The sequence below is a fragment of the Emticicia fluvialis genome (genome assembly GCF_024793945.1).
GTDB lineage: Bacteria > Bacteroidota > Bacteroidia > Cytophagales > Spirosomataceae > Emticicia > Emticicia fluvialis.
This window is the reverse complement of record NZ_JANUSD010000017.1, coordinates 57,672-115,342: the sequence shown is the minus strand read 5'-3', so window position 1 is coordinate 115,342 and position 57,671 is coordinate 57,672. Positions and strand designations below refer to the sequence as shown.

The 57,671-nt window shown below is 43.4% G+C and carries 50 protein-coding genes (1 of these 50 only partly in view); 27 read left to right on the top strand and 23 right to left on the bottom strand.

Annotated features, from left to right (window positions below; all coding sequences use genetic code 11):
* Positions 1–1,650, top strand: partial view of a cyclic nucleotide-binding domain-containing protein gene (locus tag NZ848_RS18455; protein WP_259016768.1) — the 3' portion only. Its footprint begins 1,518 nt before the window's first position; only the last 1,650 of its 3,168 coding nucleotides appear in the window; the start codon falls outside the window, past its left edge; the stop codon is at positions 1,648–1,650.
* Here the strand turns inward: NZ848_RS18455 and NZ848_RS18450 are convergent.
* Entirely contained in the window at positions 1,647–2,234 is a 588-nt protein-coding gene (locus NZ848_RS18450) for an HD domain-containing protein (RefSeq protein ID WP_259016767.1), read from the bottom strand. The two genes, NZ848_RS18455 and NZ848_RS18450, sit on opposite strands and share 4 nt — an antisense overlap.
* Positions 2,235–2,541: 307 nt before the next feature.
* Between NZ848_RS18450 and NZ848_RS18445 the strand changes: the two genes are divergently transcribed.
* The 7 genes from NZ848_RS18445 (at position 2,542) to sufD (ending at position 10,341) form a co-directional block, all read left to right on the top strand.
* Positions 2,542–3,912: a sensor histidine kinase gene (locus NZ848_RS18445; RefSeq protein ID WP_259016766.1), complete on the top strand. Its 1,371-nt coding sequence runs from the start codon at positions 2,542–2,544 to the stop codon at positions 3,910–3,912.
* 86 nt (positions 3,913–3,998) lie between these two features.
* On the top strand, positions 3,999–6,146 hold the full coding sequence (locus NZ848_RS18440; RefSeq protein WP_259016765.1) for a sensor histidine kinase: 2,148 nt from the start codon (positions 3,999–4,001) through the stop codon (positions 6,144–6,146).
* A gap of 30 nt (positions 6,147–6,176) precedes the next feature.
* The gene (locus NZ848_RS18435; RefSeq protein ID WP_253526877.1) at positions 6,177–6,551 is read left to right on the top strand and encodes a response regulator; all 375 of its coding nucleotides are present in this window, start codon (positions 6,177–6,179) and stop codon (positions 6,549–6,551) included.
* The gene (locus tag NZ848_RS18430) at positions 6,548–7,594 is read left to right on the top strand and encodes an adenylate/guanylate cyclase domain-containing protein (RefSeq protein WP_259016764.1); all 1,047 of its coding nucleotides are present in this window, start codon (positions 6,548–6,550) and stop codon (positions 7,592–7,594) included. The genes NZ848_RS18435 and NZ848_RS18430 overlap by 4 nt, the downstream gene beginning before the upstream one ends.
* Before the next feature lie 262 nt (positions 7,595–7,856).
* Positions 7,857–8,621, top strand: coding sequence for a Fe-S cluster assembly ATPase SufC (gene sufC / locus NZ848_RS18425; RefSeq protein ID WP_259016763.1), 765 nt, complete (start codon positions 7,857–7,859; stop codon positions 8,619–8,621).
* 9 nt (positions 8,622–8,630) lie between these two features.
* Complete coding sequence (locus tag NZ848_RS18420; protein WP_259016762.1) at positions 8,631–9,011, top strand: RidA family protein; 381 nt, start codon at positions 8,631–8,633, stop codon at positions 9,009–9,011.
* Between the two features lies 1 nt (position 9,012).
* Positions 9,013–10,341 carry a Fe-S cluster assembly protein SufD gene (gene sufD / locus NZ848_RS18415; protein WP_259016761.1) on the top strand — a complete coding sequence of 443 codons (1,329 nt, stop codon included), beginning with the start codon at positions 9,013–9,015 and terminating at the stop codon, positions 10,339–10,341.
* 100 nt (positions 10,342–10,441) lie between these two features.
* On the opposite strand, the gene NZ848_RS18410 is transcribed toward sufD, so the two are convergent.
* The 3 genes from NZ848_RS18410 to NZ848_RS18400 form a co-directional block, all read right to left on the bottom strand.
* On the bottom strand, positions 10,442–12,895 hold the full coding sequence (locus tag NZ848_RS18410) for an ATP-binding protein (protein ID WP_259016760.1): 2,454 nt from the start codon (positions 12,893–12,895) through the stop codon (positions 10,442–10,444).
* A 229-nt stretch (positions 12,896–13,124) separates the two neighbouring features.
* Positions 13,125–13,490, bottom strand: a complete 366-nt coding sequence (locus NZ848_RS18405) for a hypothetical protein (RefSeq protein WP_259016759.1) — start codon at positions 13,488–13,490, stop codon at positions 13,125–13,127.
* A gap of 131 nt (positions 13,491–13,621) precedes the next feature.
* Complete coding sequence (locus NZ848_RS18400) at positions 13,622–14,494, bottom strand: AraC family transcriptional regulator (RefSeq protein WP_259016758.1); 873 nt, start codon at positions 14,492–14,494, stop codon at positions 13,622–13,624.
* Between the two features lie 271 nt (positions 14,495–14,765).
* Between NZ848_RS18400 and NZ848_RS18395 the strand changes: the two genes are divergently transcribed.
* The 4 genes from NZ848_RS18395 to NZ848_RS18380 all read left to right on the top strand — a co-directional run bounded on the left by NZ848_RS18395 (position 14,766) and on the right by NZ848_RS18380 (position 19,307).
* Positions 14,766–15,671, top strand: coding sequence for a dihydrodipicolinate synthase family protein (locus NZ848_RS18395; protein WP_253526840.1), 906 nt, complete (start codon positions 14,766–14,768; stop codon positions 15,669–15,671).
* 8 nt (positions 15,672–15,679) lie between these two features.
* On the top strand, positions 15,680–16,681 hold the full coding sequence (locus NZ848_RS18390) for a 4-hydroxyproline epimerase (RefSeq protein WP_259016757.1): 1,002 nt from the start codon (positions 15,680–15,682) through the stop codon (positions 16,679–16,681).
* 198 nt (positions 16,682–16,879) lie between these two features.
* A complete protein-coding gene (locus NZ848_RS18385; protein WP_259016756.1) occupies positions 16,880–18,154 on the top strand; it encodes an NAD(P)/FAD-dependent oxidoreductase in 1,275 nt (424 codons plus the stop codon).
* Entirely contained in the window at positions 18,147–19,307 is a 1,161-nt protein-coding gene (locus NZ848_RS18380) for an aminotransferase class V-fold PLP-dependent enzyme (RefSeq protein ID WP_259016755.1), read from the top strand. The genes NZ848_RS18385 and NZ848_RS18380 overlap by 8 nt, the downstream gene beginning before the upstream one ends.
* A 92-nt stretch (positions 19,308–19,399) precedes the next feature.
* Here NZ848_RS18380 and NZ848_RS18375 read toward each other — a convergent pair whose 3' ends face one another.
* Positions 19,400–20,635: a dicarboxylate/amino acid:cation symporter gene (locus NZ848_RS18375; RefSeq protein ID WP_259016754.1), complete on the bottom strand. Its 1,236-nt coding sequence runs from the start codon at positions 20,633–20,635 to the stop codon at positions 19,400–19,402.
* A gap of 905 nt (positions 20,636–21,540) precedes the next feature.
* Here NZ848_RS18375 and NZ848_RS18370 point away from each other — a divergent pair.
* Positions 21,541–22,614, top strand: a complete 1,074-nt coding sequence (locus NZ848_RS18370; RefSeq protein WP_259016753.1) for a DUF6515 family protein — start codon at positions 21,541–21,543, stop codon at positions 22,612–22,614.
* 66 nt (positions 22,615–22,680) lie between these two features.
* On the opposite strand, the gene NZ848_RS18365 is transcribed toward NZ848_RS18370, so the two are convergent.
* Positions 22,681–23,463, bottom strand: coding sequence for a DUF4344 domain-containing metallopeptidase (locus tag NZ848_RS18365; protein WP_259016752.1), 783 nt, complete (start codon positions 23,461–23,463; stop codon positions 22,681–22,683).
* A 664-nt stretch (positions 23,464–24,127) separates the two neighbouring features.
* Between NZ848_RS18365 and ggt the strand changes: the two genes are divergently transcribed.
* Positions 24,128–25,822: a gamma-glutamyltransferase gene (gene ggt / locus NZ848_RS18360; protein WP_259016751.1), complete on the top strand. Its 1,695-nt coding sequence runs from the start codon at positions 24,128–24,130 to the stop codon at positions 25,820–25,822.
* Between the two features lie 60 nt (positions 25,823–25,882).
* On the opposite strand, the gene NZ848_RS18355 is transcribed toward ggt, so the two are convergent.
* From NZ848_RS18355 to NZ848_RS18340, 4 genes are all read right to left on the bottom strand, one after another.
* Positions 25,883–26,668 (bottom strand): hypothetical protein, encoded by a 786-nt coding sequence (locus NZ848_RS18355; protein WP_259016750.1) that lies wholly within the window; start codon positions 26,666–26,668, stop codon positions 25,883–25,885.
* 72 nt (positions 26,669–26,740) lie between these two features.
* Positions 26,741–27,769, bottom strand: coding sequence for a ferrochelatase (hemH, locus tag NZ848_RS18350; protein ID WP_259016749.1), 1,029 nt, complete (start codon positions 27,767–27,769; stop codon positions 26,741–26,743).
* 110 nt (positions 27,770–27,879) lie between these two features.
* Positions 27,880–29,439 (bottom strand): acyl-CoA carboxylase subunit beta, encoded by a 1,560-nt coding sequence (locus tag NZ848_RS18345; protein ID WP_259016748.1) that lies wholly within the window; start codon positions 29,437–29,439, stop codon positions 27,880–27,882.
* 261 nt (positions 29,440–29,700) lie between these two features.
* Positions 29,701–31,059, bottom strand: coding sequence for an amidohydrolase family protein (locus tag NZ848_RS18340; protein ID WP_259016747.1), 1,359 nt, complete (start codon positions 31,057–31,059; stop codon positions 29,701–29,703).
* A gap of 260 nt (positions 31,060–31,319) precedes the next feature.
* Between NZ848_RS18340 and NZ848_RS18335 the strand changes: the two genes are divergently transcribed.
* Positions 31,320–32,396, top strand: a complete 1,077-nt coding sequence (locus NZ848_RS18335) for a hypothetical protein (protein WP_259016746.1) — start codon at positions 31,320–31,322, stop codon at positions 32,394–32,396.
* A gap of 2 nt (positions 32,397–32,398) precedes the next feature.
* Here the strand turns inward: NZ848_RS18335 and NZ848_RS18330 are convergent, their stop codons facing one another.
* Genes NZ848_RS18330 through nuoL form a run of 3 tightly spaced genes read right to left on the bottom strand, consistent with a single transcriptional unit; the run spans position 32,399 to position 37,578 of the window.
* Entirely contained in the window at positions 32,399–33,856 is a 1,458-nt protein-coding gene (locus tag NZ848_RS18330; RefSeq protein WP_259016745.1) for an NADH-quinone oxidoreductase subunit N, read from the bottom strand.
* Between the two features lie 50 nt (positions 33,857–33,906).
* Positions 33,907–35,484 (bottom strand): complex I subunit 4 family protein, encoded by a 1,578-nt coding sequence (locus NZ848_RS18325; protein WP_253526771.1) that lies wholly within the window; start codon positions 35,482–35,484, stop codon positions 33,907–33,909.
* A 33-nt stretch (positions 35,485–35,517) separates the two neighbouring features.
* Positions 35,518–37,578, bottom strand: coding sequence for an NADH-quinone oxidoreductase subunit L (gene nuoL / locus NZ848_RS18320; RefSeq protein ID WP_259016744.1), 2,061 nt, complete (start codon positions 37,576–37,578; stop codon positions 35,518–35,520).
* A gap of 285 nt (positions 37,579–37,863) precedes the next feature.
* On the opposite strand from nuoL, the gene NZ848_RS18315 reads away from it, so the two are divergent.
* Complete coding sequence (locus NZ848_RS18315; RefSeq protein WP_259016743.1) at positions 37,864–38,238, top strand: VOC family protein; 375 nt, start codon at positions 37,864–37,866, stop codon at positions 38,236–38,238.
* Here the strand turns inward: NZ848_RS18315 and NZ848_RS18310 are convergent.
* Positions 38,217–38,891: a hypothetical protein gene (locus NZ848_RS18310; RefSeq protein ID WP_259016742.1), complete on the bottom strand. Its 675-nt coding sequence runs from the start codon at positions 38,889–38,891 to the stop codon at positions 38,217–38,219. The two genes, NZ848_RS18315 and NZ848_RS18310, sit on opposite strands and share 22 nt — an antisense overlap.
* A 193-nt stretch (positions 38,892–39,084) precedes the next feature.
* Between NZ848_RS18310 and NZ848_RS18305 the strand changes: the two genes are divergently transcribed.
* Positions 39,085–39,495, top strand: a complete 411-nt coding sequence (locus NZ848_RS18305) for an OsmC family protein (protein WP_259016741.1) — start codon at positions 39,085–39,087, stop codon at positions 39,493–39,495.
* Between the two features lie 102 nt (positions 39,496–39,597).
* Here NZ848_RS18305 and NZ848_RS18300 read toward each other — a convergent pair whose 3' ends face one another.
* The 6 genes from NZ848_RS18300 to NZ848_RS18275 form a co-directional block, all read right to left on the bottom strand.
* Positions 39,598–40,854 carry a glycosyltransferase family 4 protein gene (locus tag NZ848_RS18300; RefSeq protein ID WP_259016740.1) on the bottom strand — a complete coding sequence of 419 codons (1,257 nt, stop codon included), beginning with the start codon at positions 40,852–40,854 and terminating at the stop codon, positions 39,598–39,600.
* Positions 40,855–40,857: 3 nt separating this feature from the next.
* Positions 40,858–42,024 carry a glycosyltransferase family 9 protein gene (locus NZ848_RS18295; protein WP_259016739.1) on the bottom strand — a complete coding sequence of 389 codons (1,167 nt, stop codon included), beginning with the start codon at positions 42,022–42,024 and terminating at the stop codon, positions 40,858–40,860.
* Positions 42,025–42,039: 15 nt separating this feature from the next.
* Positions 42,040–42,864 carry a DUF5672 family protein gene (locus tag NZ848_RS18290; protein ID WP_259016738.1) on the bottom strand — a complete coding sequence of 275 codons (825 nt, stop codon included), beginning with the start codon at positions 42,862–42,864 and terminating at the stop codon, positions 42,040–42,042.
* 34 nt (positions 42,865–42,898) lie between these two features.
* On the bottom strand, positions 42,899–43,660 hold the full coding sequence (locus NZ848_RS18285; protein WP_253526721.1) for a glucose 1-dehydrogenase: 762 nt from the start codon (positions 43,658–43,660) through the stop codon (positions 42,899–42,901).
* 25 nt (positions 43,661–43,685) lie between these two features.
* Positions 43,686–44,438, bottom strand: a complete 753-nt coding sequence (locus NZ848_RS18280; protein ID WP_259016737.1) for an SDR family NAD(P)-dependent oxidoreductase — start codon at positions 44,436–44,438, stop codon at positions 43,686–43,688.
* A 208-nt stretch (positions 44,439–44,646) separates the two neighbouring features.
* A complete protein-coding gene (locus NZ848_RS18275) occupies positions 44,647–45,414 on the bottom strand; it encodes a class I SAM-dependent methyltransferase (protein WP_259016736.1) in 768 nt (255 codons plus the stop codon).
* A gap of 97 nt (positions 45,415–45,511) precedes the next feature.
* Here NZ848_RS18275 and NZ848_RS18270 point away from each other — a divergent pair, with 97 nt between their 5' ends.
* Entirely contained in the window at positions 45,512–45,865 is a 354-nt protein-coding gene (locus NZ848_RS18270; protein ID WP_259016735.1) for a hypothetical protein, read from the top strand.
* A 150-nt stretch (positions 45,866–46,015) separates the two neighbouring features.
* Complete coding sequence (locus tag NZ848_RS18265; RefSeq protein ID WP_259016734.1) at positions 46,016–46,858, top strand: hypothetical protein; 843 nt, start codon at positions 46,016–46,018, stop codon at positions 46,856–46,858.
* Positions 46,859–46,913: 55 nt separating this feature from the next.
* Here the strand turns inward: NZ848_RS18265 and NZ848_RS18260 are convergent, their stop codons facing one another.
* Positions 46,914–47,057 (bottom strand): hypothetical protein, encoded by a 144-nt coding sequence (locus NZ848_RS18260; RefSeq protein ID WP_253526703.1) that lies wholly within the window; start codon positions 47,055–47,057, stop codon positions 46,914–46,916.
* Between the two features lie 211 nt (positions 47,058–47,268).
* Here NZ848_RS18260 and hisS point away from each other — a divergent pair, with 211 nt between their 5' ends.
* Genes hisS through NZ848_RS18245 form a run of 3 tightly spaced genes read left to right on the top strand, consistent with a single transcriptional unit; the run spans position 47,269 to position 50,093 of the window.
* On the top strand, positions 47,269–48,630 hold the full coding sequence (gene hisS / locus NZ848_RS18255) for a histidine--tRNA ligase (RefSeq protein ID WP_259016733.1): 1,362 nt from the start codon (positions 47,269–47,271) through the stop codon (positions 48,628–48,630).
* A gap of 18 nt (positions 48,631–48,648) precedes the next feature.
* A complete protein-coding gene (gene mltG, locus NZ848_RS18250) occupies positions 48,649–49,686 on the top strand; it encodes an endolytic transglycosylase MltG (RefSeq protein ID WP_253526691.1) in 1,038 nt (345 codons plus the stop codon).
* Complete coding sequence (locus NZ848_RS18245) at positions 49,686–50,093, top strand: acyl-CoA thioesterase (protein WP_253526689.1); 408 nt, start codon at positions 49,686–49,688, stop codon at positions 50,091–50,093. The genes mltG and NZ848_RS18245 overlap by 1 nt, the downstream gene beginning before the upstream one ends.
* 251 nt (positions 50,094–50,344) lie before the next feature.
* On the opposite strand, the gene NZ848_RS18240 is transcribed toward NZ848_RS18245, so the two are convergent.
* Entirely contained in the window at positions 50,345–51,106 is a 762-nt protein-coding gene (locus NZ848_RS18240; protein WP_259016732.1) for a biotin--[acetyl-CoA-carboxylase] ligase, read from the bottom strand.
* A gap of 151 nt (positions 51,107–51,257) precedes the next feature.
* Here NZ848_RS18240 and rsfS point away from each other — a divergent pair, with 151 nt between their 5' ends.
* On the top strand, positions 51,258–51,668 hold the full coding sequence (rsfS, locus tag NZ848_RS18235; protein WP_253526677.1) for a ribosome silencing factor: 411 nt from the start codon (positions 51,258–51,260) through the stop codon (positions 51,666–51,668).
* A 94-nt stretch (positions 51,669–51,762) separates the two neighbouring features.
* A complete protein-coding gene (gene ftsH / locus NZ848_RS18230) occupies positions 51,763–53,793 on the top strand; it encodes an ATP-dependent zinc metalloprotease FtsH (protein ID WP_253526675.1) in 2,031 nt (676 codons plus the stop codon).
* Positions 53,794–53,876: 83 nt separating this feature from the next.
* Here the strand turns inward: ftsH and NZ848_RS18225 are convergent, their stop codons facing one another.
* Positions 53,877–54,302 (bottom strand): PaaI family thioesterase, encoded by a 426-nt coding sequence (locus tag NZ848_RS18225; protein ID WP_101725691.1) that lies wholly within the window; start codon positions 54,300–54,302, stop codon positions 53,877–53,879.
* Between the two features lie 163 nt (positions 54,303–54,465).
* Between NZ848_RS18225 and NZ848_RS18220 the strand changes: the two genes are divergently transcribed.
* The 3 genes from NZ848_RS18220 to NZ848_RS18210 all read left to right on the top strand — a co-directional run bounded on the left by NZ848_RS18220 (position 54,466) and on the right by NZ848_RS18210 (position 57,144).
* Entirely contained in the window at positions 54,466–55,101 is a 636-nt protein-coding gene (locus NZ848_RS18220; protein ID WP_259016731.1) for a histidine phosphatase family protein, read from the top strand.
* Positions 55,102–55,251: 150 nt separating this feature from the next.
* Complete coding sequence (locus NZ848_RS18215; RefSeq protein ID WP_253526669.1) at positions 55,252–56,337, top strand: sensor histidine kinase; 1,086 nt, start codon at positions 55,252–55,254, stop codon at positions 56,335–56,337.
* Between the two features lie 66 nt (positions 56,338–56,403).
* Positions 56,404–57,144 (top strand): LytR/AlgR family response regulator transcription factor, encoded by a 741-nt coding sequence (locus tag NZ848_RS18210; protein ID WP_101725689.1) that lies wholly within the window; start codon positions 56,404–56,406, stop codon positions 57,142–57,144.
* Positions 57,145–57,671 lie beyond the last annotated feature (527 nt).

The following is a 57,671-nucleotide window of genomic DNA, read 5'->3' as shown; positions in this document are numbered from 1 at the left end:
TTGCAGGGTTTTAATGAACACGAGCTTAACCCGCAGGTAAGGCGGATATCGGCAGAAATTGCCTGTGCGCAGGCAACAAGCCCCGGGCAGCGGTCGGTTTATCTTAACTCTGACAACATATATACCGTACAGGGCGCCATAATTGCCTGCTGGCGATTACAACATGATGAAGCCAAAGAAAAACTTGACCGTTTGTGCGACGAAACCAAACCTGAGCAACTGATTGTAGCGCTTGAGATAATTGAACTGCTACGCCTGAAAGAATACGAAACTATAGTAAGGATATGCCTTGAAACAGGTACTGGCGCTATCAAAGAAAAAGCCATTGAGGTAGCGGGGGCTATTGATTCGGCTTTGCTGATAAAAGGTCTGGTGCATTTGCTGGAAGACCGCCAGTGGGGTAAAAAAGTTATTAACAGCCTTATCAGGTCTGGTGGCAGAGGATTTGCCGAAGTGGAGGCCTTATCAAAAGGCGGAGATACAGCTCTGTTGCAAAAAGTGGTATTGTTCAGCGAAAAATACCAGAGCCTTGCCAGCGAACGACTGTTGGTCAGGCTGGCACAGAATGAGTCGCTGAACGTGCGGCAAATGGCGCTTAAAGTGTTGGGCAGACGCACCAATAGCGAAAACTATGAAGCTTTGTTTGAGAATCTGCTACAGGAAGAACTGTCTCATGCCTATCAGTTGCTGAATGGTTTTGGTGTGCTGGATGAAGACATACTTAATTATGAACTGGGGCAGTCTTCAAACCGGATTTTTTATTTGTTGATGCTGCTGTATGAAAAGGAAATGGTGCAGGATGCCATGATGGGTGTTGAGCATTCATCAAAAGAAAAGAGAGCCAATGCGCTTGAGATTCTGGATAACATTATTCCGAGGGCCATTTACAAATGTTTGCATACGATACTTGACGATTCTGAGATTGATAAGAAAATTCAGGTTTTTGAGGCCTATTTTACTGAAAAACCGGTGCCGGTGCCTATTATTGAGTATATACTTGAAAAAGGCAGCAATGCCTTTGGCGACTGGACAATAGTGGTGGCGCTGAAATCGTGGAATCTGAGGGGGCAGTATAACCAGCTCTTTGAAAAATACCTGTTGAATCAGAAAAAACTGTTTCAGGAAGCAACCGCGGCCATTGTTAAAAAAGAACTTTATCTGAAAGAAAAATATAAAGAAATAGTAGCTATGCAACACGGACATGATGAAAACGAAATATCTGAACTGGAGCGCGTAATTGTATTAAAAAACACCCAGTTGTTTGCCGAAACACCCGAGAACGTGCTGACCTCTATTGTGCCTATTATGAATGAGGTAACGTATCATGAAGGAGAAGAGGTTTTTCAGAAAGGCGCCATCGGTAATTGCATGTACGTTATTTATTCGGGCGAGATTGGCATTGTAGACCATGATGTACTTTTTGCCACCATGGGCAAAGGAGATATTTTTGGCGAACTGGCTCTGCTCGACTCCGAGCCTCGTTCGGCTACCGCTGTTGCGAAAAGTGATGTGCTGCTTTTCAGAATTGATCAGGACGATTTCTTTGACCTGATGGAAGAGCGCGACGAGTTATTGCGTAGTGTGCTACGAATACTCTGCCAGCGTATACGCAGGCAGAATGATAAACTGAAAAGGTTGTCGGCGGTTTAAATGCCGCTATATAGGGCTTTTAATTCATTCAGCCTTTTTTGTTTGGCTTCATTCCGCCATTTACGGGCTGTTTCGGTCCAGTACTGGTGGTTTTCCAGAAAACTAATTTGTATTTTATTCCAGCTGTCGTGGTCAGTAACCAGTTCGCGTTCTTGTAATTCATCAAAAAGTGTTTGGGCAACAGCTTCAAAATCATCTCTGCCCAGATAATCAAGGTCTGCATCAGCAATAATTCTTTCCAGATGGGTGGTCGGGCTTTGCGGTATTCTGGTGGCCATTATCATGCCACAGATAACCTCAATTTGGCTATGATTGTAACCAAAATTCGGCAACGATACCCGGGCAAGTCGGCAACTTTCTGCTTCATGTTCGTTGTAAGTGGTTATAAAGCCTATGTCATGGTAAAGCGCAGCCGTTTGTATCAATATCAGCGTTTTACTATCATTTATACCTTCTGCAACGGCCAGTTGCAGTGCAGCATTGGTTACGTCAATTGTATGATGCACACCATGATAATAGAGCGAATCTGATAAATTCTCGTCAAGTTTATCAAAAACATAGTTTTCTGCTTTCTGAATATCCATTTACTGCCAGTTTTTTTGCCCTATTGCCTTTCGTGTATTTATGGTGCAAATATTGTCACAAATTTTATTCAAATAATCCAAAGCTGTTTCTTTTTTACTACAATCAGTATAAATTTTGTGCTAAACCGACTCTAAAATTGGATTTTGAAGGATTTTCGTTATTTTTGATTAAATTCAGAAGTGCAGGTAAGCAGTGCCCGCCACAACCGGAAACGCCTGCCATGTTTGGAGGCCAGGCAAACTAAGGTTATTATTACACCGCCAATTTAATTTATTAACCAAATGACTGACTAATTCTGCCCGTTTTATGAAATTTGATTTTAGTGACTTAGCGCAGAAAACCCTTTTTACCTTTTTAGTATTCAGGTTTCTGAGAACCTATTATGATACAGCAAAAAGGTTTCCTGAGAAGGATATGCTGCTGAAGCGGGGCTGGCTGTATGTAATTCCGGTTATTGTTATTTCTCAGCTTCCCTGGTTCAGATTTTTCAAATACCATTTCTACGAAATCTTCGTACTGATAGGGTCTTTCTTTATATATAAGGCCAGATACAACCGCAGTACCAATGTTTTATGGACAGCGGTTTTTCCGCTGGCAACTGTTTTTATTGCCAATGGTTTGCTGAGGCTGGTAGCACGGTCCTTTTTTAATGAATACTCTGAACTGTTTGATATTGCTCAGGGTTTTGCCGTTTGCTGGATGATTGGCTTTGGTTTTTATGCCCACAAGCAAAACAAAGTTGAGTTGCAGCAAAGGCAGAAAGCAGAAGAAGAACGCCTGCGCAACGAAGCCAAAAAGCTGGAGCTGGAATATCAGGTTGCCCAAAGAACTGCCGAGTTGCTAAAACAGAAAGAAGCGCTTGAAGAAACCGTTGAAGAGTTGATATCTACCCAGAAACAACTGGTGCAGGCAGAAAAAATGGCATCGCTCGGTGAACTGACGGCCGGAATTGCGCATGAGATACAGAATCCGTTGAATTTTGTAAATAACTTCTCTGAACTAAGTGTTGAATTGGCCAAAGAACTGCAAGAGGAACTGGAAAGAGACGAGCAGGACAAAGACCTGATTGCCGATTTGGTGAGCGACCTGGTGCAGAATCAGGAGAAAATTAACCATCATGGCAAGCGCGCGGCCAGTATAGTGCGCGGTATGCTGCAACACAGCCGGGCAAGCACAGGCCAAAAAGAAGAAACCGATATAAACGACCTGGCCGATGAGTACCTGCGGTTGTCTTACCACGGGTTGCGTGCCAAAGACAAGACCTTCAATGCCGATTTTAAAACTCACCTGGACCCCGATGTGCCTAAGGTAAATATTATTCCGCAAGATTTTGGCCGGGTGTTGCTTAACCTTTTCAACAACGGTTTTTATGCCGTGCAGGAAAAAGCCAGGCAAAACATGAATGGCTATAAGCCCACCCTTGAGGTAATAACCCAGATGAACAAAAAAGACAATGAAATAATTATACGTGTAAAAGACAACGGAACCGGAATACCCGATAGCGTAAGGAACAAGATTTTTCAGCCGTTTTTTACAACCAAACCTACGGGGCAGGGCACAGGGCTGGGCTTATCGCTGGCTTTTGATATTATCAGCAAAGGGCATGGCGGAACACTGGACGTAACGTCGGTTGAAGGAGAAGGAACCGAATTTCTGATTACAATACCGGTTGGGTAAAAAAATATCCGGGAATAGTCAACTCACCAATCGTTAAATCACAATTAATCCAATACTCAATTTTAAAGAGAGATTTTTTACCCTGCATGAAGCATATATACCTGTTATTTATAGTTTTTGTAGTTTTTCAGAGTCAGGCTCAGAAAAAAATAGTTTTTAGCCCTGTAGACGATATTCCTGAAATTGGTGTTGGCCTGGCGAATCACTGGAAGTGGCACGCCGGTGATAACAAGTTATGGGCAAAGCCTGATTTTAACGACAGCCTATGGAACAAAATAACGGTTCTTGAGTCGATGAATGACCATCCGGATCTGGCTAAGGCGAAAATTGCTTGGTTGAGACGCCCGATGCAGGTAACCAAAGAATTTGTAAATAAGCCATTGACGCTCATTGTAAACCAGATGGGCGCATCTGAAATTTATCTTGATGGCGTATTGCTTCATAAACTTGGGGTAGTTAGTACAGACCCTTCTAAAGAAAAAACACAAGCCTATGCCACTGCACTGCCTATTAACATGGCCGATACCAATATACATGTGTTGGCAGTTAGGTACTCGTTTTCTGGCAGTAATTTCTTTTATCCGGGCACCAGCTCGCAGATATTTGGTTTGAAGATTTTTAAAACACAAGACATAGGCAATTTTATAGAGAGAAAATCGCATCGGTCTCTTGGGTTTAATTACCTGTTTGCCGGGGTGTTTCTTGTTTTTGCCCTTTTGCATTTCCTGTTTTTCGTCTCAAACCCTGTCAAGAAAGTTAGCCTCAGCCTGGGTCTTACCATGTTGTTTCTTACCATAGGCTTTTTTCTTCGCGGTTTTGAGCAGATTCAAACCGATATTTCTAATAGAGAGATACTGAGCCTTATTACTCTGACGGCCACCTACCTGGGTATTTTGCTGATTAACGTTTCGTTGTATCAGTATCTTAATCAGAAATACGGTCTAATATTTTATGCTGTGGCTTTATTGGTTACAGGCGGCCTATTGTGCAATATTTTTGCCATAGAATTGCCTTTGTATGTTGAGGTATGGTTGCCTTTTCTGCTGTTGTTTGTTGATTTCATCAGGGTAAGTGTCCTTGCTGAAAAAAGAGGCGACTCTAACGCTAAAGTACCTATTTACTCGCTTGTGGTGGTAGCCTTTAGTGCGGCAGCCGGTGTTATTACGTTAATGATAGGTGGTTTTTCGGGTGCCGGTTCAGATAGCGTTGTGTTAACCATAGGCCTGTTTATCATTGTGATTATGTTTTTCAGCATACCCATCGGGCTTTCGCTTTCGCTGGTAAGAGAGTATTCAAGAACGCATAAGTCTCTGACCAGAAAACTCATTGAAATTGAAGAACTATCGGCAGAAAACCTGGCTCATGAGCAGGAGAAACAGCAGATACTGACCGCCCAGAACGAAATGCTGGAAAAGCAGGTAGCAGAACGCACAGCCGAACTGGCCAGGTCGCTGGATGATTTGAAAAAAACACAGACCCAGCTGATACAAAGCGAAAAGCTGGCATCGTTGGGAGAACTCACCGCCGGAATAGCCCACGAGATTCAGAATCCGCTTAATTTTGTCAATAATTTCTCTGAATTGAGCAAAGAACTGATAGATGAGCTCCAGGAAGAACGCGCCAGACCTGAACGTGACGAAGCGCTGGAAGAAGAATTGCTAGGCGACATTGCCCAGAACCTGGAGAAAATTAACCATCATGGCAAAAGGGCCAGCAGCATTGTGCGGGGTATGCTTGAGCATTCGCGCTCAAGTACAGGCAAAAAAGAACCGACAGACATAAACGCCATGGCCGAAGAATACCTTCGGCTGGCGTATCATGGTATAAGGGCTAAAGACAAGAGCTTTAACGCCGATTTTAAAACAGACCTGGATGCCAACCTGCCCAAAGTGCCGGTTATTGCACAGGATTTTGGCCGGGTATTGCTTAATCTTATCAACAATGCCTTTTATGCCATTAAAGATATGGAGGGTAAGGGGCAGGTAATTGTACAGACCCGGCAAATAAGCAACCAGATTGAAATAAAAGTAACAGATAATGGAGTGGGCATACCAGATGCCGTAAAAAGCAAGATTTTTCAGCCGTTTTTTACTACCAAACCTACAGGGCAGGGTACGGGTCTGGGGCTGTCGCTGGCGTATGACATCATTACCAAAGGCCACGGCGGAACCCTCAATGTAGAAACAAAAGAAGGAGAGGGAACAACGTTTGTTATCAAATTGCCTTATCTTTGACATAATAATTAATAGAATAACCCGGTAAAAATGAAAATTTTAGTTGTTGACGACGAAGAAGACGTAAGAACATTATTTCAGCAGCGCTTTCGAAGAGAGATACGTTCTGGTGAGTTTGAGTTTGCTTTCAGCGGCTCAGGAGAAGAAGCGCTTACGTATCTGGAAGGGCAGGATTTAGAGGCTATTCTTATTTTGTCAGACATCAACATGCCGGGCATGAGCGGGCTTGAGCTACTCAGGCAAATACGGTCTGAATCGCCCAAAGCACCGCCAACTGTGATGATGATTACTGCTTATGGAGACGAGCAAAGTCATGCCCAGGCCATGAGCCTTGGGGCGAACGATTTCCTGACCAAGCCTTTGGATTTTGCAGAATTAAAACAAAAACTTAAAAGCTCGATATGAACGCCAAAATAATGGTAGTGGACGATGAGGCAGATTTGGAGACGCTCATCAAACAGAAATTCCGTAGACAGATTCGAGAGAAAACCTATGAGTTCAGCTTTGCACAAAATGGTGTGGAAGCTCTGAAGATATTGCAGGAAGCACCGGATATTGATATGATACTGAGCGATATCAATATGCCGGAAATGGACGGCCTCACGCTGTTGAGTAAGATTTCAGACGTAAACCCGCTTTTGAAAGCTGTTATTGTATCTGCCTACGGCGACATGGACAACATCAGGGTGGCAATGAACCGGGGCGCTTTTGATTTCCTGACCAAGCCTATCAACTTTGAAGACCTGGAGCTTACCGTTGAGAAAACCATCAAGCACGTGATTCAGTTACGGCAGACACTGCAGGCCATCAAAGAAAACAACATTCTTAAAATGTATGTAGATGAAACCGTGCTGAAATTCATGAACAGCCACGAGTTTGAGACCTCGCTCACGGCCAACGAAACCATAGAGGCTACCGTAGTTTTTATTGATATATGCGGGTTTACATCTATTTCAGAGAAAGAATCGCCCGATACTGTGGTGAACCTCATCAACAAATATTTTGATGTAATGGTGAAGGGTATCATAGAGCAGGGTGGCTACGTTGATAAATTTATGGGCGATGCCGTAATGGCTGTTTTTAAGGGAGATTATCACCTTGACCGCGCCATTGAAGCATCTCTGGCGGTGCGGTCGGCCATTGCCAAAATTGAAGAGGTATTGCCTAATCATGCTACTTATACGCCTAAGGTTTCAATTGGTGTAAACACCGGCGAGATGATATCAGGCAACATCGGGTCGGCTTCTTTGCGCCGCCTTGATTACACAGTAATTGGCGACACCGTAAACACTGCCCAGCGCCTGCAGGCAGCAGCCAAACCAAGCCAGATTATCATCAGCCAGGCTACCTACGAAAAAGTGAAGGAGTCTTTCAATTGCCAGGAGGTAGGCGAAACCAGCCTTAAAAACAAAGCTCAGGCGGTTAAATTGTATGAGGTAGTTGCATAAGGTTGCCTGTATCTGCTTTTGCTTATTTGTTTTATTGCCAGATGTTTAGCGGCAAATGGGTTGTTTCTTGCAGATTTTGTTGATAATCAGTTAAATTTTAAAGAACATACGGAACGAGCAGCCCTTATTTGGGGTTATTAATTAAAAAAATAAGAATAGCATCTTGGTTATTTTGGTTGTATCTTTGCAGTTTAATTTTTAGAATCTAAAAGAGTACACAAACCGTCTGTAGTCAAGTATCATTTAAAATAAAGCTTAAAAAATGCTCACTATCAGTAATTTACACGCGAGAATTGAGGAGAAGGAAATATTACGTGGAATAAATTTTGAAGTAAAACCCGGCGAAGTTCATGCCATTATGGGGCCAAACGGCTCGGGTAAAAGTACGCTTGCTTCTGTTCTGGCAGGTAGAGAAGACTATGAAATAACCAGCGGTACCGTTGAATTTAACGGTAAAGATTTACTAGGTATGTCTCCTGAAGAAAGAGCCGCAGAAGGCATCTTTCTTGCATTTCAGTACCCGGTTGAAATACCCGGCGTAACCACCATTAATTTCCTGAAAACTGCTCTGAACGAAATCCGTAAATATAACGGGCAGGAGTCGCTTGATGCCGCGCAGTTTCTGAAAAGAATGAAAGAAAAAGCGAAGCTGGTAAAGATTGACGACACCCTGCTGAAACGCTCTTTGAACGAAGGGTTCTCTGGCGGTGAGAAAAAACGTAACGAGATTTTCCAGATGGCCATGCTTGAGCCGCAGCTTTGTATTCTTGACGAAACCGACTCTGGCCTTGATATTGACGCACTCAGAATTGTAGCCGAAGGTGTTAATAAACTAAGAGACGAAAACCGCTCTTTTATTGTAGTTACGCACTATCAGCGTCTGCTTGATTACATCGTACCAGACTTTGTACACGTTTTATACAAAGGAAGAATTGTTAAAAGTGGCACCAAAGAGCTGGCCCTTGAGCTGGAAGAAAAAGGCTACGACTGGATTAAAGCCGAGGTTGATTCGCTTGAAGTAGCGTAAGTATCAGTTATGATAACCGTTCAGGTATCCGGCAGTCCGCAACCCGCAGGTCATTATGCACACGCCGTTGTGAGCAACGGTCTTGTTTTTACATCGGGCATATTACCCATTAAAATTAAAACTTCTGAAAAGCTGCCTGTTGAATCCGGAATTGAAGAACAGGCCGCCGTGGTTTTTGATAATCTGAAACAAATACTGGCAGAAGCCGGAAGCGATGCCACCAAGGTTGTGAAAGCAACGGTGTACATTACAGACGGAGACCACTGGGGAGTTGTTAATCAGCTTTATGCCACTTTTTTCGGAAACCACAAACCTGCCCGGTCTATCATTCCTGTTAAAGAATTGCATTTTGGTTATCAAATAGAATTAGAAGCAGTAGCAGAATTATAAGATGAGTTCTATAGAAAATAAAGATTTAAAAAATCAGTTAATGGCTGATTTTCAGACCCTTGAGGCGCAACTGAACGGCAAGAGTGTTTTGCCTGTAAACCAGTTACGTATTGAGGCCATGAAAAACTTTGACAGGCTGGGTTTTCCCACTATCAAGCATGAAGAGTGGAAATACAGCAATGTTTCAGCGCTTACCAAACAAAATTATAATTTTGATGCGGGTTCTGATTTCAGCGATAAAGACTTACAGGATATTCACCTGCCTAATCTGAAAGGTAACGTTCTGTATTTTATAAATGGTGTTTTTCATGCCGAACTGTCTAAAATAGAAAGCCCCGGCGAACACCTGCAGGTGGTACCTTTTGCCGAAGCTCAGCAAAAAATGCCTGAAATAGTTAATCAGTATTTCGGGCAGTATGCCGACTACAAGAGTGATGCTTTTACTGCCCTGAACACAGCCTTGGCAAAAGATGGCGTTGTAGTACATATAGCAGACAACAAAACGCTTGAAGAACCGGTTATTCTACGGTTTATTGGTGATACCCGCAAAGAAGACGTAGGAGCGCACGTACGGAACCTGATTGTAGTAGGTAAAAATGCAGAGGTAAAAATTGCAGAAGCCTACCGCACAATTGGTGATAACAGATACTTTATAAATACTGTTACCGAGTTTGTGCTTTTTGAAGATGCCCGCGCCGACTACTATAAAGTACAGAACGAAAGCGACAAAGCGCATCATATTGGTACTACACAGGTGTATCAGAAAGATAAAAGCTATTTCTATGGCGCTACGGTTACTGTTAACGGTGGCTTTGTAAGAAATAACCTGAATATTGTGTTAGATGGCGAACACATTGAAAGCCATCTTTTTGGTTTGTATGTACCCAGCGGTAAGCAACACATAGATAACCATACACTGGTTGACCACCGGAAACCTAACTGCCAGAGTAACGAGCTGTATAAGGGTATATTGATGGAGAAGTCAACCGGTGTGTTTAATGGTAAAATATTTGTGCGTGAAGATGCGCAAAAAACAAATGCGTATCAGAACTGCCGCAACGTGGTTACGTCTGACGAGGCCACTATGAATACCAAACCACAGCTGGAAATATGGGCCGATGACGTGAAGTGTTCGCACGGTACTACCACCGGTAAACTGAATGACGAAGCCATTTTCTACATGCAGTCGCGCGGGATTCCCAAAAACGAAGCGATACGTTTGCAGTTATTGGCCTTTGCAGAAGATGTGGTATCTCAAATCAAGATAGATTCGATCAAAGAATATCTGGAAGGTCTGATTACCGAAAAACTCGGTGTATTAAGCAAGTAAGATAGAGCTTTTTATATAAAAAATACCCGGTGCATCTAAGCCCCGGGTATTTTTGTGGGCAGGGGTTTGGTGTGTATCAGAGCCCCTGTAAAATCTTTACCTAACGTTGCAGGTAATTCTCAATCTTGGTAAGAATTTCTTTCTGCCGGTACGGTTTCGGCAGGTAATCATCAAAGCCTGCTTCTTCCAGGGAAGAAGAGTCTTTCAGAAACACATCGGCTGTCAGGGCAATAATAAACGGCTGGTCGGTTTCCTGATAAATTTCCCTGATAAGTTTAGAGGTCATGATACCATTTATACCCGGCAACTGAATATCCATAAAAATCAGGTCATACTTGTTTTTTCTGGCTTCTTCAACGGCTTTTTCTCCGGTTTCAACAATATCAAAGTTATCCATTACCCCTTCCAGTATCCGTTTCAGAATCTTCTGGTTAAACTCGTTGTCTTCAACTACCAGTACGCTATGGTTAGCCAGAATTTTAGTTGGCTTAGTTTCCTGCTTTTGTACCTGCTTAATGCCGATATCGTTTTTAAATACCCATTTCTCAACCATTTTCATTAAGTTTTTCAACTTTAATGGTTTTATTAGCACTTCTTTGTATCCCCATTTCTCGCACGACTTAGCCTCTTTTTCATGACTGTAAGACATAGCCAGAACCGGCACGCTTTCAGGGATACCCATTTCATGCAAATAACGAATGGTTTCTTCCATCTTGCCATTTACCTGCATAGAATCAATAAGTATCATTGAAGGCTGTTTTATCGGAGTATTAAAGAAACCCTCTACCGTGCATGATGATATCAGCTCCAGCTTTTTATCTTTAAAATACTGGTTGAAGGTTTCAACGGCTTGTTCTGCATTTAACGACCAGATACAGGTATCGGCATTGGCGTACTTGTTAAACAAGTCGCCCATCAGAATAGGCCGGGAGTCGGTGTTTTCGTATGGAATTTCAAAGAAAAATTCGGCACCATGGCCGGCTTTGCTTTTTACGCCAATTTCGCCGCCCATCATTTCGGTCAGGCGTTTACAGATAGCCAGCCCAAGGCCTGTACCGCCCGAATGCTTGTTGGTTAGTTGCTTGAAGCGGTCAAAGATAAGCTCTTGTTCGCCGGCTTCAATACCTTTGCCCTGATCTATTACCTTACAAGATAAAGTGGGTTTGCCGTCTTTAATGATTGCAGATACCTTGATAGTAACCCAGGCGCCAACCGGCGAAAATTTAACGGCGTTAGAAATAAAGTTAAGCACTATCTGCCGCAGCCGGTTGCGGTCGCCTTTAACATACACCGGCAGATTAGGGTTAAGCATAACCCTTAACTGTATGCCTTTTTCAAGGGCAGTGGCATAGAAAACATCTACGCAGTCGTCAAATAACTCAACTGTCGAGAAAACCTCGGGCTGAATTACCAGTTCTCCGGCCTCAATCTTTGAATAATCAAGGATATCATTAATCAGCGAAATGAGGCTTTCGCCGCTTTTCTTGATTATATTTACCAGTTCAAATTGTTCGTTAGAAAGCGCCGTGTTCTCAAGCAGACTCACAGCCCCGATAACGCCGTTCATGGGGGTGCGTATTTCGTGGCTCATGTTAGCCAGAAAAGTGGTCTTCATCAGGTTGTCGCGGCGTTCTTTTTCAGCCAGATGAATCAGCTGATGGTTAATATCCTGCAAGCGTTCTTCTACCTGCTCTTCAATGGTTACATCTTCAAAAATCCATATCCGGCCCGAATACCTGTTTACGTGTATCAGCTGCGTAATTACATTGTAGGTGCGGTTTATAGGGGCGGCAAATTTCCAACGCCAGCGGTCTATTGAGTTAGAGAACATCAGTTCCTGCATCCGGTTTTGAACTTCCTCTTTGTTCTGCAGTTTGTTAAGCAGGTTGCTGAATCCCTCTGCTATGGTTTGCGAGGTAATTGGCACATCAGAAGACAACCCGAATAAATCATAGGCTTTGGTGTTCATAAATACGCCATTGGCGCTTTCATCAACAAATACAATGGGTATGGGGCTTTTACTCAGAATAGACTCAAAACGTATGTTCAGTTCAGTGAGTTCGGTGGTGGTCTGGTAGGTAGATACAATTTCTTCAAACCGTATCTTGCTCAGCAAAGAAAAATAACGGTATCCGTTATTGATGGGCATATCTGGCTGGCAGACTTTTACCAGCAAACCAGAGGTATGATCGGTTTTGATGGTCTGCACAATCACTTTCTTTTCAGTTTCTTCAAAACTGAAAAGGCCTTCGGTATCTTCAATTACTTTAAAGTTGCAATCAAGCATATCCTGAACCTGGAGGAAGGGAATATTGCGCCCGACCAGCTGAAGGTCTGATGAATGCGTTATAACAGCTTTATTGGGCTGAGGGAAATTAACGTAGTAGAATTTATAGGCAATATCGAGTTTTTTTAATGACTGAAACAAAACGTTCATCATTTTGTCGAAGGTATTCTGAATACCTATCGTGCTTTTAAAAAACCTGACATATTTATTTGCCCAGATGATTTGTTCATCCGGCTCAATAACCTGAGAATTGTTTTGTAGGCTCATAATAGCGAATTGCCTGAGATATATGACATCGTGCTGCAACAAAGATAACAAAAACCAAGCCAAGTAATATCTTAAAAATGCATAAACCTTCTGACATTAAACGCAAGGAGTGGTATTTGCCAACTGAATCAATAAAACAGTTACTATAAGTAACTTATAAAGCGAAACGGCCTGAAGATACCTGCCACCTGAGGGCCATATTTGGTGGCAAGCCGACAGCAAAAGACTATTAATTTAAACTGGTATATTCTTCTTTGATGATGCTGATGAAATCGGTTATCTCCGTAACCAGAGCCCGGGTTTCATCGTTGGCAATATTAAAGGCGGCGTCATTTTTTGCCTTATACTCAAAGGCCTTCATTTTGTCTGACAAACGAATACCGCCAACAAAACCCACAGCCGAGCTGATGGCATGTATCTTTTTTACGAGCCTGTCTTTATCTCCGTCAATAAGCGCCTCTTGTATTTCTGCCATTTCTTCGGGCATCAGGGCTAGAAAATCGCCCATTACTTCAGACAGATATTCTGCTGTATCATAATTCTCTAATAAAAATTCTTTGTCCAGAACGGGGTTAAACTGATGTGCTTCTAGCATATGGATTATTTGGGACGGATAATGCCATTAAATTAATAAAATTGAATGAATGAACGCAAAAACTTATGGTTTTTACAGCAAAAATAAGTGAATGAGCGGTGTTTTCATGATTAGATACAAATGTATTAAATTTAACGTAAAGAACCTGCATGATATTTACGAAGATATGCTGAGGGGGTAAGCTGGGTGCGGTTTTTAAATTGCCGGTTAAAGTTGGAAACGTTATTGAAACCATTGGCAAAGCAAACCTCAAGCACGCTCATGTTACCGCTCTGGAGCATCCGGCAGGCATGGCCGATACGGATGTCGTTCAGAAACTCCGAGAAGGTCCGGCGGGTGCGCAGTTTAAAAAATCTGCAGAAAGCATTGGTTGTCATGTTTGCAATGTTTGCTACTTCATCAAGGCTCACGTCCCGTTCATAATTGCGCATCAGAAACTCAAAGACATCGTTTATACGTTGGTTATCGGTTTCTTTTAATGTGCCTTGGTAGGCAATGCTAGACAAATACTCTTTGGCCGTTGATGCCCAGATAGCATTGAGTATTTCAAGAAAGGTAAGCAGTTTTTCGAATCCTTTTTTATGTGCAATTGACTGTACCAGGTCGGTGAGTGCATTGGCCTGCTGATTTCGGATTCTGAAGCCCCTTGAGGCTTCTGTCAGTAAAGTTTTCAGATGCTGGGTTTCAGGTATATCAAAGAAGGTTTCGCCCAGTATATCTCCCCTGAAATACACAGACACCGAGTGTGCCCGTAATTTTTCTGAATAATACTCGGCATCATTACGAAAAACATGCGGCAGGTTACTACCCAGAAAATAGAGGTCAAAAGGTTGAAAACGGTCTACGTTGTCGCCCACAAACTGAGTGCCTGTGCTTTCAAGCATCAGGGTTATCTGCCATTCGGGATGAAAATGCAGGGTGTCATAAAAATGCGGTATGTCGTCTACCTGTACACGAAACGACTCCGTTTCTGTTTTGGGGATTCGGAATAACAGGGGCTTCATAGAAATTGCTGAATGTCGATTCAGTACAGCCGGATTGGCTTTGTGGCCCGAACATCCGGTTCGTGGCTAAATACGGAATCGTGTTTGTTAAATAATCTGATAACTACCGATACTGATAATAAATACTAATTTATCTGTATTTGTTGTAACTGGCAAATATATGGGGTAAAAAAGTATAAGTAATGGCAAAATGAGGATAGGTTTTTATGCAATTGAAATACTAGCTTTGTATCCTGAAAACAGAATTATTCATTTTATATACTCGTAAGTTATGAAACCAAACTGGACAGGCGTATATCCGGCCGTTACCACTAATTTTTTTCAGGACGAAAGTCTAGACCTGAAAACCTTTGCATTTAATATTGAAGAACAGATAAAGGCCGGTGTGCATGGCATTATTATTTGCGGTTCGTTAGGTGAAAACGGTACCCTGACCAAAGATGAAAAGCTGACCCTGCTTGATACTGCCAAAAATACAATTGCCGGCCGTGTGCCGTTAGTAATTTGTATAGCAGAGTGTATCACCCGCGAGGCCATTGCCTTCGCTAAAGAATGTGAGCGCGCAGGTGCAGAAGGTTTCATGCTGTTGCCGCCGATGCGTTACCCGTCTGATGACCGCGAAACTTTGCATTACCTGCACCGTGTAGCCGATTCAACAGATTTACCGGTAATGGCGTATAACAACCCACTTGCCTACAAGACCTTTATTTCTATACCGATGTTTCATGAGCTGGCGGCTAATCCGCATTTTGAAGCCATGAAGGAGTCGACAGGTGATATCAGATACATGACCGATATCATCAATGAATTTGGTAACCGTTTCAAAATACTTTCAGGTGTTGATGACCTGGCTTTTGAGAGCCTTGTGATGGGCGCTGATGGCTGGGTGGCCGGTCTGGTAGATGCGTTCCCGCGTGAAACCGTAGCTATTTATGAACTGGTAAAACAAGGCCGCATTGAAGAAGCCAGAGCTATTTACCGCTGGCACTTCCCATTGATGCACCTGGATGTATCAACCAAGTTTGTACAGAACATCAAACTAGCCGAAGTAGCCACAGGCCTGGGTACTGAATGGGTGCGCGAACCAAGATTGCCATTGGTAGGTGAAGAGCGCGAACGTGTACTGAAAGTGATTAATGATTCACTGGCTAACAGACCTGTTTTACCACAATTCTGATTGAAGCTATGACCAAAACATTTTTTTGTATAGATGCCCACACCTGTGGCAACCCTGTGCGGTTAGTGGCTGGTGGCGGGCCGGTGTTAGAAGGTGCGAATATGTCAGAAAAACGCCAGCATTTCCTACGCGAATACGATTGGATTCGCAAAGGATTGATGTTTGAGCCTCGCGGGCACGACATGATGTCGGGCAGTATTCTGTATCCACCACATGACCCCGCCAACGATGTTGCTGTGCTTTTTATTGAAACCAGCGGTTGCCTGCCCATGTGTGGGCATGGCACCATTGGTACCATTACCATAGCCATTGAGCATGGGCTTATTCAGCCTAAAAAGCCTGGTTTTATAAGAATGGAAGCCCCGGCGGGTCTGGTTCAGATTGAATACAAGCAGGAAGGAAACAAGGTGAAGTATGTAAAGCTGACCAACGTGGCGTCGTTTCTGGCTGCTGAAGGCATTGAAGTTGAATGCCCCGAGCTAGGTACGCTGAAAGTAGATGTAGCCTACGGTGGCAACTACTACGCCATTGTTGATGTGCAGGAGAATTTTCCGGGTCTTGAGCATTTCAAGGCCGACCAGCTGATTGCCTGGGCCAGAGTGCTGAGAGAGCGCATCAATGCCAGCCATAGCTTTGTGCATCCTGAAAACCCGACTATCAATGGCCTGAGCCACATTGAGTGGACAGGCGCAGTAATAGACCCGACCTCAACCGCACGCAATGCCGTTTTTTATGGCGACAAAGCCATTGATCGCTCGCCGTGTGGTACAGGCACATCAGCCCGGATGGCACAATGGGCCGCCAAAGGTAAACTAAAAGCCGGAGACGAGTTTGTACATGAAAGCATTATTGGTAGCAAGTTTATTGGCCGCATTGAAGGCACCACCAAAGTAGGAGATTTTGACGCCATTTACCCAAGCATTGAAGGCTGGGCCAGAATTTATGGCAACAATACCATTACCATTGACGATCAGGACGACCCTTACGCTTTTGGTTTTCAGGTAATTTAATACCAATACTAAATCCATACAAGATTTTCTATATCCACACAACACACACATAAACAGAGAAAAAATTACGATATTTAAGGATACTCCATCGGGGTATCCGGTTTGTATTCAGTTTTTTTCTCTTTTTGAAATTTAAGTAAGGCGGGTTATTCAATACAATAAGCCAAGCCTGTGCATTCAATTGAAAAATTATCCAAAATGGCATCAAAAATAAACGCACCGCAGGTTGTTATCATCGGTGGTGGTATAATAGGGTTATATTCGGCCTACTATCTGCAACAAAAAGGGCATAAAGTAACCATTATTGAGCGCACCGGCGGCGCCGATGGCTGTTCTTTCGGCAATGCAGGTATGATAGTACCCAGCCATTTTATACCACTGGCTGTGCCGGGTATGATAGAAAAAGGCATCCGCTGGATGTTCAATTCTGAAAGTCCGTTTTATGTAAAACCACGTCTGAACTGGGATTTGATTTCCTGGGGCCTTAAATTTCAGAAGGCAGCAAATCAGAAACAGGTAGACAAGGCCATACCTGCCTTGCGTGATATCAGCCTGTTTGCCAAAAAATTGTATCAGGACTTCGCCAAAGAGGAAAACAACGATTTCAGCTTTGAAGAAAAAGGCTTGATGATGCTCTGCAAAACTGCCCATACCTTTGAAGAAGAAGCCGAAGTGGCCCAAACCGCCAACAAAATTGGTATTGAAGCCCGGGTTTTGGATGTGAAAACCCTGCACGAAATGGAGCCGGAGGTAAAGCCTGACGTTGCCGGTGCAGTTTACTACCCAGGCGATGCGCATTTGTACCCCAACTTACTGGTAAAAAAGCTGAAAGACCTGCTGGCACAAAAGGGCGTTACTTTTATGTATAATACAGAAGTAACAAGCTTTGAAACTGAAAACGGTAAAATTAAGAGCTTAAAGACCGACAATGGCGCAACCCTGGCAACTGATGAACTGATTATTGCAACCGGGTCGTGGTCGCCTTTGTTGGCTAAGCAATTGAATATCAATCTGCCCATGCAGGCGGGTAAGGGGTATAGTACTACCCTTGACCAACCAAAGGGCAAGAAACTGAATATACCATCTATTCTGCTGGAAGCCCGCGTGGCCATTACACCAATGGGCGAAAACCAGATTCGCTTCGGTGGCACAATGGAGATTGGCGGTATCAATCAGGATATTAACATGAACCGTGTCAGAGGTATAATTAAGGCTGTTCCGGAGTTTTTCCCTGATTACCCCATAGCAGTACCACCACAAAGCAAGGTGTGGTCTGGCTTGCGCCCGTGTTCGCCAGACGGCCTGCCCTACATTGGCCGCACCAACAAATATAAAAACCTGATTATTGCCAGTGGCCATGCCATGATGGGCCTCAGCCTGGCGCCGGGTACCGGAAAACTGGTTCAGGAAATTGTAGATAATGAAAAAACAAGCATAGATATATCGTTATATAAGCCGGAAAGATATGACTAACCAGGCACATTTGTTTGAACTGGAGGCAGGCGTTACATACCTGAACGGCGCCGCCTATGCACCCATGCTGAAAAGCGCGGTTGCCAAAGGCATGGATGGTATGATGATGAAGGCCGCAAGACCTTTCACTATTAATCCGCAAATCCATTTCGAGCCTGCCGAAAGAGTACAGAAACAATTTGCCCGGTTACTGAATATCGATAACCCTCAAAGAGTGGCAATCATTACGGCGGTGTCTTATGGCATGGCTGTGGTAGCGCGTAATCTGCATCGTTTGCCCGGTATATCAACCAAAAAACACATTCTGCTTATACAAGACGAGTTCCCTAACAATGTTTACGCGTTTGAAAGAGTTAGCCAGGAGTTATCGTTGCAGTATAAAACTGTAGCCAGACCAGTCGAAGTCGCTAACCGAGGGCAGCTATGGAACGAAAACATACTGAACAGCATCAATCATGAAACCGCCATGATTGTTATACCACACATACACTGGATTTACGGCGTCAGGTTTGACCTGGCCGCAGTTGCTGAACGTTGTAAGGAGGTTGGCGCTTTGTTAATAGTAGATGCCACGCAGTCGGTAGGGGCAATGGCATTTGATGTAAAGACCATACAACCCGATGCCGTTATTTGTGCCGGATACAAATGGTTGCTTGGCCCATATAGTATAGGACTGGCTTATTTTGGTGAGTTTTTTGATGATGGCCTGCCGGTGGAGGAGTCGTGGCTAAACCGTGCCGATAGCGATAAATTTGCCCAACTGATTAATTACCAGAAGGCCTACAGGCCGTTTGCGCAAAGATATAACGCTGGCGAATACTCGCAGTTTATTCAATTACCGATGCTGGAAGAATCCCTCAATCAGATTCTGGCGTGGGGAGTAGACAATATTCAGCAATATTGTAAAAGCATTACCCAAAAACCCCTCGAGGCATTGATTGGTATGGGCTGTAGTATGGAAGCCGAGGCTTACCGGGGGCATCATTTATTAGGGTTAAGCCTGCCAGCGGGTGTAGATAATGCCAGTTTCACTGAAAAATTACTTCAAAACAAAATCATCATTTCTAACAGAGGAGTAGCCGTCCGGGTTTCGCCGAATGTCTATAATACTGAAGATGATATGTGGGCGCTGGTGGAGTGCTTAAACCCCTAGCCCCTAAAGGGGAACTAGTTACAACAAAAAAGAACTTCTGAAAGAAGTTCTTTTTTGTTGTTTTATGCCTAATCAGGTTTTAAAGTTCCCCTTTAGGGGCTAGGGGCAAGTTCGCCTTCCCACTTAGCCACTATGGCGGTTGCTACGGCGTTGCCTGCTACCGAGGTGGCAGAGCGGCCCATATCCAGTAGCCAGTCAACGGCAAAAAGCAGAATAAGGCCTTCGGCCGGGAGATTAAATAATGACATGGTTCCGGCAATTACTACAAGCGATGCCCTTGGCACACCTGCAATACCTTTGCTGGTTATCAATAGGGTAAGCAACATGGTTACCTGCTGGCCGATTGATAAATCTACACCATAAGCCTGAGCTATAAATCCGGTTGCAAAGGTCATGTACATCATTGAGCCGTCCAGATTGAACGAATACCCCAACGGCAATACAAAACTTACGATGCGTTCAGATACGCCAAATTTTTTCAATTGCTCAATCTGCAAAGGCATTGATGCCTCTGAACTGGCCGTGCTGAAAGAAAGAAACAGGGCGTCTTTTACGTAGGTAAGTAATTTCCAGTATTGCACTTTGGCGAACAGACAAATGATGGGTAGCACTACCAGTATAAAAAATGCCAGTGTGGCAAAGAAACAGATAATCAGGTAAAGGTATCCGCCGAGTATGCCCAATCCTTTTTGGGCAATAACAGCGGCTACGGCTCCAAAAACAGCATAAGGGGCAAACCCCATCACATAGCCAACAATTTTAAACATCACCTCCGACACGGCATCAAGACCTTTGATGATAATCTTGCCGTGGTCGCCGATAGCAGCGGTGGCAATTCCAAAAAAGATAGAAAATACCACAATCTGGAGAATCTCGTTGGTGGCCAGGGCTTCAAAAAAACTTTGCGGAAAAAGATGCGTTACAAAGTTTTCAAGCGTCATTTTTTTGGTTTCAATGCCGGTGTCAGTTCCGGTCTGCGGCAAAGAAATATCCATCAGCTTACCCGGTTGCAGTACATTAACGGCTACCAAACCGGTAACAAGAGATAATATAGTGGCAAAGTAAAAGTAGCCCAGTGTTTTAGCGCCAATTCTGCCAACGGTTTTAAAATCGCCTAGCTTGGCAATACCCACCGTAAGAATAGAGAAAATCAAAGGCCCGATAATCATCTTTATCATGCGCAGAAACACCTTGCTCAGAATATTCAGATACTTGCTCCACTCGTCCAGTGCTGCGGGGTCAGAGGTTAGGTACACATTCATCAGGTACCCTACAAGAATACCGAATGCCATGCCGATGAAGATTTTCCAGGTAATATTTAGTTTCATAATGAAGTTGTATCCCTTTCCCTGAAGGGAAGCATTGTTTAGGTTGTGGTCCGGATAAGATACTCAATAGGGATTTGAGGGGTATCCGGGTCAATTTTATACAATAATGGCTAAAAAATATAAGTACTCAAAATTCGCAGGGGTCTAATATTAATTTAGTTAATGTTTTTCTGCCAAATTTTCAATTTTCTTCTTTAAAATCAGCGTTTGGGTAGCTAATTTTCAAAAAATGGCTACCTGTTTGGTTAATTTGCCTGTTAAGCCGGTTTACAACGCCAGCACGCATTTAGGTGCCTATATATACCTGCATTTTTTTTGAATAATTACCAGATTAAACGGCAGCGCCTGTCATCAGGCTTAAAATACCAGTCAGTACGTATGAAGATTACGGGTTTTTACTCTAAAATTTTCCGTTTGAAACACAGACATTTGTATCGTTCAATCACACACACACCTTAAAAATATGTTTACAGTGTTGAAGCAGGGTACCAGCCTGATGCCAGTTCTTTCGTTATTCTTATGGCAGATTTTGCTCATCCTGTTTTTATTAATATTGGGCTTGTATATGTGCTACCATTCTGCAAGCAGAAACCGGTAGTTGAAGATAAATAGGTTAATTAAGTAGATTTTTTTATCATAGTGGTTAGGGTTCACGCAAAAGCCGTCTCGTTTGAGTCGGCTTTTTTGTTTCATTTCTTATTGACGTTTCTGGCACAGATTATTACCATCAACAGAATAAAAATTCATGGCACGGCGTTAATAGTCAGTAGCTTGAGGGTATAATTACCAAACCTTACCCGGCCGAAGCTCTTGCGCTTGTTAATGATTGTTAATGATTACCACCCCAACCAACTATTTAATTACTTTTTGCATCTAATAGCTATTAAACGAAAACGAATAATACAATGCAAACAACAGCCATAAATATTATACCTGCTTTTGATTGGAAAAGAGGTATAGCTGCATCGCTGATTCTGGCGGCAGGATTAACACTGAGTGTTACAGAAACCAATGGTCAGGAAGGCAGACGACGCGGAGAAGCAGACGGAGGAAGCAGGGGCGAAAGGGGCGTGTCTGAAAGCCGTGGAAATGACCGTGGCTCTATGAGCAGAGGCGAAAGCAGGGGCTATGGCGGAAGAAGTGAAGGCGGCACAGCCGAACGAAGAAACAACGACCGCCCCACCTCTATTGGCGAAGCCAGGGGCGGCAGAATGAATGATGGCGAACGCCGCGGGCCCGAAGCAGCCAGGGTTGAACCCCGTGGCGAAAGACCACAACCCGAGTACCGGCCTGAAAGCAGAAGAACAGAAGGACCAAGACCTGATATAGACCGGGGTGGACGCGGTAATGACGACAGAGACCGAAACAGAGGCAATGACCACCAATGGAGCCGTGGTAATGATGAACGGAACCGCGTTTATGCCGACAGAAACAATAGAAATTATGATGGCAGAGGCAGATGGGACGACCGCGACCGCCGCGATTATGACCGATACGACCGCCGTGGCTATGACTACCGCCGTTTTGATGGCCGCGTGGGCAGCCCAAGCTGGCGATACTATAACCTGCCACGCCGTAACTCGGTGGTAAGGGTATTGCCTACTTCTTGCCTGCCGGTTTATTATGGGGGTATCAATTACCGCTACAACAACGGCATTTATTATCGTCCGTACCGGGATACCTACGTTGTGGCATTTCCACCGGTTGGTTTAAGAATCAGAATATTGCCGGTTGATGTGCAGATATATACTTTCTTTGGTGTGCGTTATCATTACTATAATGGCTCTTATTATCGGCCGGTTGGTTATGAGTACGAGGTAGTGCCGCCTCCGGTTGGGGCATTGGTAGAAAGCATACCTGATGGCTACGAACAGCTGGTAATTGATGGCGAAACCTATTACATTGTTGATGGGGTGCAATACAGAGCCGTTATACACGATGGCGAAATATGGTATGAAGTGATAAAGATTAACTATTGATTTTTTTAGGTTTTACGCTCAGAAAATGTCTTTCTTCCATCAGGAAGAGAGGCATTTTTTTTGGTATCAATGCTTTATCCAGGCATCCAGAACTTTCAGCCAGCCCTTTTTTATTTTCTGGTAATCTTCTTCGCAACGGGTGGTCATTACGGCCGGCAGCATCTTTTTTCTGATAACCGCTCCATTCTGCTCAGGATTTGACCCATACAGCATACAAAGAATATGGTAAAACCGCTGGTGGTCTAAAGAGTGTTCGTCCCACAGCTCCATGTTTTTAAGCGGTACATTCTGCGTTGACTCCCCCATCAGGTAGAAGGCAATGGCGCCGTCCAGCACCGCTCTCGACCCCTTTCTGCTGCCGTCAGCCAGCAGAAAAATTGAAAAGTTATCTACCGTATCTTCTTCTTTACCTGTTACGGGTAAGTCCATCAGATCTATCAGGGCATGACCCATTTCATGATAAAAAATAAAAATGATGGCGTTCACCACCATCTCACGTAACTCGGTCTGGTTGCTGGTTTTGGCCTTAAACAATTCGTAGAGGTAAGATACCATCTCGTAGCAGATGGTTACTTTTCTGGAGTCTTGGTCATAAAAGGCATTGCTGGTGCGGCATTCGTCAAAAGTAATGTAGATGTCTTCCGGTAATGCCAGATACCCGTTAATATCGGCCGCAATGGCATCCAGTATTTTGGTGTGTTTAATACCCTCCTGAAAATCTCTGAAAACCGCATCATTGATGTTGTTGTTCCAGATTACTTTTACATCGCCACGGTCAGGCATTTTTGCCTGCTGGGCAACGGCATTCAGTGGGCAGCAATATAGCAATGCAATCAACCAGAATCTCATAAACCGTTAATCTGTTTTGCGGTATATTTCTAAAACGTAAAAAAATAGATTATCGGCATTGCCGTCAAGCATATTTTAGTGAATATTTGTTAAAATGCACCAAAGAAAAGAAATAAGCACTTGTTGCATAAAATGCTGTTATAGACGAAATTTGAGGGAATGACCAATTGGGATACTAATAAAGAATCCGAAAAAATTCTATCTTTGTTTTGAACACATTCAATAATAGTTATATTTCTTTATTACCACGGAGTGTCACGAGGTGCCGCACTGAGTTTCACGGAGCAATTGTAAGATATCAACTAAAATTAACAACCTTATTACGTCATTCCTGTTGAGGCGGACGGCTAGTCTACGATTAAAAATCTTATGAATGACTATGAAAATATATAATGGCTATCGGATTTTTAATTGTACGAGTTGGAATGATGGGCCGCTTTGCGGACGGCAAGTCTTGCGTTACTTTTTGCAGCCCAAAAAGTAACAACAGAGGTACCTCAAATCTTTGATTATAGAAGTTTAAATCAGGCCTGGTTTAAAGCAACTATCAGACCGGGTTATTGTACAGTTTGAAAAAACTGACATCCTTCCAAACATCAATACAGAAGATAATTTTAAAATTGATTTTAAAACTTTAGAACTACCCAAATCAACCTCTATATCTATGAAAAACTTTTTCTTCAGCCTCATTCTATTAGCGCTTTTCCAGACCGTACAAGCGCAAGACCGGGTTTTTGGTAAGGTTGATGCCACGCGGTCTGAGGTAATAGCTCAGAACGGCATGGCTTGTACCTCGCACCCTTTAAGTACACAGGCGGCCATTGAAATTCTGCGGGCAGGGGGCAACGCCATTGATGCCGCCATAGCCGCCAATGCGATGGAAGGTGTGGTAGAACCCCACATGAACGGCATAGGCGGCGACCTGTTTGCTATTGTTTGGGATGCCAAAACCCAAAAACTGTACGGGCTAAATGCCTCTGGCCGTTCGCCTTATGCTCTTACATTAGCAGAACTGAAAAAACGTGGCTTAACGCATTTGCCTTCAACAGGGCCGCTGCCTGTTAATGTACCCGGTGCTGTTGACGGCTGGTTTGAGCTGCACAAGAAATTTGGTAAACTGCCGATGGAGAAAATACTCTCGCATGCCATTGATTATGGTCGCAATGGTTTTCCAGTACATGGTGAACTGGCCAGCTCGTTGGCCGCAGTGCCAAGGCTTTATGGTAAATTTCCGAATGTAAAAGAGCATTATTATCCAAACGGCACGGTGCCTCAAAAGGGCGATATCTTTAAAAATCCTAATCTGGCCAATACACTTGAGAAAATTGCCAGGGGTGGCCGTGATGCTTTTTATAAAGGTGAGATTCCGAAAATAATAGAGGAATTTATGAAAAAGCAGGGGGGATTTCTAACAGCCAGAGACTTTGCCGACCATACTTCAACCTGGGTTGACCCGGTATCTACCAATTACAGAGGGTATGATGTATGGGAGCTGCCCCCAAACGGGCAAGGCATAACTGTGCTGCAAATGCTGAATATTCTGGAGGGATACGAGTTCTCTAAAATACCATTTGGCAGTACAGAGCACGTGCATTTGTTTACTGAAGCCAAGAAGCTGGCTTTTGAAGACCGCGCCAAATATTATGCCGACCCTGAGTTTGCCAGAATACCCGTAAAACAACTCATTTCTAAAGAATATGCGGCTGAAAGACGCAAACTGATTGATATAAACAAGGCAGCTAAAACCTTTGATGCCGGTAATCCGGCTTTGAAAGACGGTGACACGATTTTTTTGACGGTAGCCGATAAGGAAGGTAATATGGTTGCCCTGATACAAAGCAATTACAGGGGTTTTGGCTCAGGCATGATGGCCGATGGCCTGGGCTTTATGTTTCAGGACAGAGGGGAGATGTTCAGCCTTACCGAGGGTGAGAACAATACCTATGCGCCCCACAAGAGGCCGTTTCATACCATTATTCCTGCGTTTATAACCAAAGATGGCAAACCTTACATGAGTTTTGGTGTTATGGGTGGGTCTTTTCAGCCGCAGGGCCATGTGCAGATAGTGATGAATCTGGTAGACTTTGGTATGAATCTGCAGGAAGCAGGTGATGCCCCACGGCTCAATCATGAAGGATCATCAGAACCTACCGGCGAAAAAATGCTGGATGGCGGTATGATAACGATGGAATCTGGCATACCCTACGCAACCATCAGAGGGCTGATGGAAAAAGGCCATAAGGTAGGCTATATACTGGGTATGTATGGCGGGTATCAGGCCATCAGATATGACCCTGTCCGTAAAACATTTACAGGGGCATCAGACCCCCGCAAAGATGGGCATGCGGCAGGATTTTAACGAGATAAGATTAAGAATTTTGATGGGTCCCTCTGAAAAGAGGGACTTTTTCATTTACTCTTAGCTCAATAATGCGATAAGGGCTATTGCTGCTCCTAATAGTATCCAGATAACAAAGAATTTTAATTGCTCTTTTTTCTTCTCTTTTTGTGTCAGTGATTGAAAAGGCTTTAGGTCTTTTTTGAAAGCTCTGATCAGGAAGTATAATCCGCCGGATAAAACGCCAAGCGATACCAAAAACGCAAGAATGGCTAGTAAGCTAAAGCCTCCGCAGGCCAGTTGACAGGTGAGAATTAATCCGGCGAAAGTGAGCAAAAGACTTAAAAAAAACAATAATGCGTAAGTGATTCTGGAATTACTTTTTGGGTCTTCAGAAACTGTTTTTTTACTTAACAGGCGCGATACGAACCCTTTTCTGGTTTTCTTTTCAGTTACTTTAATAGGTGCGCCATTTTTTTTATTGTTTTCGGTAGCTGTGGTGGTAACCCTCTCTGCCGCGTTGGCGACATATATACTGTGCACCTGGTACCCCAGACCTTTCAGATGATTGCCCAGTAAAATAGAAAGAAACAAACTACTGGCCATAATAGCACCTGTACTCATAAGCCTGAATTTACGATGGGCTTCTTTATTGAGTGTACCGGTCTGATGCTGATAGCTGGTCTGAACAAATGTTGTTAGAAACACCAGGCCAAGCACAGAAAGCTCTATAGCCCACGATGAGAAAACCGGAAGAAAATGATGGCCGATATCAAACCCGATGCTGCATTTCAGTACTTCAAAAATAATAATGAGTAGTATAGCCGTTTTCTGGTTCTGGCTGGCCCAAATAGAGATGGCTTTCATATCAGTTAGAAAAAGTTGAAAGACCAATATAACTAAAAGGGTCATAGCCTTAGAAGCAATGACCCTTTTTTATTATTCTGCGGGTGTTTTTTTTATTAATTCGGTCAGCAGGTCAATCCAGGCTTCCGAGTCGTTAAGGCTCTCAACCAATTGCCAGTGTTCACCGCCATTTTCCTCAAAAAGTTCTTTGTATTCTTCCCCCACTTCAATGGTGGTTTCCAGGCAGTCAGACACAAAAGCGGGCGAAAACGCCAGCACTTTTTTAATATTTTTACCGGCCAGCTCTTTTATTACGCTTTCGGTGTAGGGCTGTATCCAGGGGTCTTTACCTAATCTGGACTGAAAACAGGTAGAATAGGTGCCTTCTTTAAGGCCCAGTTCTTTTGCCAGCAGCCGGGTGGTTTCAAAGCAGGCAGCGCGGTAACAATGCTGGTTCAGTTCATGAATGGTGTCGCAGCATGCGCCAAGCTGGCAAACATTGCCCGTACAATCGCCTTTCCTGATTTGTCGTTCGGGCAATCCGTGGTAGCTGAACAACACAAAGTCGAAATCTTCTTTTTCAAGATATTTCCGTCCGTTTTCAGCAAATGCCTTAATGAATTTAGGGTGATTATAAAAGTAATTAATAAACTCAATCTCAGGTATTATCTGCCACTGGCCTATTATTCTCATGACTTCTTCATAAACCGACCCGGTGGTTGCCGAAGCGTATTGCGGAAAAAACGGTATGACAATAATTTTGCTCAGACCCATGCTCTGAAACGCTTTCAGGCTCTTTTCAATAGAGGGATTCTGGTAGCGCATGGCCAGTTTTACCACGTAGGTGTCACCCAGTGCCTGCTGCAATTGAATCTCGTTTTTTTCGCCATAGATTTTAAGAGGAGAACCCTGGTCGGTCCACAATTCACGATACACCTTGGCCGACTTTGGAGAACGGAACGGCGCTATTATCAGGTTAACCAGCATCCATCTGGGTATAAAAGGAATATCAATCACGCGACCATCCATTAAAAACTCACGGAGGTATTTTCTGACATCGGGTACTGCGGGCGAATCGGGTGTGCCTAGATTAACAATTAATACACCGGTTTTTTCAAGCATATACAGATAACAATTATAGAAAAGAGCCAGCTCTTTTCAGCAGAGTATTATATTTAAGTGTAAGGTTACTATTAATAATGCTAACTGTATTAAGCATTAAAATGTTTCCGTTATAGCGGAATATTCCCGTGTTTCTTGCGCGGCATGGTGTCTACCTTGTTTTCGAGCATTTTAAACGCTTTCAGCAGTTTTTCACGGGTGTCTTCCGGCTTTATTACCTCATCAACATAACCTCTGTGTGCCGCCTTATACGGGTTGGCAAATTTATCTGTGTATTCATCAATTTTGTGCTGCAATTCTGCCTGTGGGTCGGCAGCTTCACCTATTTCCTTACGGAAAATAATCTCAGCTGCTCCGGCGGCTCCCATTACAGCAATTTCGGCCGATGTCCAGGCGTAGTTCAGGTCGGCGCCTATGTGCTTGGAGTTCATTACGCAATACGCGCCTCCATACGCCTTACGGGTAATTACCGTAACCCGCGGCACCGTTGCCTCGCTGAACGCATACAATAACTTGGCGCCATGCATAATAATGCCGTTCCATTCCTGATCTGTGCCGGGCAGAAATCCCGGTACGTCTTCCAGTACCAGCAGGGGAATATTAAAGCAGTCGCAGAAGCGTACAAACCTGGCGCCTTTAATGCTGGCGTCAATATCCAACACCCCGGCCAGCACAGCAGGCTGGTTGCCTACAATTCCAATACTGCGCCCACCTATACGGGCAAAGCCAATTACTATGTTTTCGGCATAGCTTTTATGCACTTCAAAAAAACTATCAGTGTCAACCAGTTCATCAATCAGTTCGCGTACATCATAAGGCTGGTTGGGGTTTTCCGGTATCAGGTCTGTTAGTTTTGGTCGCTTTTCGTTTCCGTCTGTTTCATAAGCCGCAAAAGGGGGCTGTTCTTCACAGTTTGACGGCACGTAGCTAAGCAGCTTCTTGATGTCGTTGATGCACTGCACCTCATTAGCTGCCACAAAATGCGTAACGCCCGACTTGGTAGCGTGGGTAATGGCACCGCCGAGTTCTTCAGAGGTTACGTCTTCATGGGTAACGGTTTTAACCACATTAGGGCCTGTTACAAACATGTAAGATGTGTTTTCAACCATGAAGATGTAATCAGTTAGGGCTGGTGAATACACTGCACCCCCCGCACATGGCCCCATAATGGCTGATATCTGCGGAATAACTCCTGAGGCACGCGTATTGCGGTAGAAAATATCTGCATAGCCGGCCAGAGAGTTTACACCCTCCTGAATACGTGCGCCGCCTGAATCGTTCAGGCCGATGAGCGGAGCGCCGTTTTTCATGGCCATATCCATTAGTTTACAAATTTTTTCGGCGTATGTTTCAGAGAGCGAACCTCCGAAAACGGTGAAATCCTGTGCAAAAACGTAAATCAGCCTGCCACTTACCGTGCCATAGCCTGTTACCACACCATCGCCCAGATAATATTCTTTGTCCAGGCCAAAATCTTTACTCCGGTGCATCACAAACTTGCCAATTTCTTCAAAACTGCCTTCATCCAATAGCAATTCTATTCTTTCGCGGGCAGTTAGTTTTCCTTTCGCATGCTGGCTGTCAATTCTTTTGGTTCCGCCGCCTTGCAGCGCCTCAGCATTTTTAAGGTCAAGTATTTGTAGTTTTTCTATATTCGATTTTAAAGACATACGGGGTCGAGTAACTTATGATTTGAGCAAATCTAAGAAAACTGAAACAAACATGGCTCGGTTTTAATATTTTTTATTTGTAAGCCGCATTTGTGCCGGAGGCCCACCCAAAAAATTGGGTGGCTATTAGAACAAAGGATTAATTCTATGGAATGCACACCGGGCGGCGTCTGCTTACGTTGGCCTATAATAAAAAACCTTTTGTTTGGGTAGCCCGCAAATTTGTAGGCTGAATTACTTAAATATTGACTTATACCCTCATCAATTTTTTACCAACTTGGTCAGCATGGCATCAATTTCTGTTTTGGGCAACCAGCGTCCATTCAGCATCACGCCCTGCACCGTGCCTACGGCGTTTACGTCTTTCAGCGGGTTTTCGTTCAGCAAAACAAGGTCTGCCACCGCGCCGGGTTTAATAACACCCAGATTATCTTGCCTGAAAAACTTACCAATATTTACAGTACCCGTCTGCAATGCCTGATAAGGCGTAAGCCCCGCCTGAACCAGATAATTAAGCTCATGTTTGAGAGAGAAACCAGGTACACTAAAAACCTGCGGGGCGTCTGAACCCAGCAGCAAGCCAACACCCTGCCGCTGGCACTCGCGGATAATTGTGCGCCGCACCTCAATAAATTTGAGAACTGATGCCGGTTGATAAGCCGGGTTTTTCATGGTGTTATCTTTAGACCTTGCCCAGCCATCCAGAGTCTTTTTGTCCATATACTTCATTTCCGACCAGGCAAGCAATTCTTTAGCCGTTCTATTGGGCGACTGCCAGTGTTCGGCCAGTGTCTGGGTGGGTACTATCCAGACACCGTTGTCTTTGATGGTTTTCAGTATTTTATCAAGCCTTGCTATATCGGCATTGTGCCCTACAAACAGGCCGAATAATCCGGCTTCTTCTTCTGTCAGCGTGTCCAGCCGGGGCATCATGGCTTCTACAATGCCATCGAGGTGGTCAATGGTGGCATAACCGGCCTCAGCCGACCGCCATACGCCCACCCCAAAAGATACGTGCCCGGCAAAAGGCATTTTTTCTTCTTTTGCCGTTTTTACAATGGCCTCAAAATTGGTTTTGGTTATGCCCGGGTGCATTTTCATGAAGTCGTAGCCTGCCTTTTTCTGGCTTCTTACTTTTGCTTCGGCTTCTTCAGGGGTTTTGATACTGGCTCCGCTGAACGACGGCCCGGAAGTATAAATACGTGGCCCAAGTAATTCGCCCGATTGCACCTGGCTCCGTAATTGCAAATGCAAAGGGTGGCCCAGCATACTTCTGATGGTAGTTACGCCGTTGGCTGCAAACAGTTGCAATACGTCTTTCATAGGTTGCACGTCATCAACCGGTGGCACATGGGCGTGCATTTCTGCGAGGCCGGGCATCAGGTATTTTCCTCTGGCATCAATCACCAAAGCGTTCTTGTCATATTTCAGTTTTGCGCCTATGGCGGTAATCAAACCGTTTTTTATCAGTACAGTCTGGTTAGCAAGTACTGTTTCATGTGTCATGGGTATTACCGAGACGTTGATAAATACAATTTCCCGCTGGCGCGAATCTGTAGTTTGTTGTGCCGCTGTACGCAAAGAAAAGACAGCGAGCCATAATATTAGCAGGTTTTTCATAGTTATAGATGCATAAAATGGGGTGGAAACTCGTTTCCTTGCCAAAGGAAGCTAATGCAATATAGCCAAAATTGATGTGCAAAAACACAAATTGTAAGATTCTTTAGATAACAGATATCCGGCAACTTATCTGCTCATTATCTGTTATATGGCTGCACAAGTGTTTTGCTAATCGCAGGCCTCCGGGTAAGCGGCACATGGGCAATTAAAACATATTAACTCAGATTTGGTTTAACTTAGCAATCATACTTTCATTTTGCATGACTTACAATAAAGCCTACCGGGTAAAACTCATAGAAGTTATTTTTTTGTTGCTGGTTGTTACAGGCCTGCTGCAGTATATAGATGTGGTAGCGCAATGGCAAACCGCCGTGCTTACCAACAGCCGCCTGCTGTGGTTTTCGGCAGGGGGCATCCTGCTATTAAGTATCTTATTGTCGGCAATATGGCAGTATTTTGATAAGAAGGTCAATCTACATGAGTGGTTTCAGACCATCATTATATTTTTTGTGGCCCATCAGATAGCCAATTTCGGGGTTTCAAAAATCATGCAAATCCAGTTTCAGTTACCGCAATCGGTGCTGGAACGCCCCGTTGGCGAGCTGAACGGTTACTGGATGACCTGGACCTACTTTGGCTATTCGCCTACTTTTACCATTATTCTGGGGTCTTTGCAGATAGTAGGTTCGGTGCTGTTATTGTTTAAAAAAACACGCCTGCTGGCCACGTTTATTTTGCTGCCAATGATGATAAACGTATGCTTTATGGAGCATTTCTATCAGATTTCTCCGCTGGCTTATTTTAATGCACTGCATTATACTGCGGTTCTGTTTTTTATTTTGCTGCAATACTATGAGGGGCTCTTGCACCTGCTTTTTTCATATAAAGAGTATTTCTACTTTGATAAGAAAACCCTTTTGCTAAGTTTGGCTCGCCTAATTGTAATTGGCGGAGCCTTCTGGCATATTTTCTGGCTTAAGAAGAATGACCGGCAGGCCAAAGAATTAATAGGCGTATGGCAGGTTGATGCTATAACAATGCAGAATCGTTCGGTAATACCTGAAAACGGCACTGAAGGAAACGTATGGTCGAGGATTTATTTTGAGCAGAATAATAGCTGCCTGTTTAAGTTTGATTCTGAAAAATTTAATGACAGCAAAGACTGGTATGGGCATTATGAAACTGAACCGAAGCAACGCAGGGCAACTATTGTTTTCAGAAGAAACAATCAGGCAGACTCCCTGAAACTCAGTTATCAGGTGTCGGGCAATAATCTTACATTGTCGGGTGTTTATCAGCGGGCTCCCTTGGTAATAAAACTCAGCAGATTAAAATAGGCTTACAGGCTTTCTATGATTTTCATAATCGGTCCCGGATTCAGGAACAGATACACCAGCAGAAATATATAAATAAACAGCAGCACACGTTTTTCTAAATCCAGCGCAATTCTTTTGGCTCCGCCTTTAGGGTCTTTAAAAATCATGAAGTAGGGAATCCTAAGATAATAAAAAACCGATATAGCAGTATTGAGCAGGCTGATGATAAGCACCACCAGCACCACATTATTGCCGGTGTCGTTATAGGCATTCCAGAGAGCCGTAAAAATCAACAGCTTGCCGGTAAAACCCACAGTAGGCGGAAACCCCACCAGGGCTATCATTATAATTACTGCTGCCAGCCCCAGAAAGACGTTCTCCTGTCCCAAACCTTTCAGGCTTTCCAGTTCATAGCTTTCGGTTTTCAATGCCAGCAAATCTACCAGTAAAAACGCGGCTAGTGTTATAAACAGATAGGTAGCTACATAAAAAGTGGCCGATTGAACACCAAACTGATTAAGCGCCAGCAAGCCCACCAGCATAAACCCTGCATGGGCAATGGTTGAGTACCCCAGCATACGTTTGGTATTGTTCTGCCACAGTGCCGACAAATTGCCAATCAGCAAAGAGCCGGTAATTATAATGGCCAGTGTCATTCTGAAATCTATACTCAGGCCGTTCAGAAACCGAATCAATACAACTACTACACCCAGCTTGGGGGCAATAGATAAAAACGCCACAATAGGGGTAGGAGAGGCCTCATATACGTCGGGTGTCCAGCTATGAAAAGGCACTGCCGAGAGTTTGAAAAGCAAACCGCCGATGGTCATAAAAACTGCCAGATTGGCTACCCATGGTGGGTTCTGCCCCAGAAAGGTCATAAACTCATGGCTGCCAAAGTTGAGTGTGCCTGTCATTCCATAAAGTATAGACACACCATACAGCATGACCGCTGAGCTGGTTGCTCCGGTTAGCAGGTACTTAATGCCTGCCTCGGCGTTGGGTTTGGCCTTGTTAATTACTACCAGTAAGTATGAACAAATAGAAACGGTCTCAATTGCCACATAAAGTGTAAGCAGGTGAGACGTCATGCTCATAATAAAAAGCCCCAGAATAAGCGCCAGAAACAAAACATAAAACTCACCAACTACCTGGTACCCTACAATCCAGAGATGCAGAATAACCGCCGCTGCGGCAAGTGCAATGGTAACTTTAAAAAATATGCTGAGGCTGTCGAGAAATATCAGTCCATGAAATAATGATACCCCTGAGTTAAAATTGTTTTCAAGAAAATGATAAGAAGCAAAAAATATAAAACCAATGGTTACCAGCACCGCCAGCGTTAGTATGTTGTATAATAACGGCCGATACTGCTTCGAAAAAGCTACAATACCTACTACTACAAGAAAAATCCCGGCAAAAATCAGCTCGGGTAGTATCAGTCTGCTGCTTGATAATATATGTGAAATTTTCTCTAGCATTACCTGTGTTATAAACCGGCTGTTGGGTGCCTGGCTGTGGGTAGATTCTTCTAAAATTTGGTTATAAAAATTCTTACGCTCTCGCTGCTTACGTCAAAAATCAGATTAGGGAAAACGCCAAAAGCAAAAGCCAGGGCAGCCAGGCCATAAAGCATTACCATCTCGCGGATGTCCAGGTCTTTCATGTGGGATTCCTGATTACGGTTAACCCAGAATTTTCCGAAAAACATTTTCTGCAATGTCCATAAAAAATAGGCTGCCGAAAGCACAAGGCCTAAAGTGGCCAGCATCGGAATCCAGTCGGGCAATAGCTGCGATTTAAAACCACCCATCAGCGTAAAAAACTCTCCGATAAAACCCGGTAAGGCTGGCAGGCCCAGGCCACCAAAAAAACCAATGGTTACAGCCAGTGTAAACAATGGCATACGGGTAGACAAACCTCTGAAATTATCAATAATGCGGTTATGGGTGCGGTCGTATATTACGCCGGCAATCAGGAAGAGCATGGCAGACAAAATACCGTGGCCAAACATCTGGTATATGGCGCCGTTTATGCCTTCGGCAGTAAGAGACGCAATACCCAGCAACACAAATCCCATGTGCGATACCGACGAGTAGGCAATCATCTTTTTAAGGTCTTTTTGTGCCAGTGCATTAAAGGCTCCGTAAATAATAGATAAAACGCCTGCCCCGGCCACCACCATTGCAAATTGCTGGGCGGCATCAGGGAAAAACCCATAGGCAATACGAATAAACCCGTAGGCGCCTATTTTCAGCAATACACCAGCCAGAATAACCGAAACCGGCGTTGGCGCTTCCACGTGGGCATCGGGCAGCCAGGTGTGTAAAGGCACAGCCGGAAGTTTAATGCCAAAGCCAATCAGCAGTAATATAAAAGCAAAGGCTCGCGGAGCCATCCCGAATATCTGATGGGGGCTGTCTGGCGACAATAACGAAAAAGGAATAAAATTGCGGGTGTCGTTCAGCAGCCGGAAATCAAAAGTATGTACAGTGGTGTTCAGTTCCTGTGTCAGGAGGGTATCCTGTACCGACATCCCCAGGCCAATCATTACTATCAGTATAAAAACAGACCCAACGAAGGTGTAAATGAAAAACTTGATGGCGGCATACTCTCTTCGTTCGCCACCCCATATTCCAATCAGAAAATACATGGGCAGCAGCATAAACTCAAAGAAAATAAAGAACAGAAAGAAGTCTAGTGCAACAAAGCAACCCAGAACCGTTCCTGATAGCAACAGATACAATGAATGATAGGCTTTTTGCCGGTGGGAAATGTTGAATGACGCCACCGCGCCTACCACAAACACAATACCTGACAGCAGCACCATAGGCAGATTGATACCATCTACGCCCAGTATGTAGTCAATAGACAAGCTGCCCAGATTACCCAGCCCCAGGCGTATCCACTCATAATGCTCCAGAAACTGAAAGCCCGTCAACTGCGTATCATAAGTGCTGTAGAGGGTAATGATATTGAGTAGGTTAATAAAACTTACCAGCACCGATATCCACTTGAAAGAATCTTTGTAGGTATCGGGCAATAACAACACCAGCACCGCCGCTATTATCGGAAGAAAAATAAGTGTTGAAAGTAGAATATTATTCATGCCGTTTTTCCCGGTCCGAGAATTTTAATAAGGTTATACTATTAAATAAACTATTAATAAAACCAGACAAACAAAAATGGTGATCATGTATGTCTGGGCTTTTCCGTTCTGAATCTGACGGGTATAACTACCCATTTTTACCGTCGAATTAGCTACAAAGTTAACAAAGCCATCAATGATGTTCTGTTCTATCCAGCTCACTAATTCTGAAATCAGCAACATTAGTCTGGCAGACAGATTAACGATTCCGTCAATGACCACTACGTCAAACTTCTGAATATAAGGGCTGATACTCAAAACCGGATTCACAAAAACTATCTGGTAGATTTCGCTCAGGTAAAAATTATGAAATATAAGCCTGTTAAACATTCCATCAGGCTGGGTTTTAAATTGATCAATGGCGGCTCTTTCTTCTCTGGTGTATCTGTAACCGAGCCATAGCCCGGCAGCTGAAACCAGCATGGCAATGAGGGCCATCCAATGGAAACCACCGGAATGATGAGGGAACGACTCAAAGAACCAGCTGCTTTCGGCATAAAATGGGTTTACTGAAAAAACAAAGCCTATTGAAGCCACAGCCATTACCAGCACCGACCATTCCATGGGGCCCATTTCCTGCATGGTTTCATAAAAGTGTTCAATAATCAGTTTATCGTCTTCGTCCGGGTTATCATCCACGTTTACTATTCCTTCAATGCGGCGCGTGAGCCTCTTATATAAACTAATGGCTCCGGAAGATATCAATTCAACGGGGTTATCTTCATAATCCAGAAAAACCAGATACACCTGGCGCATCATATAAAAAGCGCTCAGCCCTGAAACCACAAGTGTGCATACAGGAAGGATATAGGCGGCCGTAGACGACTGATGACTGGCCCAGTCGAAAGCTGCTACAATAATGGCATCTTTAGACAAAAAGCCAGAAAAAAACGGAATACCCGCCAGAGCTGCGGCACATATAGTGTAGCAGTAAAATATAACCGGCATCTGCCCGCGCAGGTTGCCCATCTGGCGCATATCCTGTTGATGATGTGTATAGTGAATAACAGCCCCAGCCGACAAAAACAGGCCTGCCTTAAAAAAAGCGTGAGTAAGTAAATGAAACAATGCGGCATTAACAGCGCCCGTGCCTAAAGCTACTACCATAAGCCCAAGCTGAGAGATGGTAGAGTAGGCCAGTAATTTTTTAATATCATATTGGTTAAGCGCCGATAAGGCTCCGAGCAAGGCTGTAAATATACCAACCAACGCCATTACAAGTAGTGCGTCCGGGTTAAGAAGCGGATACACCCTTGCCATCAGAAAAATACCAGCGGCAACCATAGTAGCTGCATGTATAAGCGCCGAAACCGGCGTGGGGCCTTCCATGGCGTCAGGCAACCAGGCCTGTAAGGGTAACTGCGCCGACTTGGCCACGCAACCGCAAAAAATAAGCAAACCCATTGTGGTAATAACCGGGCTGCCAAAAGCTTCGGCCGACAACAGTTTGGCTTTTTCTGCTATCAGCGAAATATCAAATGTGCCAAAATAGCGGTAAACCAGAAAAATACCTATCAGAAAGCCCACATCACCAACACGATTGACCAGAAACGCCTTTTTGGCCGCATTAGTGGCCGATTGTTTTTCATACCAGAAACCGATGAGCAGATATGAACAAAGCCCGACGAGTTCCCAGAAAATATAAATCATGAGCAGATTGCCTGAAATGACAATGCCCAGCATAGCCAGCACAAATAAATTAATATAGGCGTAGTAGCGGCCAAAGTCGGTGTCGCCAGACATATAGCGCATAGAAAACACCTGTACCCATAAAGCAATAAACTGAACCAGAAAAAACATCATAAAGGTGAGTTCGTTCAGCAGAATATCAATTGCAAATGTGGTTGAGCCAAAATGGAACCAGTCGAGGTGGATTACATACCCGGAGCCATTATTGATGCTGATACCCATAGAAAAAAGCACCCCCACCACATTGAGCGAAATGGAAAGAAGACCCACCGATTGTTCACTTAAGGTGTTTCGTTTAAACAGCAGCAACGAAAACCCAATAAAGTATAACAAAAGGTTGATTAATATTACTTGCTCGGCAGACATTCAGATTAAACGCTTTTTTGCAAATATCTTACCTAATGAGTTATAAAGCAAAGATGATGCACATTTTTGTCTTTAATTTATACACAGCATCTGCGCGCACTTAAGGCCTGAAGCCACATGGAAGGGTGTTGCCAGCCGGAAGCATTAGGTTTTTTTTAGGCTCATAAAAGTGTTGACCGCTGCTGATGATAATTCGTTTTTATTCGCTTATCTTTCGACGTTTTTATGGCCAACCAAGCCGATGGATTTGCCGCACATTAATCACCTTTATTATTATTAAAAACTATGAGTTCACCGTTTTTGGGTTTACGCACCGCCACTTATAAAGTAGGCAATTTAGATGAGGCAAAAGCCTGGTATAGCCGTGTATTTGAAACAGAGCCTTATTTCGACCAGCCTTTTTATGTAGGTTATAATATTGGTGGGTTTGAACTTGGCCTTGTGCCAGACGAAAAAAACGATGGCAAAACCGATGGCGTAGTAACCTATTGGGGTGTAGCAGATGTTGAGGCCGTGCTGGCTACCCTGCTGGCCAATGGCGCTACGCTATACGAAGACCCCACCGACGTTGGTGACGGCATAAAAGTTGCCGCTGCAAAAGACCCCTGGGGCAATGTGGTGGGTGTTATTTTTAACCCTCATTTCAGCTCGGGTTCGTAAAAATTTCTGAAGGTTTTGGTTACACCCTGAAAAATCGAAAACTGTGCCATTACGTAAAATAGTATCTGAAAGTAGACGTGCAGGCCTGTTGGTGAAACATATAAAAAATATATCTCAGACATAGTCAGGATTGAAAAAAATATTGAGCCTGCCAGAAACCAGTAATAGCTGCTGTTGCTGGCTTTGCGCATTAGTGCTGTAATAATAAGCAAGGCTAAAAATGTCATGTACAATATTGAAGAAAAGAAAAAGGCTGAGCCAAGCACCGGCGATACAATTAGAACTGGTGCGCTGATAAGTGCAATACTCAGGGCAATTTTTTGCAGGTCTTTCCAGGTTGTACCAAAAACTGCTTCATGCCTTACGGTAGAAATGTAAAATGAGTAAGAGAGTGAATAAAACAGCAAAGCAGTTGACTTGATGTACTCGTTCTCAAATTCAAAGAATATATCTGCTATGGCCGCAAAAAGCAAACCCAGACCATAGGTATAGTCTTTCAGTTTCAAATCTTTCCTTCTTGCCGAGTAATAAAACGCCAGAAGGCAAAGTACTGGTAAGACGCAGAAATAGTTTGGAGAACCCGGATTGAGGGTATATGCACCAGTGTCGATCAAACAACTGAGCAGGTAAAATAGTTTTAACCTTAAAGGCATTTTTGAAGTTTAAAATAGCAATTGTATGACAAAAGTACTGAATTTTCTTGATTTTGAAAATTTAGCACTGTCTCTCATTGCTTCATGGCTAATAACGCTTTCAATAAAGGTATTAATTTTTTAATATCATCATACAATTGTGCCTTGTAATTTTGCAAGGCAATTTTAACTACATCTAAAATAAAAAAGAGAAATGAAAAGAAATGCAACTGCCGTTTGGCAAGGAACAGGTAAAGAAGGCAATGGCCACCTGACAACACAAAGCACAGTACTGAACGAAACACAGTATTCATTTAATTCTCGTTTTGCAGAAGGAGTAGGTACAAATCCTGAAGAACTGATTGCGGCCGCTCATGCCGGATGTTTTACCATGAAACTAAGTTTCAACCTTTCGGGTGCTGGTTTTATGCCTGAAAAACTAGAGACCAAATGTGAGATTACTTTTGAAAACGGCGAAATTACCCTTTCTCATTTGATACTGAACGCCAGCGTACCTGAAATTACAAAAGAAAAGTTTGATGAGCTGGTAGCAGATGCAGAGGCTAACTGCCCGATATCAAAGCTATTGAACACTAAAATATCGGTAGATGCTACATTGGCTTAATGCCTCATAAATGCAATTTTAGAAAGCTATTACTGCGTCGCAGGCCAAGCACCTGCTGCAAAGGTGATAGCTTTTTTTGGTGGTTGTTATTCAGTTTGCCTGTCAGCATATCTGGCGGTAAATATGCAGGTGTTGTTCGGTGAATTTATCCCACGAGAACTTCTGAGCCTGCGCCAGAGATTTTTTACTAAGTGCCAGATGCAGGTTTTTGTCGGTATATAATTGTAGCATGGCACCGGCTATGGCTTCTTCATCGGTGGGGTCAACCAGTATGCCGGCGTCTTCAACTACCTCGGGCAACGAGCTTTTGGTTGATGAAATAACTGGTGTGCCGCATTGCATGGCTTCAAGTGGTGGCAAGCCAAACCCTTCATACAAAGAGGGATACACAAAACCCAATGCAGCTGAATAAATGGCTGCCAGGTCTTTGTCTTCTACATAACCTGTAATAATTATTTTGTCTCTTAAGGAAGGATTAGCCTTTATCTCATCAAAAATTGCTTCAAAGTCCCAGCCTTTGGTGCCAACCAAAACCAGGTTCAGGTCTTCAATTTTTTCTTGCTCAACCAGCTTAATAAAGCTTCTGATGGTTCGCTCAATGTTTTTTCGTGGTTCTAAAGTAGATAGCGACAACAAGTATCGCTTATGCACACTGATGCCATATTTTTTAAGAACGTTCTCAATTTCTTCGTTATCTCTTACCTGATAAAATTTCTCTGCCGATGCAGCCAGCGGTACTACAAATACTCTGTCAGGCGATACCCCCGTTGCTTCACAGAGGTCGTTTTTGGTTGATTCTGAAATACAAACCGGATAAGTACCCTTTTTGATACAATCTAAAATCTGTTTGGTTATGCTCACGTTCCATTCGCCAAAATATTGAGGAAACAGATAAGGGATTATATCATGAACCGTAATAACTCTGGCAGGTTTGGTTAAGGCTTCCAGACCCGCCGGGGTTGGTAAAAAAGGCGAATGATAAACGTCATATTGCTCTAAAGCGCTGATAACCGGATTATACCCGGGTTTCAGGCGTGCCCTAAGCCTGGTAAATACTTCTCTTATCAGTTTTTGAGGCAATGACTTGTAAGCAAAGGCCGAAACCAGGCTGTTTTCAAAGTGGGCATATCTCAGGTCTTTGGGTGTATTCAGAACCGGATAGCCTGCATTTGGGTAGTTTTTTTCTAGAAACCCCAGAATTTCGGGTAAATGTTGGGTGCCTGTAATGGCAAGTTCAATGTCGGGGCTGCGATGCAGACCGTAAATCAGATTTTCTGCCACACGGTAAATACCCGTTCGCGATTGTTCATTAAAAAAACCCAGACCTAAAACGGCGCCATCTAAAACTACTCTGCTCATTTTTTAATGATTAATTATTCTATTAACAATCAGCTCTTTTACTTCGGCACTTTCAGGGTGTGCTACATAAACGGTTTCAACATTATTACGCTCAAAGGGTAAGCCAATGCTTGCCTTATGATTATGAATAAGGTAAACCGGCAGATTTGCCAGCGGAAAAAACGGATAGCCTACACTTTTGTAGACGGTAATGGTTTTGCAAAAGATGCTGCATAAATGCTCGGGGAACGAATCAAGCGTAAGTGCATAAGTGGCCTGTTGCGATAAAAGAGCTAGCTCATGAATATTTATTTTGCCCGATGTATCAGTAATTCTGTTTCTTAACGGTGCCTCAACCTGAACCAGTATCTGTTGCGAAAGCGTTGTTTGCCCGCAAAGCAATACGTTATATCCGGTTTTAGCGAGCAGGTCGTTCAGCACCGCCGCCCAAAAGGCAGCCGATAACTGTTTCTGTTCTCCACCAGACTCCGGAAAAACCATAAGATATGGCGCCGTGGGCAGGGTTGTTTTTTCTGCTATGCGCCCGGTGGTTACGCCGGGGGCAATCGGGAAATAAGGTTCCACATCTGCCAGCGTGCCGGTAATACCCATTTCGCGCAGAAGCATAAAATACATATCGAAATGATGAAACTCACCGTCGGGTACATCAAATTCAATATCCAGCAGGCCTCCCAGTCCGCGCCGGGCAAAACCCATGGCACGTCCTGTTTTTATAAACGGCAATACAAAATGTGCTACGGCATCGCTGTATCTGACATCTATATAGTAATCATAAGAATGCTGTTGTAGCAATGGTATAGCAGCACGGAAGGTACTGTAAAATTGTGCAAGCTTTTCTCTGCCATTTATCTTCCTGCGGTTGGTCTGGTAGTGGTCTATATAAATGGTGCGGTCTATGTAAGGATTATGCTCATTAACGGGCGCACACCAGCTTGGCGCAAGCAAATCTATAATGATATCCGGATACTTTTTCTTTATTATCGGAAACAGATACGTAACCGTAAGGGCATCGCCCAAATGCCCAAGAGAGGCTATCAGCACTCGTTTGGGCGACGTAACAGAGTAGTTACGGGGGCGTTTTTTAAAAAACAGGCTGGCATATATATCCACGAAGAAATCCATCACTTTTAGCGGAATGGTTTCACGCGGGGTACCACAGTATTTCCTCATAGGTAAAATCTTTTCTTATAGTTTATAGCCCTGCTCGCCAATATGCACCTTCCAGAATTCTGTTTCGTAAATATCCCAGGCATGGCAGCCAAAAGGTAAGCCTTTGTTGAGTTCGTAGGCTTTTTGGGGCATGTGTTCAACAGCAAATTTCAATGCCTGCCTCCAGCCCGGAGTCCGCACCTGTTTTAAATAGCGGTTCAGCTCAATACACCAGAACATATCTTCATTGTAAGCAGGGTGGGTGGCTGCCATTGCCAGATACTCCTCTATTTTTTTGTGGTTGCGGGGTATCAGGCTTAGTAGCTTTTGGGTTTTTCTTAAAGAGAACCCGCCATTGCCTACACTTCGTTTCATGATTATTTCTTTGGGGCCATATTTGCCATGCAGGTCTTCTTTCAGATTGAACCAGATGGCCAGCTGTTTTTTAAACTGCCAGACCCATTCTTTCCATTGGTTGTCAAACTCAATTTCAATACGCCAGGGAGCCCCAATGTAGTCGTAGCCCTGATTGCACCAGTAAGCCAGTTCATCTCTGAAAACAAAGGCATCCAGCTGGTAAATCAGCATATATTCGTAGGCCGTAAAACGTGCATAAAATTCTTCTGATAACAAAAGCCGGTTGTAAGTTAGCGTGCTTTTAAAATAACCATCGTCAAAATTTTGGGTCTGCAATTGTGGGTACTTTTCCAGCAGATAACCGACATTAAGCGAAGAAGGTTTAACCAGAATAATAGGATAGTTGCCCAGAACCCTGACACCCTGCTCAAGCGAGATGGCTTCAAAGGCAGTCAGTTGCTGCTGATAGACCGGAATAAGTACGCAAACGCTGGTATTTTTCAAACTGTAAGGCTTTTATCAAGAAAAATAGGTTTTGTCAGATAATCGTGCCGCCATCAATAGAAAACAACCCGCCGGTAGTATAGCCGGAAGCCGCTGATGCCAGATACAAGGCCATAGGCGATATCTCTTCTACTGAGCCCATACGCGCTATGGGCAGGCGTTTAGTAAAGTGCGCCAGTGTCTTCTCGTTGTCCCACAATGCCTGACTGAATTTTGTTTTAATAAGCCCCGGGCAAATGGCGTTTACCCGTATGCCATCCTGGCCCCATTCCTTGGCAAGCACTTTGGTAAGCATATTTAACGATGCCTTGCTTACGCTGTATATCCCAAGGCCGGGGTCGGGCGTGTGCCCGGCAATGCTGCTGATGTTAATGATACTGCCACCCCCGCGAGCTTTCATGATACCATGAACCATTTTAGAAAGCTCAAACGGGGCTTTCACGTTCACCTGCATAATTTTGTCGAAAGCGCTTTCAGAACAATCCAGCGACGGCCCGTAAACAGGGTTGGTGGCTGCATTGTTTACCAGAATGTCAATTCCTCCGTATATTTCAATGGTTTTATCAACCAGCAATTGCAGTTGAGCCATTTCACCGGCATGGGCGGCTATACCGGTGCATTCGCCTCCGGCTTGTTTTATTTCGTTAGCCAGTTCATCCAAATCGGCCTGTTTTCTGCTGCTTATTATAACTTTGGCTCCGTATTCGGCAAAAATACGGGCTATGGCTTCGCCAATGCCTTTGCTGGCACCGGTAATAACAGCCACTTTACCAGTTAAATCAAAAACGTTTTTCATCAATCGTATAGGGTAGAAAATTATCTTACTGTAAAATCAATCCGCCATCAGCTATCAGGCTCTGGCCAGTAATAAACGATGATTCGTCGGCTGCCAGATACAAAATGGCGCTGGCAATTTCTTCCGGTTTGCCAAAGCGTTTCATGGGTGTGGCATGTTGCAGGGCTTCCAGATACGCGGTATCGGTATCTGTGCCTTCCAGCATGGGCGTTTGTGTAAAGCCCGGGCATACGGCATTGATTCTGATGCCATATTTGGCAAATTCGGTGGCTGCGGTTTTGGTCATGCCTACAACTGCGTGCTTACTGGCCGAATAGGCAATATGGCCTACCATACCCAGATGCCCCGCAACCGAGGCTATATTAACAATATTACCGCTGCGTTGTTCTGCAAAATAATGCAACGCGGTTTTCATACATTGCCAGAGACCTTTTACGTTAATATCAATGATTTTGTCGAAATCGGCTTCCGGATACTTGTCAGTACGTACACGTGGGCCAAGTACACCGGCTGAATTGACCAATACATCAAACCTGCCCCAAAGTGCAATGGTCTGTTCAAACATCTGCTCAATATCGGCAGCGCGGGTAACATCTACTTTTATGTAGCCGGCCTCGCTGCCTGTATCTACAATGGCATTCGCCAACTCGCCATCTATGGTATCAGACAAATCGGCTACCATTACTCTTGCGCCTTCTCTGGCAAATAATATAGCCGCTGCTTTGCCGATGCCCGAGTTACCGCCGGTAATAATAACTACTTTGTCTTTGAATTTCATAGGTGTCGGGTGTTTAGTGAATTGATGATTTTTGTCTGAACTGTGCCGATACGTCGTACCGTTTTACCTGTTTTCCCTGAATAAATTCAGGGTCTAATGAAAAAATAATCCTTTGTTTTGATAGTCGGCGAATTTATTCGCCGAAAAATCAGTAAAATCCTTAAATCAGTTAAAACGGTCTGCCGTCGCGGCACAGTTCAAGACAACCTCATTTCTCACAAAAATAAATAATTTCTCCTGCTGGCAGGGCGTATCTTTCTACCAGGTCTTTTGGCATTTTCAATACAAAGTCATCCTCAGTTACTTTAAAGCCTGCTTTTTCCAGCTCACGGCCATAATCACGGCCAAAAAGGCGGAGGTGGTCGTTCTGCCAGAAAACCCGTTCACGTTCGCGAGGGTCGGTAATGGTTGGGTCTTCAAACGTATGTTCTTTGGTCCAGTCCTGCGGTGATTGTATAATGCCCCATCCTCCGGGTTTCAACACACGATACAACTCAGACATGGCCTTGTGGTAGTCTTCTACGTGTTCCATTACGTGGTTGCAAATTACCACATCAAATGTATTGGCCTCAAACGGAATCTCATGAATATCCATTTTTACCTTTGCCAGCGGTGACTCTATATCAGCCGTTATGTAGTCCAGATTTTTCATGGCCTCAAAACGGTCAATGAAACAATATTCAGGTGCTACGTGCAACACTTTCAGATGCCCGGCACGAAAGAAATTGGTTTTTTCTTTCATGTATAAGGCCATCAGGCGGTGTCTTTCAAGGGCCAGGCAGTTGGGGCAAAGCGCATTTTTGCGGGTTGCCATACGGCCGTAGGGTAAAAATTTATTCAGTTTTACATCACAAACCGGGCACTCTACGGTGTTTCCTTTCAAAATAATGGTGTAAACTTTGAGGGGTATATGGCTGAATAACTGGAGGTATTTTCTTGGAATGAAACGTAATAAGAAACTAATAATTTTGCCCATGCGCTAAAGTTATGACAGTATATCGTTGTAATTTAAGCCCAAAAATAGTTATTTTTGTCTTTGTTTTTACACCAATATTTAAAGATTCGATAAATTTATGGAAATAAAAAAACGAAAACCTCCCGGAAAAAGGATGATTAAAAATATGCCGCTGCGCGTGAAGTGGTTCTTGTCGGCCTCGGTTGGCATGATGCTGGTGGGCTATGGCTTGTCGGTTTTTAGCGAAGCAGGGCATCTGAAGCATACCAATGCCCCTTTTCTGCGGTGGTTTTTGTTGGGTACCTATAGTCTGATTATGGTTAACTCTGGGCTGGCCTTGTTCGGCCAGGCGGTTATTTTCAGAATGCGAATCGAAAACCGCAAGCTGATTAAGAATATTCTGAAAGACCGCGACAAGAAACAGAAAAGAACCCTTACCATAACCAGACTGGAGCCGCCAAAAGCAGATTAAGCATAGAAGCAACCATTGGGCCAGTTAAAACTCAGCCCACTTTGGTGTTTCTTTAGAATTATAAAAAAATACTGCCCTGGTTATCAGGCAGGTGCTTTAAGCAGTTCAGCTTTATGCTTCTGTGTCAAAGCAGGAATTAACACCAATATTATGAGAGAACCGGAAATACAGAAGACAATTATTCCTGTTGATTTGAATGACAAAGCGCTGAAAATTATTTCTTATGCTTTTATAATATCAAAAGATATTTTGTGTAACCACACTATTTTTCATTGCCTGGAAGACGACACCACCAAAGAGGAGGCAGGTGAGCTTCTGAAAGAAATGTTAGTTACCGTGCTGGAGCGTATACCGCAGCTACCCCAAACAACTATAAAAATACATGTTGTAAAAGGCAATTTTATTGAAGAACTAACCAGGCTGGAAGAGCAGGAGAAGTTTAACACTTTGGCCATTGGTACCGGCAATAAGGCGGAAGACTGGGAAATGGGCGAAACAACCAGAAAGATAGTGATGAGCATACCTGTACGGATAATTGCGGTGCCACCGCAGGCAGAGATGGTTTTTCCGGGAAGTCTGGGTGTTTTGGTTGAAACCATCGAGGAGTCGTACAGTGGTGTTTTTGATATATTTATGCAGTTTGTGGCTTACTATAATCTTTTTCTGAGTTTTGTAGTATTTGCCAAAGACAAACAAAAGCTGGAAGAGGAGCGCGCCCTTATTGAGGGTTTTAAAGATTTTTTCAGTGATACCATCACGTTCAGTTTTATTCTGGAAGAAGAACAAACCGTGCTGAATTTTCTTAAGTATGCCGATGAGTTGGGCTGCGACGGCACCGTAATTGCCTGGGACGAAGGCACTACCGCCTACAAGCTGGCGCGTGATACAGGCAGGGTATTCTGTAATCCGTTGAAACCGATTTTATACCTGAACCGCAGCGAGCTGAAGGGAATCCCCGAACATTTGTTTTTTGCTGACGAAATAGCCGAATAAAAAAAAGAGACGCCCGGAAGCGTCTCTTTTTTATGATGGGCAAAATATTTTCTGATTATTTCGCGAATTCCGCTTTCAAAGCCTCAACGTCAACACGTTGAACATCAACTTTCAACGACAAACGTTTGATTTCAGCAATTCTGTTTTTTGCAATTGCCTGGTTTCTTTTTGCTTTACGTTTTAACTGTGTTACTGCCATTTTTTTAGATATTTTGGGCTCCAGAACCCTAAAAAAAGGGCTTAGAGGTATTGAATGATTATATTTTAAAATCGTCCGGAAAGACTATGATTCGAAATCAGGGTGCAAAGTTAAGAAAATCAATGAACAATTAACAATTAACAATAAGTTTTTTACGCTAATTTTGCAGCCGGAAAATTTCATCCGACATTTATATATCTGATACAACAACATGAGTAAACCCGGCTTAGTAAGAGGTACGCGCGATTTTGGGCCATCGGTGATGGTAAAACGGAATTATATTTTCGATACAATTAAACATACTTTTCAGAAATTCGGCTTTCAGCCACTGGAAACCCCCAGCCTTGAAAACCTGTCGGTGCTGATGGGTAAATACGGTGATGAAGGCGACCAGCTTTTGTTTAAGGTATTGAACTCAGGCGATTTTTCGAAAGATCTGGCTCAGAAAGACCTGGACGAAGGCTTTAAAAAGCTAACCCATAAAATTTCAGAGAAAGGTTTGCGTTATGACCTTACCGTGCCTTTTGCCCGTTATGTGGTAATGAACCGCAACGAACTGGCCATACCCTTTAAAAGGTATCAGATTCAGCCGGTATGGCGCGCCGACCGACCGCAAAGGGGGCGTTACCGTGAGTTTTATCAGTGCGATGCCGACGTGGTAGGTACGGATTCTCTTATTTGTGAGGCCGAAATAGTGTTAATGCTGCATGAGATTTTCCAGAACCTGGGCATTGCAGACTTTACGGTTAAAATCAATAACCGCAAGATATTATCTGGCATTGCCGAAACCATTGGCATGAAAGGCAGTGAAGTACCCTTGACAGTAGCCATTGACAAACTGGACAAAATAGGAAAAGAAAAAGTTGAGGATGAATTGCGAGAAAGAGGTTTCTCTGATGAAGTGATAGCAAAACTGCAGCCTGTTTTTAACTTGCAAGGCAGTAGTGCGGAGGTTTTAAGTGGGCTGAAAACCTGGTTGAAAGATTCTGAAACCGGTTTGAAAGGTATAGAAGAGCTGGAGAGAGTATGGAATCTGGTTGAATCGTTCGGATTGCAGAATCCTAAAATACAACTGGATATTACGCTGGCACGTGGATTAAGTTATTATACAGGCGCTATTTTTGAGGTTAAAGCTAATGGCGTGCAGATGGGGAGTATCTCAGGCGGTGGCCGTTATGACAACCTGACAGGTACTTTTGGTTTGCCGGGCTTATCGGGTGTAGGTATTTCGTTGGGGGTTGACCGTATTTTCGACGTAATGGAAGAACTCGGCCTTTTCGCGGATAATCAAGGTGTAACCACTAAAATATTACTCACTAACTTTGATGCTGAGGCTGAAAGCTACTCATTACCGTTATTGAAAAAACTGCGCGACGCGGGCATTAATGCCGAAATATACCCTGACCACGCCAAGCTGAAAAAACAATTTGAATATGCCAACAAGAAGCAGATTCCGTATGTGTGCGTGGTGGGTTCAGAAGAGATGGCCAGCGGAGAATTAACCCTGAAAGACATGCAAAGCGGCGAACAAACCAAATTAACTTTAGAGAACATTATACAGAATTTGAAATAGCAACCTCAACCTTTAACAATGCTTAAAAACAGAAAATTTATTGCTTACACGCTGGTAATCGTAACAACGGTGGTTGCTACGCTTTCGTTTTATTTCTGGCAGGTGGCCAGCAGCGCTAACCTGAACGTAAAGGGCGAAAAAACCTTTGTGCTTTACATACCTACAGGTGCTACCTATAAGAACGTGGTAGACTCTTTGCATAAGCATGGCATGATACACGACGAAATTTCGTTTCAGTTTCTATCTAAATGGATGAAATACCCCGAGAATATAAAACCGGGCAGATATGAAATAAAACCGAACACGGGTAACAAAACATTGATATCGAAACTGAAAAGAGGCCAGCAGGATGATGTACGCCTTACTTTTAACAATATCCGCCTCAAGTCTGACCTCATTAAAAAAATCGGTAGCCGCTTTGAGTTCAGTACCGAAGAGTTGCAGGCTAAACTGAGTAACAAAGAGGTTTGTGCGAAATATGGTTTTGACACCACCACTATTATGTGTATGTTTTTGCCAAATACTTATTTTGTGCGCTGGACCACCACCACCGATAAGTTTCTGGACAGAATGCACAGCGAATACAAAAAGTACTGGACCGACGCCAAACTGGCCAAGGCAAAATCAATAAACATGACACCCGTTCAGGTAGGCATTCTTGCTTCTATTGTTCAATCTGAAACCAACAAAAAAGACGAAATGCCACGTGTGGCCGGGTCGTATATAAACCGTCTGGCTATTAATATGCCATTGCAGGCCGACCCGACCGTGAGATTTGCCCTGCGGGATTTCAGTATCAAGCGAGTAATGGAAAAACACCTGCGCACTAATTCGCCCTACAATACTTATCGTATTTCGGGTTTGCCTCCGGGGCCGATTGCCCTTCCGGAGCCAGTTGCGCTGGATGCCGTGCTTAACTACGAGCGCCACAAGTATATTTATTTCTGTGCCCGTGAAGACTTCTCAGGCTATCATAATTTTGCCGAGAATTACACCGACCACCTGAAAAACGCACATATTTATCAGGAGGCACTCAACAAAGCCATGATTCGCTGATGTATCAATTTGATTATGAGTACCGTATCCGCTATGCAGATGTAGACCAGATGGGGTATATGTATTACGGACACTATCCTCGCCTGTACGAAATCGGAAGGGTAGAAGCCTTGCGATCGCTGGGTTTACGCTACCGCAGCCTTGAAGAAATGGGCATTATGATGCCGGTCTATGAGTGTCATTGTAAATATCTGCAACCCGCCAGGTATGACGACCTCGTTACTATACGCGTTATTATCAAAGAAATCCCAAAGGTGCGCATTGTATTTCATTATGAAATTTACAATGAAGAAAACGTATTACTAAACGTAGGTGAAACCACACTGGTATTTGTTAAAATGGCTACCAACAAGGTATCTGTTTGCCCACCGGAGATTCTTAACAGGCTGAAGCCGTATTTTTCCTGATTGTGTCTGAACAATGAAATAGCTAATTTGATGATATAATGAATCAATATCAGGCTAAAGTTCAGTTGTTGCAACAGTTATCAAATTGTGAAACATAGTGTTCAGGTTGTGTACATTGTGGCATATTTAATTTAGTGCCGCAATGTACACCATGTATTCAAGGCCGTTCAATTCTGTTATTCAGTAAAGATTTTATCTTCATTGACACCATATAAATCATAAAGTCAGCAAAATCTAAAGATTTACTCCAGCTATATCTCAAAAGCTACTTCTTTAAAATCAAAAGTCCGTACTGCGCCGTTCACTTCAATCATCAGCGCGCCATTAGGGGCCACATCCACAATTTTACCTGCAAAGCGCTCCTGCCCACTGGTATAATAATGGGTTTCATCAAAGCGGAACAAGTGCTGCAGGTACTCTTTTTTCTGTTCGGCAATATGGCCATTTCTTAGCTGCAAATAATATTTTTCAAGGCAAATGCATAGTTCGCCCACCAGCGCTTCAAGGTCAAATTCGTCTTGTTGGGTAGCCAGCCTTAGCGATATTACCTTACTGTTGCTAAAGCTCAACTGGTTAATGTTTACGCCTATACCTACAATAGCGTGGCTCAGCCTGCTACCTGCCAAACTGTTTTCAATCAGAATGCCAGCTATTTTGCGGTTGCCTACATAAATATCATTGGGCCATTTAACAGTTAAGCCCGCTTGTATATATTTGCTCAGAAATAAATGAACTCCGAGCGAGACCGCTATGTTAAGGTTAAACTGGTCGGCGGCGCTCAGAAAATCAGGCTTTAAAATGACCGACATCGTGATGTTCTGCCCCGGCATGGTTTCCCATGTATTACCTCTCTGGCCACGGCCGGCTGTCTGGTCAGATGTTATGACAAGAGTGCCATCAAAAATTTTCTCATTTTGAATTTTTTCGGCCGCTACGTCGTTAGTAGAATGACAACTTGGCAGGTAAATGGTATTTTTGCCAATAAAAAGAGTTTTGGGCTGAAAATTGTTCAAATTTTAGTAATTTAGCGTTTTGTGTATAAATATTTGTTGATATATACAATTAATGTCTATATTTAGAATTAATAATAATAATTATTCTGAATTATGCCGGGCAATGTTCTTCAGTAATCAAAGGACGGCATATTTCATGCAAAATTAAAAGATGGCGAAAAAAAATAAAGAACTTTCAGGTGAAGAGTTAAGCCGCTTGGTAGTGCATGGCATGTTAGAGAAAAAAGCGGCCAACATAGTGGTGATGGATTTGAGAAACGTAAAAAATGCAATTACTGATTTTTTTGTTATATGTTCGGGAAATACCGACACGCAAATTGATGCAATTGCCACTTCAATAGAAGAAGAGATTATCAAAGCTTCAGGAATTCGCCCTTGGCATCAGGAGGGAAAGCAAAACAAAGAATGGATATTGCTTGACTACGTTGACGTAGTTGCCCATGTTTTCAGAAAAGACCGACGGAAATTCTATGACCTGGAGGCGCTCTGGGGTGATGCTGAACTGACCGAGATTGCCGAAAGCATGGAACCTGAACTCCCTAAACAAATATTAATAGATTGACCTTCAACAGTGAAAACCTTTGCAGTTTAGGCAATTTTATGTAAAGGTTTTCGGTATTATTAATAATTGCATTAAACTTTGAAAAAATAAAAACATGTCAGAAAACAGTAATGACTCCCCAAGAAGAAAACCTCAAACTAGTGGCGGAGGCGGGTTGCAGGGTTGGATTGTAGCGGTTATTATTATAGGTATTGTTGGCTTTTTGCTTTATTCACGTCAGGCAACTCTTGCGCCAGTAAAATATACCGAACTTGAACAAATGATTTTACAGAAGGATGTAAGAAGTATAGCAGTAGTTGACGGAAACAAAACTGTTGAAATTACGCTTACTCCTGAAGCCCTTCAGAAACCAGATTACCGGAAAGAACTGGGTAATAATAGATTTACCCTGAATGGCCCCCATTTGAAAATGGATGTAGTTTCGGTAGAATCTTTTATGAGAGATTACACCGAGTTTTTGAAAACTGCACAGGTTGATGAAAATTACAAAAAAACACTATATCCGGAAAGCGTAGAAAGACAAGACATCATGACAATGGTTTGGCAATTGCTGCCATTTATTGTAGTGCTGGGCTTGATGTACTTCCTCATGAGCCGTATGGCTGGTGGTGGAGGCCCCGGTGGCGCTATTTTCAACATTGGTAAGTCGCGGGCTGCATTATTTGATGCCGACAGCAAAGTTAAAATCACATTTGCTGATGTGGCCGGTCTTGTAGAAGCCAAAGAAGAATTACAGGAGATTGTAGATTTCTTGAAAACGCCTAAAAAATATACCGAACTAGGGGGTAAAATTCCGAAAGGTGCCTTACTTGTGGGTCCTCCGGGTACGGGTAAAACCCTTTTGGCTAAAGCCGTAGCCGGCGAAGCCAGCGTTCCTTTCTTCTCATTGTCTGGTTCAGACTTCGTTGAGATGTTTGTTGGTGTGGGTGCCGCCCGTGTGCGTGACCTCTTCAAACAAGCCAAAGAAAAAGCGCCATGTATTATTTTTATTGATGAGATAGACGCCGTGGGTCGTTCTCGTGGCCGTGGCGCTATGCCGGGCGCTAACGACGAACGTGAAAATACATTGAACTCGCTACTGGTTGAAATGGACGGTTTCGGCTCTGATGCCGGTATCATTATTCTGGCAGCTACCAACCGCCCTGATGTATTAGATTCTGCCTTGATGCGTCCGGGTCGTTTCGACCGCCAGATTAGCGTAGATACGCCAGACCTTATCGGTCGTGAGGCTATCTTCAAGGTACACATGAGACCTTTGAAGCTCTCTGATACCATCGACATTAAAAAACTGGCAGCACAAACACCGGGTTTTGCCGGAGCCGAGATTGCCAACGTTTGTAATGAAGCAGCACTTCTGGCTGCCAGACGCGGCAAGAAGTTTATTGATATGCAGGATTTCCACGATGCCATTGACCGTGAAATCGGTGGTCTGGAAAAGAAAAATAAATTGATTTCGCCTGAGGAAAAAGAAATTGTTGCTTACCATGAAGCAGGCCACGCAGTGGCTGGGTGGTTTCTGGAGCACGCCAATCCTCTGGTAAAAGTAAGTATCGTACCACGTGGAATTGCCGCTTTGGGTTATGCACAATACCTGCCTAAAGAGCAATACCTGTATCGTACCGAGCAACTTTTTGATGAAATGTGTATGACACTCGGTGGCCGTGCGGCAGAAGATGTTGTATTTGGCAAGATTTCAACCGGCGCTTTGAGTGACCTGGAACGCGTAACCAAAAGTGCTTACGGTATGACCACCGTTTATGGTATGAATGCCCGCATCGGAAACGTTTCGTTCTATGATTCTAAAGCCCAGGGCGAATATTCATTTACCAAGCCTTATTCTGAAGAAACAGCCAGAATTATTGATGAAGAAGTAAAGAAACTGATTTCTGAAGCCTATGAAAGAACCAGAAATCTGTTAATTGAAAAACGCGACCAACTGGAGGTGATTGCACAGGAACTATTGAAGAAAGAAATCATTTATCAGTCTGACCTTGTAGATTTGATAGGTAAACGTCCTTTCGAAAAACTGACCAATTATCAGGAGTTTATGGATAGCGATACCAGCACCAAAGAAAAGGATCAGAACAATGATAAAACTGATGTAAAAGTAGAGGAAAAAGTTTAAAACCTCTCTTGCTATATTATTACCAGCAAAAGGCTGCTCTGAAATTTCAGGGCAGCCTTTTGCTTTGGTTCTCTGCAGTACAATTATCTGGCGTTAATAATTGCCACAGTAAATCTTACCACGCAAACCAGCTTTTGCTCTTCTGTTGTTATTTTAATATCCCAAAGGTGGGTGGTGCGGCCAATATGCAAAGGGGTAGCTTTGGCATAAACCCAGTTACCCGCACTTACAGGGCGAACATGGTTGGCGTTTATTTCAAGGCCAACGGCACGTTGGGTGGTTGGGTCGTCTAAGGTAAGTACCGAGGCAATACTGCCCAGGGTTTCGGCCAGCGCTACCGACGCCCCACCGTGCAGAATCCCGAACGGCTGCGTGGTGCGGTGGTCTACCGGCATACGGGCAATTACATAGTCTTCTCCCAGTTCTACAAATTCTATTCCCAGGTGGTCGCCCATTGAGTTACTGTTCAGGTTTCTGAGCGCTTCAAAATCAAGATGTTTTTTAAACATGGTATATGAAGTTAATGTTGTTTTCTTTAAAAAATACAAAAAACGTACAGCAAAAAGGCCAGAATTTTCGTAATTTTGAGTATATATTATGTATTGAAGCCTAAATCTAAGTTTAGTTTAATAAAATTCAATACTTTATTTGATTAATCTAAAACCTACCATTTTGTCAGTAAAAACAATTTATCTGATTCGCCACGGGGAGACTGAATATAACCGCATGGGAATCGTTCAGGGAAGTGGCGTAGATTCTGATCTCAACGAATTAGGATTTGCACAGGCCAGAGCTTTTTTTGATGCTTACCAGCATGTAAATTTTCACAAAATTTATACCTCAAACCTGCGTCGCACGGTGCAAAGTGTGCAGCATTTCATCAACAACGGCATTACCTATGAGCAACTGGAAGGCTTAAATGAGATTTGCTGGGGAGAAAAAGAGGGCAAAGCCCCCAATTATCAGGAAGACGAATTTTATCTGGATGTGCTGCGCCGCTGGAAACTGGGCGAAACGCATATTCCCGCTGCTAATGGCGGAGAATCGCCGGATGAAGTAGCCGCACGGCAGAAAATTGCTTTTCAGCATATTTTATCACGCCCGGAAGAAGAGGTGGTACTGGTTGCCATGCACGGTAGGGCCATTAGAATATTGCTTACCCATTTGCTTAATTTGCCACTGTCTAAAATGGATGATTTTGAGCATACCAACCTTTGCCTGTATAAGCTGGTGTATTCTTATACCGACAACGCATTTGCGCTGGAGTTAAGCAATGACGTATCTCACCTAATGGTTTTGGCTGAATAACCATATCTCCGTTTGTAAAAGCATAAATCCATTGATGTATAAAAAACATTTTCTGTGGTTTTGTGCTTTATTTTTATGATATTTAGGTGCTGTTCTGATTCAAAGTGGCATAGTAAAATGGTTTTGTGTTAGTGTATAGACTTATTTTTAATGAATAAAAATAAATTATATTGGGTTTTCCAGATTACCGGGTGGTCGTTGTATAACCTGAATGAGGTTTTTCAATACAGCATACAGTATGACTATGACCACGACATGATCTTTAATGCGCTGGCCAATATTATTTTGTCTATACTGCTTACACACCTTTTCAGGGTAGTAGCCCGAAAGTTTAACTGGGGTGCGCTGCATTTACCGCAACTGGCTGCCAGAGTAGGGCTGGGGGTTTTGTTAATGACAACCATAATGGTGGCTGTAAACCTCCCTCTCGATTCGAAGTACGTAGGCGAATTGCTGAAGGCAAATCCGATTCTTACCATTGAGTACCCTATTAATCTGGCCAAGCCTTTTCTTGTTTGGGCGCTTATATATATGTTTTACAGGCACTCGGAAGAAAGACGCCAGCGCGAAGTAGAAGAAATAAAGCTGAAGTCGTCAATCAAAGAAACCGAAGCAAAGGTATTGCGCGCACAAATGAACCCCCACTTTATGTTCAATGCGCTTAATAGCATCAGGGCATTAGTGTTGGAAGACCCCACACGTGCGCAGCAGGGTATCACGCAATTATCTAATATCCTGCGCAGCTCGCTGCTGGCCGACAGGCGCAAAACGGTGTCGTTAAAAGAAGAGCTGCGTACCATTGAAGATTATCTGGCGCTAGAGAAAGTGCGTTACGAAGAGCGCCTGCAAATGAAATGGGATATTGACCCTGAAACTCAGAACGTGCAGGTGCCGCCCATGATGCTGCAGACCCTGGTAGAAAACGCCATTAAGCATGGCGTGCAAAAGGCTATCAACTGGGGTTTTGTTGAAATAAATACCAGTTTGTCAGACAACAAACTGTATATCAAGATACGTAATACCGGGCAGTTGCAAAGCACCGAATCTAATTCTGAAGCAGGTGGTTTCGGTTTGAAGAATACGTCTCAACGCCTGGAGCTGCTCTATGGAAGCGAGGCCTCGTTCAGGATTTTTCAGGAAGATAACCTGACCGTATGTGCCGAAATCATGATTCCGCTGAGTGGCTCAGATGTAAAAGTGATAGGCCATGAAGCAAAAAGCACAGCCACAGCCTAGTTGAAACCACAATAGATATTCACCAATTAATAACTCGTAGTGCCGGCGACCCGGTCATAACTTACGATGAAAGCACTGATAATAGACGATGAACGTTTGGCACGTAATGAATTGCGCAGACTGTTAGAGAATTTTCCTAAAATAAATATAATAGGAGAGGCCGCCAATGCAGAGGAAGCCCTTAACCTGATTGACGAACTACAACCGGATTTGTTGTTTCTGGATATTCAGATGCCCGGTAAAAACGGTTTTGAGTTGCTTGAAGCCATTGAAGGCAAAGTGCCGGAGGTAATTTTTACCACGGCCTATGATGAATATGCCCTGAAGGCCTTTGAATTTAATGCCCTTGATTACCTGTTGAAGCCCATAGATATTCAACGGCTGGCGGAGGCCATTCAGCGCGTTGAAGAAGAGCAAATGCATGAGGTAGAACGCAAAGAAGGTATGAAATTGCTGGGCGAGAGCGACCAGGTATTTGTAAAAGACGGTGAAAAATGCTGGTTTGTGAAGTTGGGCCGCGTGCGATTGTTTGAGTCGATGGGCAATTATGTACGCCTTCATTTTGATGACCAGAAGCCGATGATTCTTAAGTCGTTGAATAGCCTTGAAGAGCGGCTGGACCCCAAAATATATTTCAGAGCAAACCGCAAGCACATTATAAATCTTGCCTGGATTGATAAAATTGAACCCTGGTTTTCGGGTGGTTTATTAGTAACACTTAAACACGCCGAAAAAACAGCCAACCCCGAGAAAATTGAGATTTCACGCCGGCAAGCCATTAAGTTTAAGGATTTGATGAGTTTGTAAGGGGAAAGTAATATGAACTAAAGAAATCCCGTCAGGATGAGATATTTTTTTGTATCTTCCTGACGGGATTTTTCTATAGTAGAGCCGCAATGCTTGCGGCTAATCGTAGAATCGGTTATGAACGAATGAGATTTATAACTCTAACAATCAATTAGCATTTTGTAGTTCTCGCAGGCCCACAAAGCCGCAAGCATTGCGGCTCTACAAAATTTAACTAAATTATTAAACTTTTTTAAAATCTGATTTTGTATTAAAAACCAAATATTCTATTAATTCAATGTATATACACATATTTTTTATAGGTTTCAGATACTGTACCCTGAAATTTTTTAATGCACGGATATTTTTTATTGCTGAAACCTGCCTTTGAAAGCTGAATTAATTAACTTAAAATTGTGTTGTCAATTTGAAATAGAAATACAAATATTTACAGTTTTTTACGTTAATTGTTTATTAAGAACGGCATAGGTTTTTTAAGAATTTGATAACCCCGCATAAGCATAACTATTTTCTGAAATTTGTAAGAA

Excerpts from the sequence above, each read along its gene's own strand:
- NZ848_RS18450 (WP_259016767.1), bottom strand. The coding sequence starts at position 2,234 with ATGGATATTCAGAAAGCAGAAAACTATGTTTTTGATAAACTTGACGAG.
- NZ848_RS18445 (WP_259016766.1), top strand. The coding sequence starts at position 2,542 with ATGAAATTTGATTTTAGTGACTTAGCGCAGAAAACCCTTTTTACCTTT.
- NZ848_RS18440 (WP_259016765.1), top strand. The coding sequence starts at position 3,999 with ATGAAGCATATATACCTGTTATTTATAGTTTTTGTAGTTTTTCAGAGT.
- NZ848_RS18435 (WP_253526877.1), top strand. The coding sequence starts at position 6,177 with ATGAAAATTTTAGTTGTTGACGACGAAGAAGACGTAAGAACATTATTT.
- NZ848_RS18430 (WP_259016764.1), top strand. The coding sequence starts at position 6,548 with ATGAACGCCAAAATAATGGTAGTGGACGATGAGGCAGATTTGGAGACG.
- sufC (WP_259016763.1), top strand. The coding sequence starts at position 7,857 with ATGCTCACTATCAGTAATTTACACGCGAGAATTGAGGAGAAGGAAATA.
- NZ848_RS18420 (WP_259016762.1), top strand. The coding sequence starts at position 8,631 with ATGATAACCGTTCAGGTATCCGGCAGTCCGCAACCCGCAGGTCATTAT.
- sufD (WP_259016761.1), top strand. The coding sequence starts at position 9,013 with ATGAGTTCTATAGAAAATAAAGATTTAAAAAATCAGTTAATGGCTGAT.
- NZ848_RS18410 (WP_259016760.1), bottom strand. The coding sequence starts at position 12,895 with ATGAGCCTACAAAACAATTCTCAGGTTATTGAGCCGGATGAACAAATC.
- NZ848_RS18405 (WP_259016759.1), bottom strand. The coding sequence starts at position 13,490 with ATGCTAGAAGCACATCAGTTTAACCCCGTTCTGGACAAAGAATTTTTA.
- NZ848_RS18400 (WP_259016758.1), bottom strand. The coding sequence starts at position 14,494 with ATGAAGCCCCTGTTATTCCGAATCCCCAAAACAGAAACGGAGTCGTTT.
- NZ848_RS18395 (WP_253526840.1), top strand. The coding sequence starts at position 14,766 with ATGAAACCAAACTGGACAGGCGTATATCCGGCCGTTACCACTAATTTT.
- NZ848_RS18390 (WP_259016757.1), top strand. The coding sequence starts at position 15,680 with ATGACCAAAACATTTTTTTGTATAGATGCCCACACCTGTGGCAACCCT.
- NZ848_RS18385 (WP_259016756.1), top strand. The coding sequence starts at position 16,880 with ATGGCATCAAAAATAAACGCACCGCAGGTTGTTATCATCGGTGGTGGT.
- NZ848_RS18380 (WP_259016755.1), top strand. The coding sequence starts at position 18,147 with ATGACTAACCAGGCACATTTGTTTGAACTGGAGGCAGGCGTTACATAC.
- NZ848_RS18375 (WP_259016754.1), bottom strand. The coding sequence starts at position 20,635 with ATGAAACTAAATATTACCTGGAAAATCTTCATCGGCATGGCATTCGGT.
- NZ848_RS18370 (WP_259016753.1), top strand. The coding sequence starts at position 21,541 with ATGCAAACAACAGCCATAAATATTATACCTGCTTTTGATTGGAAAAGA.
- NZ848_RS18365 (WP_259016752.1), bottom strand. The coding sequence starts at position 23,463 with ATGAGATTCTGGTTGATTGCATTGCTATATTGCTGCCCACTGAATGCC.
- ggt (WP_259016751.1), top strand. The coding sequence starts at position 24,128 with ATGAAAAACTTTTTCTTCAGCCTCATTCTATTAGCGCTTTTCCAGACC.
- NZ848_RS18355 (WP_259016750.1), bottom strand. The coding sequence starts at position 26,668 with ATGAAAGCCATCTCTATTTGGGCCAGCCAGAACCAGAAAACGGCTATA.
- hemH (WP_259016749.1), bottom strand. The coding sequence starts at position 27,769 with ATGCTTGAAAAAACCGGTGTATTAATTGTTAATCTAGGCACACCCGAT.
- NZ848_RS18345 (WP_259016748.1), bottom strand. The coding sequence starts at position 29,439 with ATGTCTTTAAAATCGAATATAGAAAAACTACAAATACTTGACCTTAAA.
- NZ848_RS18340 (WP_259016747.1), bottom strand. The coding sequence starts at position 31,059 with ATGAAAAACCTGCTAATATTATGGCTCGCTGTCTTTTCTTTGCGTACA.
- NZ848_RS18335 (WP_259016746.1), top strand. The coding sequence starts at position 31,320 with ATGACTTACAATAAAGCCTACCGGGTAAAACTCATAGAAGTTATTTTT.
- NZ848_RS18330 (WP_259016745.1), bottom strand. The coding sequence starts at position 33,856 with ATGCTAGAGAAAATTTCACATATATTATCAAGCAGCAGACTGATACTA.
- NZ848_RS18325 (WP_253526771.1), bottom strand. The coding sequence starts at position 35,484 with ATGAATAATATTCTACTTTCAACACTTATTTTTCTTCCGATAATAGCG.
- nuoL (WP_259016744.1), bottom strand. The coding sequence starts at position 37,578 with ATGTCTGCCGAGCAAGTAATATTAATCAACCTTTTGTTATACTTTATT.
- NZ848_RS18315 (WP_259016743.1), top strand. The coding sequence starts at position 37,864 with ATGAGTTCACCGTTTTTGGGTTTACGCACCGCCACTTATAAAGTAGGC.
- NZ848_RS18310 (WP_259016742.1), bottom strand. The coding sequence starts at position 38,891 with ATGCCTTTAAGGTTAAAACTATTTTACCTGCTCAGTTGTTTGATCGAC.
- NZ848_RS18305 (WP_259016741.1), top strand. The coding sequence starts at position 39,085 with ATGAAAAGAAATGCAACTGCCGTTTGGCAAGGAACAGGTAAAGAAGGC.
- NZ848_RS18300 (WP_259016740.1), bottom strand. The coding sequence starts at position 40,854 with ATGAGCAGAGTAGTTTTAGATGGCGCCGTTTTAGGTCTGGGTTTTTTT.
- NZ848_RS18295 (WP_259016739.1), bottom strand. The coding sequence starts at position 42,024 with ATGAGGAAATACTGTGGTACCCCGCGTGAAACCATTCCGCTAAAAGTG.
- NZ848_RS18285 (WP_253526721.1), bottom strand. The coding sequence starts at position 43,660 with ATGAAAAACGTTTTTGATTTAACTGGTAAAGTGGCTGTTATTACCGGT.
- NZ848_RS18280 (WP_259016737.1), bottom strand. The coding sequence starts at position 44,438 with ATGAAATTCAAAGACAAAGTAGTTATTATTACCGGCGGTAACTCGGGC.
- NZ848_RS18275 (WP_259016736.1), bottom strand. The coding sequence starts at position 45,414 with ATGGGCAAAATTATTAGTTTCTTATTACGTTTCATTCCAAGAAAATAC.
- NZ848_RS18270 (WP_259016735.1), top strand. The coding sequence starts at position 45,512 with ATGGAAATAAAAAAACGAAAACCTCCCGGAAAAAGGATGATTAAAAAT.
- NZ848_RS18265 (WP_259016734.1), top strand. The coding sequence starts at position 46,016 with ATGAGAGAACCGGAAATACAGAAGACAATTATTCCTGTTGATTTGAAT.
- NZ848_RS18260 (WP_253526703.1), bottom strand. The coding sequence starts at position 47,057 with ATGGCAGTAACACAGTTAAAACGTAAAGCAAAAAGAAACCAGGCAATT.
- hisS (WP_259016733.1), top strand. The coding sequence starts at position 47,269 with ATGAGTAAACCCGGCTTAGTAAGAGGTACGCGCGATTTTGGGCCATCG.
- mltG (WP_253526691.1), top strand. The coding sequence starts at position 48,649 with ATGCTTAAAAACAGAAAATTTATTGCTTACACGCTGGTAATCGTAACA.
- NZ848_RS18245 (WP_253526689.1), top strand. The coding sequence starts at position 49,686 with ATGTATCAATTTGATTATGAGTACCGTATCCGCTATGCAGATGTAGAC.
- rsfS (WP_253526677.1), top strand. The coding sequence starts at position 51,258 with ATGGCGAAAAAAAATAAAGAACTTTCAGGTGAAGAGTTAAGCCGCTTG.
- ftsH (WP_253526675.1), top strand. The coding sequence starts at position 51,763 with ATGTCAGAAAACAGTAATGACTCCCCAAGAAGAAAACCTCAAACTAGT.
- NZ848_RS18225 (WP_101725691.1), bottom strand. The coding sequence starts at position 54,302 with ATGTTTAAAAAACATCTTGATTTTGAAGCGCTCAGAAACCTGAACAGT.
- NZ848_RS18215 (WP_253526669.1), top strand. The coding sequence starts at position 55,252 with ATGAATAAAAATAAATTATATTGGGTTTTCCAGATTACCGGGTGGTCG.
- NZ848_RS18210 (WP_101725689.1), top strand. The coding sequence starts at position 56,404 with ATGAAAGCACTGATAATAGACGATGAACGTTTGGCACGTAATGAATTG.